Source organism: Cryobacterium sp. CAN_C2, assembly GCF_015751745.1.
Taxonomy (GTDB): Bacteria; Actinomycetota; Actinomycetes; order Actinomycetales; family Microbacteriaceae; genus Cryobacterium.
The window spans coordinates 1-56,492 of the sequence record NZ_JADOUX010000015.1 but is presented as its reverse complement, the minus strand read 5'-3'; the positions used below and the strand labels follow the sequence as shown (position 1 = coordinate 56,492).

Annotated in this window: 54 protein-coding genes and 2 tRNA genes (1 of these 56 running past the window's edge); 35 read left to right on the top strand and 21 right to left on the bottom strand. The window is 65.4% G+C overall.

Translation table 11 applies throughout. From position 1 onward, the window contains the following. The 7 genes from IWX77_RS12405 to IWX77_RS12375 all read left to right on the top strand — a co-directional run. Positions 1–990, top strand: the 3' portion of a protein-coding gene (locus tag IWX77_RS12405; RefSeq protein ID WP_327012186.1) for an asparaginase. It extends 48 nt beyond the left edge of the window; 990 of the gene's 1,038 nt are visible here — the last part of the coding sequence; its start codon lies beyond the left edge, outside the window; the stop codon is at positions 988–990. 19 nt (positions 991–1,009) lie between these two features. After that, positions 1,010–1,900: a polysaccharide deacetylase family protein gene (locus IWX77_RS12400; RefSeq protein WP_196844821.1), complete on the top strand. Its 891-nt coding sequence runs from the start codon at positions 1,010–1,012 to the stop codon at positions 1,898–1,900. Next, complete coding sequence (locus IWX77_RS12395; protein ID WP_196844820.1) at positions 1,897–3,303, top strand: MFS transporter; 1,407 nt, start codon at positions 1,897–1,899, stop codon at positions 3,301–3,303. The genes IWX77_RS12400 and IWX77_RS12395 overlap by 4 nt, the downstream gene beginning before the upstream one ends. Further along, on the top strand, positions 3,296–4,060 hold the full coding sequence (locus IWX77_RS12390) for an SDR family NAD(P)-dependent oxidoreductase (protein ID WP_196844819.1): 765 nt from the start codon (positions 3,296–3,298) through the stop codon (positions 4,058–4,060). Before IWX77_RS12395 ends, IWX77_RS12390 begins: the two co-directional genes overlap by 8 nt. Before the next feature lie 13 nt (positions 4,061–4,073). Then, the gene (locus IWX77_RS12385) at positions 4,074–4,793 is read left to right on the top strand and encodes an SDR family NAD(P)-dependent oxidoreductase (protein ID WP_196844818.1); all 720 of its coding nucleotides are present in this window, start codon (positions 4,074–4,076) and stop codon (positions 4,791–4,793) included. Positions 4,794–4,863: 70 nt separating this feature from the next. Continuing rightward, positions 4,864–5,184 (top strand): hypothetical protein, encoded by a 321-nt coding sequence (locus tag IWX77_RS12380; RefSeq protein WP_196844817.1) that lies wholly within the window; start codon positions 4,864–4,866, stop codon positions 5,182–5,184. A 461-nt stretch (positions 5,185–5,645) separates the two neighbouring features. Continuing rightward, positions 5,646–7,115 (top strand): amidohydrolase, encoded by a 1,470-nt coding sequence (locus tag IWX77_RS12375; RefSeq protein ID WP_196844816.1) that lies wholly within the window; start codon positions 5,646–5,648, stop codon positions 7,113–7,115. A gap of 44 nt (positions 7,116–7,159) precedes the next feature. Here IWX77_RS12375 and pstB read toward each other — a convergent pair whose 3' ends face one another. From pstB to IWX77_RS12335, 8 genes are all read right to left on the bottom strand, one after another. Beyond that, positions 7,160–7,939, bottom strand: coding sequence for a phosphate ABC transporter ATP-binding protein PstB (pstB, locus tag IWX77_RS12370; RefSeq protein WP_196844815.1), 780 nt, complete (start codon positions 7,937–7,939; stop codon positions 7,160–7,162). Positions 7,940–7,975: 36 nt separating this feature from the next. Further along, positions 7,976–9,064, bottom strand: coding sequence for a phosphate ABC transporter permease PstA (pstA, locus tag IWX77_RS12365; RefSeq protein ID WP_196844814.1), 1,089 nt, complete (start codon positions 9,062–9,064; stop codon positions 7,976–7,978). After that, entirely contained in the window at positions 9,064–10,008 is a 945-nt protein-coding gene (gene pstC, locus IWX77_RS12360) for a phosphate ABC transporter permease subunit PstC (RefSeq protein ID WP_196844813.1), read from the bottom strand. The genes pstA and pstC overlap by 1 nt, the downstream gene beginning before the upstream one ends. Positions 10,009–10,157: 149 nt before the next feature. Further along, positions 10,158–11,255, bottom strand: a complete 1,098-nt coding sequence (gene pstS, locus IWX77_RS12355) for a phosphate ABC transporter substrate-binding protein PstS (protein WP_196844812.1) — start codon at positions 11,253–11,255, stop codon at positions 10,158–10,160. A 148-nt stretch (positions 11,256–11,403) separates the two neighbouring features. Beyond that, positions 11,404–12,351, bottom strand: a complete 948-nt coding sequence (locus IWX77_RS12350) for an NUDIX hydrolase (protein ID WP_196844811.1) — start codon at positions 12,349–12,351, stop codon at positions 11,404–11,406. Next, positions 12,351–14,525, bottom strand: coding sequence for an RNA degradosome polyphosphate kinase (locus IWX77_RS12345; protein WP_196844810.1), 2,175 nt, complete (start codon positions 14,523–14,525; stop codon positions 12,351–12,353). Before IWX77_RS12345 ends, IWX77_RS12350 begins: the two co-directional genes overlap by 1 nt. 153 nt (positions 14,526–14,678) lie before the next feature. After that, positions 14,679–15,830 carry a GNAT family N-acetyltransferase gene (locus IWX77_RS12340; protein WP_196844809.1) on the bottom strand — a complete coding sequence of 384 codons (1,152 nt, stop codon included), beginning with the start codon at positions 15,828–15,830 and terminating at the stop codon, positions 14,679–14,681. Then, positions 15,799–16,491, bottom strand: a complete 693-nt coding sequence (locus tag IWX77_RS12335) for a response regulator transcription factor (RefSeq protein WP_196844808.1) — start codon at positions 16,489–16,491, stop codon at positions 15,799–15,801. Before IWX77_RS12335 ends, IWX77_RS12340 begins: the two co-directional genes overlap by 32 nt. A 72-nt stretch (positions 16,492–16,563) precedes the next feature. On the opposite strand from IWX77_RS12335, the gene IWX77_RS12330 reads away from it, so the two are divergent. From IWX77_RS12330 to IWX77_RS12315, 4 genes are all read left to right on the top strand, one after another. Continuing rightward, the gene (locus IWX77_RS12330; protein WP_196844807.1) at positions 16,564–16,818 is read left to right on the top strand and encodes a hypothetical protein; all 255 of its coding nucleotides are present in this window, start codon (positions 16,564–16,566) and stop codon (positions 16,816–16,818) included. 142 nt (positions 16,819–16,960) lie between these two features. Further along, on the top strand, positions 16,961–17,677 hold the full coding sequence (locus IWX77_RS12325; protein ID WP_196844806.1) for an FABP family protein: 717 nt from the start codon (positions 16,961–16,963) through the stop codon (positions 17,675–17,677). A gap of 218 nt (positions 17,678–17,895) precedes the next feature. After that, the gene (gene ygfZ / locus IWX77_RS12320; RefSeq protein ID WP_196844805.1) at positions 17,896–19,146 is read left to right on the top strand and encodes a CAF17-like 4Fe-4S cluster assembly/insertion protein YgfZ; all 1,251 of its coding nucleotides are present in this window, start codon (positions 17,896–17,898) and stop codon (positions 19,144–19,146) included. Positions 19,147–19,277: 131 nt separating this feature from the next. Then, positions 19,278–20,030 (top strand): phosphoglyceromutase, encoded by a 753-nt coding sequence (locus tag IWX77_RS12315; RefSeq protein ID WP_196844804.1) that lies wholly within the window; start codon positions 19,278–19,280, stop codon positions 20,028–20,030. Positions 20,031–20,092: 62 nt separating this feature from the next. Here the strand turns inward: IWX77_RS12315 and phoU are convergent, their stop codons facing one another. Then, positions 20,093–20,749, bottom strand: coding sequence for a phosphate signaling complex protein PhoU (phoU, locus tag IWX77_RS12310; protein ID WP_196844803.1), 657 nt, complete (start codon positions 20,747–20,749; stop codon positions 20,093–20,095). Between the two features lie 181 nt (positions 20,750–20,930). Between phoU and IWX77_RS12305 the strand changes: the two genes are divergently transcribed. Both IWX77_RS12305 and IWX77_RS12300 read left to right on the top strand, forming a co-directional pair. Then, positions 20,931–22,121 (top strand): sensor histidine kinase, encoded by a 1,191-nt coding sequence (locus tag IWX77_RS12305; RefSeq protein WP_196844802.1) that lies wholly within the window; start codon positions 20,931–20,933, stop codon positions 22,119–22,121. Beyond that, on the top strand, positions 22,118–22,801 hold the full coding sequence (locus tag IWX77_RS12300) for a response regulator transcription factor (RefSeq protein WP_196844801.1): 684 nt from the start codon (positions 22,118–22,120) through the stop codon (positions 22,799–22,801). Before IWX77_RS12305 ends, IWX77_RS12300 begins: the two co-directional genes overlap by 4 nt. 64 nt (positions 22,802–22,865) lie before the next feature. Here the strand turns inward: IWX77_RS12300 and IWX77_RS12295 are convergent, their stop codons facing one another. Continuing rightward, a complete protein-coding gene (locus IWX77_RS12295) occupies positions 22,866–23,393 on the bottom strand; it encodes a hypothetical protein (RefSeq protein WP_196844800.1) in 528 nt (175 codons plus the stop codon). A 175-nt stretch (positions 23,394–23,568) separates the two neighbouring features. Between IWX77_RS12295 and IWX77_RS12290 the strand changes: the two genes are divergently transcribed. The 4 genes from IWX77_RS12290 to rlmB all read left to right on the top strand — a co-directional run bounded on the left by IWX77_RS12290 (position 23,569) and on the right by rlmB (position 28,170). Continuing rightward, positions 23,569–24,051: a CarD family transcriptional regulator gene (locus tag IWX77_RS12290; RefSeq protein ID WP_196844799.1), complete on the top strand. Its 483-nt coding sequence runs from the start codon at positions 23,569–23,571 to the stop codon at positions 24,049–24,051. 104 nt (positions 24,052–24,155) lie between these two features. After that, positions 24,156–25,613, top strand: coding sequence for a 2-C-methyl-D-erythritol 2,4-cyclodiphosphate synthase (gene ispF, locus IWX77_RS12285; protein ID WP_196844798.1), 1,458 nt, complete (start codon positions 24,156–24,158; stop codon positions 25,611–25,613). Then, the gene (gene cysS / locus IWX77_RS12280) at positions 25,610–27,025 is read left to right on the top strand and encodes a cysteine--tRNA ligase (RefSeq protein WP_196844797.1); all 1,416 of its coding nucleotides are present in this window, start codon (positions 25,610–25,612) and stop codon (positions 27,023–27,025) included. The genes ispF and cysS overlap by 4 nt, the downstream gene beginning before the upstream one ends. Further along, positions 27,025–28,170, top strand: coding sequence for a 23S rRNA (guanosine(2251)-2'-O)-methyltransferase RlmB (gene rlmB / locus IWX77_RS12275; protein ID WP_196844796.1), 1,146 nt, complete (start codon positions 27,025–27,027; stop codon positions 28,168–28,170). Before cysS ends, rlmB begins: the two co-directional genes overlap by 1 nt. An 81-nt stretch (positions 28,171–28,251) precedes the next feature. Here rlmB and IWX77_RS12270 read toward each other — a convergent pair whose 3' ends face one another. After that, positions 28,252–29,562 carry a DUF4032 domain-containing protein gene (locus IWX77_RS12270; protein ID WP_196844795.1) on the bottom strand — a complete coding sequence of 437 codons (1,311 nt, stop codon included), beginning with the start codon at positions 29,560–29,562 and terminating at the stop codon, positions 28,252–28,254. 67 nt (positions 29,563–29,629) lie between these two features. Then, positions 29,630–30,727 carry an ABC transporter ATP-binding protein gene (locus IWX77_RS12265; RefSeq protein WP_196844794.1) on the bottom strand — a complete coding sequence of 366 codons (1,098 nt, stop codon included), beginning with the start codon at positions 30,725–30,727 and terminating at the stop codon, positions 29,630–29,632. A 290-nt stretch (positions 30,728–31,017) separates the two neighbouring features. Between IWX77_RS12265 and IWX77_RS12260 the strand changes: the two genes are divergently transcribed. The 4 genes from IWX77_RS12260 to IWX77_RS12245 all read left to right on the top strand — a co-directional run bounded on the left by IWX77_RS12260 (position 31,018) and on the right by IWX77_RS12245 (position 34,906). Continuing rightward, complete coding sequence (locus tag IWX77_RS12260; protein WP_327012185.1) at positions 31,018–31,869, top strand: DsbA family protein; 852 nt, start codon at positions 31,018–31,020, stop codon at positions 31,867–31,869. Positions 31,870–31,987: 118 nt separating this feature from the next. Further along, a tRNA-Thr gene (locus tag IWX77_RS12255) sits at positions 31,988–32,060 on the top strand. Positions 32,061–32,139: 79 nt separating this feature from the next. Beyond that, positions 32,140–33,735, top strand: coding sequence for an ABC-F family ATP-binding cassette domain-containing protein (locus IWX77_RS12250; RefSeq protein ID WP_196844792.1), 1,596 nt, complete (start codon positions 32,140–32,142; stop codon positions 33,733–33,735). A 175-nt stretch (positions 33,736–33,910) separates the two neighbouring features. Beyond that, positions 33,911–34,906 carry a DMT family transporter gene (locus tag IWX77_RS12245; protein ID WP_297413126.1) on the top strand — a complete coding sequence of 332 codons (996 nt, stop codon included), beginning with the start codon at positions 33,911–33,913 and terminating at the stop codon, positions 34,904–34,906. A 111-nt stretch (positions 34,907–35,017) separates the two neighbouring features. On the opposite strand, the gene IWX77_RS12240 is transcribed toward IWX77_RS12245, so the two are convergent. Beyond that, positions 35,018–35,695: a nitroreductase family protein gene (locus tag IWX77_RS12240; RefSeq protein WP_327012184.1), complete on the bottom strand. Its 678-nt coding sequence runs from the start codon at positions 35,693–35,695 to the stop codon at positions 35,018–35,020. Beyond that, the gene (gene msrB, locus IWX77_RS12235) at positions 35,696–36,097 is read right to left on the bottom strand and encodes a peptide-methionine (R)-S-oxide reductase MsrB (RefSeq protein WP_196844791.1); all 402 of its coding nucleotides are present in this window, start codon (positions 36,095–36,097) and stop codon (positions 35,696–35,698) included. It lies immediately after the preceding gene. Between the two features lie 269 nt (positions 36,098–36,366). Here msrB and IWX77_RS12230 point away from each other — a divergent pair, with 269 nt between their 5' ends. The 5 genes from IWX77_RS12230 to groL all read left to right on the top strand — a co-directional run bounded on the left by IWX77_RS12230 (position 36,367) and on the right by groL (position 40,690). Continuing rightward, positions 36,367–36,687: a DUF3263 domain-containing protein gene (locus IWX77_RS12230; protein WP_196844790.1), complete on the top strand. Its 321-nt coding sequence runs from the start codon at positions 36,367–36,369 to the stop codon at positions 36,685–36,687. Positions 36,688–36,769: 82 nt separating this feature from the next. Then, positions 36,770–37,333 carry a LytR C-terminal domain-containing protein gene (locus IWX77_RS12225; RefSeq protein WP_196844789.1) on the top strand — a complete coding sequence of 188 codons (564 nt, stop codon included), beginning with the start codon at positions 36,770–36,772 and terminating at the stop codon, positions 37,331–37,333. Between the two features lie 265 nt (positions 37,334–37,598). Further along, positions 37,599–37,802 (top strand): cold-shock protein, encoded by a 204-nt coding sequence (locus IWX77_RS12220; protein WP_035834941.1) that lies wholly within the window; start codon positions 37,599–37,601, stop codon positions 37,800–37,802. A gap of 77 nt (positions 37,803–37,879) precedes the next feature. After that, the gene (locus IWX77_RS12215; RefSeq protein WP_297413156.1) at positions 37,880–38,929 is read left to right on the top strand and encodes a DUF3048 domain-containing protein; all 1,050 of its coding nucleotides are present in this window, start codon (positions 37,880–37,882) and stop codon (positions 38,927–38,929) included. A 141-nt stretch (positions 38,930–39,070) separates the two neighbouring features. Then, positions 39,071–40,690, top strand: coding sequence for a chaperonin GroEL (gene groL / locus IWX77_RS12210; RefSeq protein ID WP_196844787.1), 1,620 nt, complete (start codon positions 39,071–39,073; stop codon positions 40,688–40,690). Positions 40,691–40,880: 190 nt separating this feature from the next. Here groL and IWX77_RS12205 read toward each other — a convergent pair whose 3' ends face one another. The 3 genes from IWX77_RS12205 to IWX77_RS12195 all read right to left on the bottom strand — a co-directional run bounded on the left by IWX77_RS12205 (position 40,881) and on the right by IWX77_RS12195 (position 43,836). After that, positions 40,881–41,171 carry a WXG100 family type VII secretion target gene (locus IWX77_RS12205; RefSeq protein ID WP_196844786.1) on the bottom strand — a complete coding sequence of 97 codons (291 nt, stop codon included), beginning with the start codon at positions 41,169–41,171 and terminating at the stop codon, positions 40,881–40,883. 202 nt (positions 41,172–41,373) lie between these two features. Continuing rightward, positions 41,374–43,113: a sensor histidine kinase gene (locus IWX77_RS12200; protein WP_196844785.1), complete on the bottom strand. Its 1,740-nt coding sequence runs from the start codon at positions 43,111–43,113 to the stop codon at positions 41,374–41,376. A 30-nt stretch (positions 43,114–43,143) separates the two neighbouring features. Further along, positions 43,144–43,836, bottom strand: a complete 693-nt coding sequence (locus tag IWX77_RS12195; RefSeq protein ID WP_092112483.1) for a response regulator transcription factor — start codon at positions 43,834–43,836, stop codon at positions 43,144–43,146. Between the two features lie 153 nt (positions 43,837–43,989). On the opposite strand from IWX77_RS12195, the gene folP reads away from it, so the two are divergent. Both folP and IWX77_RS12185 read left to right on the top strand, forming a co-directional pair. Beyond that, positions 43,990–44,892, top strand: a complete 903-nt coding sequence (gene folP / locus IWX77_RS12190; RefSeq protein ID WP_196844853.1) for a dihydropteroate synthase — start codon at positions 43,990–43,992, stop codon at positions 44,890–44,892. Positions 44,893–44,940: 48 nt separating this feature from the next. Next, complete coding sequence (locus IWX77_RS12185; protein WP_196844784.1) at positions 44,941–45,645, top strand: pyrimidine reductase family protein; 705 nt, start codon at positions 44,941–44,943, stop codon at positions 45,643–45,645. Positions 45,646–45,691: 46 nt separating this feature from the next. Here the strand turns inward: IWX77_RS12185 and IWX77_RS12180 are convergent, their stop codons facing one another. The 3 genes from IWX77_RS12180 to IWX77_RS12170 form a co-directional block, all read right to left on the bottom strand. After that, entirely contained in the window at positions 45,692–47,335 is a 1,644-nt protein-coding gene (locus IWX77_RS12180; protein ID WP_196844783.1) for a DNA repair helicase XPB, read from the bottom strand. A gap of 63 nt (positions 47,336–47,398) precedes the next feature. Further along, entirely contained in the window at positions 47,399–49,294 is a 1,896-nt protein-coding gene (locus IWX77_RS12175) for a helicase-associated domain-containing protein (RefSeq protein ID WP_196844782.1), read from the bottom strand. Beyond that, positions 49,294–49,569, bottom strand: a complete 276-nt coding sequence (locus IWX77_RS12170) for a hypothetical protein (RefSeq protein ID WP_196844781.1) — start codon at positions 49,567–49,569, stop codon at positions 49,294–49,296. The genes IWX77_RS12175 and IWX77_RS12170 overlap by 1 nt, the downstream gene beginning before the upstream one ends. A 93-nt stretch (positions 49,570–49,662) precedes the next feature. Between IWX77_RS12170 and IWX77_RS12165 the strand changes: the two genes are divergently transcribed. Together IWX77_RS12165 and IWX77_RS12160 are read left to right on the top strand one after the other, a co-directional pair. Next, positions 49,663–50,043: a cold-shock protein gene (locus IWX77_RS12165; protein ID WP_196844780.1), complete on the top strand. Its 381-nt coding sequence runs from the start codon at positions 49,663–49,665 to the stop codon at positions 50,041–50,043. Next, positions 50,036–50,683 (top strand): DUF3027 domain-containing protein, encoded by a 648-nt coding sequence (locus tag IWX77_RS12160; protein WP_196844779.1) that lies wholly within the window; start codon positions 50,036–50,038, stop codon positions 50,681–50,683. The genes IWX77_RS12165 and IWX77_RS12160 overlap by 8 nt, the downstream gene beginning before the upstream one ends. A gap of 170 nt (positions 50,684–50,853) precedes the next feature. On the opposite strand, the gene serC is transcribed toward IWX77_RS12160, so the two are convergent. Beyond that, on the bottom strand, positions 50,854–51,972 hold the full coding sequence (serC, locus tag IWX77_RS12155) for a phosphoserine transaminase (RefSeq protein WP_196844778.1): 1,119 nt from the start codon (positions 51,970–51,972) through the stop codon (positions 50,854–50,856). 133 nt (positions 51,973–52,105) lie between these two features. Here serC and IWX77_RS12150 point away from each other — a divergent pair, with 133 nt between their 5' ends. The 5 genes from IWX77_RS12150 (at position 52,106) to IWX77_RS12130 (ending at position 55,991) form a co-directional block, all read left to right on the top strand. Further along, the gene (locus IWX77_RS12150; protein ID WP_196844777.1) at positions 52,106–52,825 is read left to right on the top strand and encodes a metal-dependent transcriptional regulator; all 720 of its coding nucleotides are present in this window, start codon (positions 52,106–52,108) and stop codon (positions 52,823–52,825) included. A gap of 333 nt (positions 52,826–53,158) precedes the next feature. Next, positions 53,159–53,923, top strand: a complete 765-nt coding sequence (locus tag IWX77_RS12145; RefSeq protein ID WP_196844776.1) for a C40 family peptidase — start codon at positions 53,159–53,161, stop codon at positions 53,921–53,923. Positions 53,924–54,265: 342 nt separating this feature from the next. After that, positions 54,266–54,763: an HNH endonuclease gene (locus tag IWX77_RS12140; RefSeq protein ID WP_196844775.1), complete on the top strand. Its 498-nt coding sequence runs from the start codon at positions 54,266–54,268 to the stop codon at positions 54,761–54,763. 109 nt (positions 54,764–54,872) lie between these two features. Beyond that, a tRNA-Arg gene (locus IWX77_RS12135) sits at positions 54,873–54,947 on the top strand. A 309-nt stretch (positions 54,948–55,256) separates the two neighbouring features. Continuing rightward, entirely contained in the window at positions 55,257–55,991 is a 735-nt protein-coding gene (locus IWX77_RS12130; RefSeq protein WP_196844774.1) for a hypothetical protein, read from the top strand. Positions 55,992–56,492: the final 501 nt, after the last annotated feature.

Genomic DNA, 56,492 nt, shown 5'->3' with positions numbered 1-56,492 from the left:
ACTATCTCGTCGCGAGCCCGCTCAGCTGAAGACGGTGCCGCGGTCGCCGCCGACGGAGGGGCGCAAGTTCTCCGTGGTTTGGCCGCAGCTCCGGCCTACCCCGTGCGGGTCGTTGACGTCGTCTGCGAGGGGTCATACCTGCTCACGCTCGTCGACATGATCGCGATCTGCGCGCAGATCAAGATCGCCCTCTCCGATCCATCGGTGCGAGGGGTGGTCGTCACTCACGGCACTGACACGATGGAAGAGACCGCCTACCTGGCCGATCTCACCCACGACGACGTGAGCCCGGTGGTCTTCACCGGGGCGCAGAAATCCGCCGACGCCGCTGAACCCGACGGTCCCGGCAACCTCGCCGATGCAATCGCGGTCGCGGGATCACCCGCGGCAGCGGGCTTGGGAGCGCTGATCGTTTTCGCCGGCGAGATATTTCCCGCACGCGGTGTGCGTAAGGCACAGACCTTCGCGCTGGATGCTTTCACCAACCCAGACTTTGGTGTGGTCGGTTTTTTGACCGCGACCGGTGATGTCGTTATCACCCGCCATGAACAGCGGATGCCCCCGCTTCCCCTTCCTCTCCGCCCTCTCCGCGAGGCCAAGCGCGTCGACGTGGTGTCTGCCTACCCGGGGGCTGACGGAATCTTGCTGCGGGCATCCGTTTCTGCCGGGGCCAGCGGAATCGTGTTGCAAGCGACGGGCAGCGGCAACGCCAACCCCGCCCTGTGCTCCGCCGTCGCCGCGGCCACTGCGCGCGGCACCGTCGTTGTGACGAGCACTCGGGTGAGTGCCGGCCCGGTCATCCCGGTTTACGGCGCCGGCGGAGGACGAGACCTCGTCGCGGCCGGCGCGATCCCCGCTGGCTTCCTGCGGCCCTCGCAATCGATGATTCTGCTCAGCCTGCTGTTGCACCTCGACCACGACCATGACGAGATCGCCCACGCCTTTGCCCTGTATGGGGCAGCAAACACCAAGTCCGCACAAATTTGCTAGTTCAACGAAAGGCACGGTCATGAAAAAAGATATCCAGGTCGCATTTGGAGTGGACGTCGACGCCGTCGCCGGCATGCTCGGCTCCTACGGCGGCGAAGACTCCCCGTGCGACATCTCCCGCGGCATGTTCAGCGGCGAGGTCGGTGGTCCTCGTCTCATCCGCCTGTTCGACAAGTACGACTTGCCCGCCACGTGGTTCGTTCCGGGTCACTCCATCGAGACTTTTCCCGAGCTCACCCGCATGATCGTTGCGGCAGGCCACGAGATCGGCGTGCACGGCTACTCCCATGAGAACCCGATCGCGATGACCCGCGAACAGGAGACCACAATCCTTGACCGATCCATCGAACTGATCGAAAACGTCTCGGGACGCCGCCCCACGGGGTATGTCGCCCCGTGGTGGGAGTTCTCGTCGGTGACGAACGAAATTTTGCTCGAACGCGGCATCAAGTACGACCACTCGCTCATGCACAAGGACTTCGAGCCGTACTACGTGCGCGTCGGTGACAGCTGGAAAAAGATCGACTACGCCCAGAACGCCCAGACCTGGATGGAGCCGCTCGTGCGCGGCACCCCGACCGACCTCGTGGAGATTCCCGCCAACTGGTACCTCGATGACCTGCCACCCATGATGTTCATCAAGGCCGCCCCGAACTCGCACGGTTTCGTGAATCCTCGCGACATCGAGCAAATGTGGAAAGACCAGTTTGACTGGGTCTACCGCGAAATGGATCAGGCCGTCTTCACGATGACGATCCACCCCGACGTCTCCGGACGCCCGCAGGTGCTCCTCATGCTTGAGCGCCTCATCGAGCATTTCAACTCCTATGCAGGAGTCAGCTGGAACACCTTCGACCAGATTGCAGATTCGTTTCTCGCCCGCTCCCCCCGAAAGGTCACCTCCGCATGAAACTGAAATCCCCCACCCTCGATCTCACGGCGCCGACCGTCAACGAGAAACGTCGTTTTCCCTCGTTCACCGTCAAGCAGACCCGCACCGCCACGATTCTTGCGCTCCTGGCCTGGACCGTTGCCGTCTTTGACTACGGCTTGTTCGGCACGCTCCTACCTGCCATGCAGGAATCCTTCGGCTGGACCGCGCCGGAAGCCTACGCGATCAATACCTGGATCGCAGTCGGAACCGCGATCGTCTGCTTTGGCGTCGGCCCGGTCATCGACCGCCTCGGGCGACGCAAGGGCATGATGGTCACCGTCGGTGGCACGGCAATCGTTTCCGGTCTCACGGCAATCATCCCCACTGGGATGGCTTTCCTGAGCAGTGGGTTGCTCGTGATCGTGCGATCCTTTGGGGGTCTGGGTTTCTCCGAACAGGCCGTCAACGCGACCTACATGAACGAGGTGTACCAGGTCACGGAAGACGAGAAGAAGCGCAAGCGCCCGGGCTTCAGCTACTCCTTTATTCAGGGCGGCTGGCCATTGGGCTTCCTGCTCGCGAGTGCGCTTGCCTTGGCTTTTCTCCCGACCTTCGGCTGGCGTGCCCTGTATCTGATGGCCACCATCCCCGCAGCACTCATTGTGTGGGCCATCGCACGCAAGCTCAAGGAAACTCCCCAGTTCGAACTCCACAGTGAACTCACCCGACTCGACAAGGCCGGGCGCACCGAAGAAGCCCACCTGCTCGCCGGGTCGTACGGCGTCGAGCACTCGTCGACCGCACCGCTCAAGCTCATCTGGGGGCCGAAGCTGCGCCGCAACACGATCGTGTTCTCGCTCGCTTGGATCTTCAACTTCATGGGCATCATGATCTTCAGCATTTTGGGAAGCTCCGTACTCAAGAATGCCAAGGGTGTGGAACTCTCCGATGCCTTCTGGATGCTCATTATCATCAACGCTCTCGCCTACTTCGGCTACGTGTTTCACGGGTGGCTCGGTGACAAGATCGGTCGTAAGCGCACCATCATCAGCGGTTGGATCCTCGCATCGGTCGCCTTCACCATTATGTTGAGTCCCCTCGCCGACAGCCCCGTGACCATCGTCGCGAGCTTTGGTGCTGGTCTCTTCTTCCTGGTGGGCCCGTACGCGGCTATCCAGTACTTCATGGCCGAGTGCTACCCGGTGAGCTGTCGCGCCACCGGCACGGCGTTCATCGGCGCGATGAGCCAGCCCGGAATCGTTGTCGGCGGCGCGCTATTTACCGCCGTCGCCGCCGGATCCAACACGGGAACCGCCGCGCTCTGGGTCGGCGCCCTCGGCACCCTTATTTCAGGTGTGCTGATGTTCGCCGCCAAGCCCATGGCAGAAGCTCCCCTTGCTATCCAGCCGGAAACCGAGCTGAAAGCCCAGCATGCTTGAGCCTCGCGTCGCCATAATCACCGGAGCCGCTAGCGGCATCGGCCGGGCTCTCGCCGTGCACTACGCCGGGGCGGGAGTGCGCAGTATCGTCGGCACTTTTCCGGGCGACCCACACGACCCGCAAGAAACACTGCGGCTGGTGCACGCCGTCGGTGGCCAAGCCGTCGTGCACGAGGTTGACGTGCGAAGCACGGCATCCGTCGACGCTTTCGCCCAACGAGCGGTCGACGAGTACGGGCGCCTTGACTACGCCGTCGCCAATGCGGGGATCCTGCGTAATTCATCGCTCGCCGAGATGACGGATACCCGTTGGACCGACATGCTCGATGTCGACCTCACCGGTGTGCTGCGCACACTGCGCGCCGGAGCCGTACGTATGACTGAGGGTGGTGCCATGGTGGCGGTCTCCTCGATCGCCGGCGCGGTATACGGGTGGGAGGGTCACGCCCACTACGCGGCGGCGAAAGCCGGTGTGCTCGGTCTGATTCGCAGTGTGGCTGTTGAACTCGGGCCACGGGGCATCCGCGCCAATGCGGTGATTCCCGGACTCATCGAAACCCCTCAGTCACTCGACCCGGTGAATTCACTTGGACCTGACGGCCTCGCCCGGGCCGGCAATGACATTCCCTGGGGTCGCGTGGGTACACCGGCCGAAGTGGCCAGCGTCATCGCGTTCCTCACCTCCTCGCAGGCCGGTTACGTCACCGGGCAATCCCTCATCGTTGACGGCGGACTCACCGTGAAGATGCGAGCGTAGGACGGGAACAGAAATGATCGAGCAACATCGCGCGGCGACCGGCCGCGGAGTCGTCGTTACCGGCGGCAGTAGTGGAATCGGACGGGCGATCGCCGAAACGTTTGTCGCTAACGGCGACCGCGTGGTGGTACTCGATCGCGCGGGCACCGGCATAGACGCGATCAGCGTCGACGTGTCGCAGGAAGACAGCGTGCGCGCGGCCTTCGGAACTGCTCGCCAACGGCTCGGCACCATTGACATTCTGGTGAACAGTGCGGGGCTGCTCACCGAGTCACGGCTGCAGGACATGACGCTCGCGATGTGGAACGAGACCTTGTCGGTCGACCTCACCGGGGTGTTCCTGTGCTGCCGGGAGGTGGTGGGGGAGATGCGCCAACAGAAATGGGGCCGCATCATCAATATCGCCTCCCAGCTCGCCATCAAGGGTGGCACCGGACTGAGCCACTATTCAGCGGCCAAGGCCGGGATCGTGGCCTTGACGAAATCGCTGGCGCTTGAAGTTGCCAGCGACAACGTGCTCGTCAACAGCATCGCTCCCGGCCCGATAGAGACCCCGCTCGTGCAGGGCATCTCCGAAGAATGGAAGATCGCCAAGCGGGCTGAACTGCCGCTCGGACGATTCGGCAGTGCAGCGGAAGTTGCCCCCACAGCGCTACTGCTCGCGAGCGAGCCGGGAGGAAACCTGTATGTGGGGCAGACCCTCGGGCCGAACTCCGGCGACGTGATGCAGTAACTCGGACCATCAGTCAGGTAGGAACCAGAAAATGTGCGGAGCGTGCGGTACGACGGTTTACCCCGACCCGGTGATGGGCAACGAGAACACCCTCAGAAATCGAATTCTGGTGGCGCAGACGATGACCGCCGTGTGTGCGGGCCTTCCCGGCGCACGCCACATTGCGGCGCTCGCCGCGGGATGGTCGGTGACCAGTGCCACGGGCTCGATCTCGCTGTGTTATACGGTGGCCGATATCTGGATCGCCCTTTTCGACCGCAGGGGGGCAGTGCTTCAGCAGGCGCTCAAGGTACGGGCGCTGGCTGAGGAGCCCGGCGGCCTTGCGGCGCGCGTTGTCACCCTCGGGCTGCACCTGGCACGGCAGCCTTTGGTCGCTGGCCCGTCCCGCTGATCGGGCGTACCTCTAGCCCGAGCAACGCGTCATCTGCATTTTCATCGTCGTACGGCCCGCCACCAGCGTGCAGGCCGAGCGCACGGTGGCCGCCCTCCGCCGGGTCAGCACGACCGTGTCCGGGCGCGTCAGGCAAACCTTTCTCACGTGCCACGCGCCGTCCGGCGCGCAGCGCAATCGATTCTTCAACCAGCCGCTGGTGGGTGGCGACCTGCTCACGGCGCACCGGCCGGGCCCGTCTGGTGGCTGGTTATCGCTCGCGGCACTCGTTCTGACACGTGCGCGCTTTTCGAAGGAGTGCCGTGAGCGAATCGAACACCTGTGGGCCGTGCCCAATCCGTCCGTTCAGCTCGCCGAACCCGCCAGCGAGCAATGCTGGCCGACGGGCCGACGACTCCACGCGGTTGTAGGGTTGCTGGGGCGGCGGCTACTCGTGCCGGCCCTCGATCGAAAGACGTACCATGCCCGATCTCGTTCTGTGTTCTGTCACGCAGCCCGGCGACACCACCGTCTCCGACGTGCAGATCACCGACGGCGTCATCACGCAGATCGCACCCGCCGGCCGGGTACCAACGGATGCCCCCCACGTCGACCTCGACGGCCGCACCCTCATCCCCGGGCTCTGGGACGAACACGTGCACGCCACCCAGTGGGCGCTCGCCGGCGGCCGATTCGACCTCTCCGTGGCCGCATCGGCGCGCGAGGCGCTCGAACTCGTGCGCGCGCAGATCACAGCAGCCGCAGGAACGAGCCCGCTGATCGGAGTCAGATTTCGCGATGCGATCTGGGCCGACGCGCCAAGCCTACGCGATCTCGATGAGGTGACGCAGGGGCATCCGACCGCCCTGATCAGTCACGACCTGCACTGTGTCTGGCTCAACAGCGCGGCCGCCTGGCGCTTCGGTGTGCCGGTCGATTCGACCGGCCTGCTGCGCGAGCAAGCCGCCTTCGCCCTGACAATCGCGCTCGGCCAGCTACCGGACACCACGGTCGACGCGCTGGCCGCCTCTGCCGGAACGCGGGCAGCCGCCCGCGGCGTCGTCGGCGTCGTCGACTTCGAAATGACCTGGAACCGCGACGTCTGGCAGCGCCGCATCACCGACGGTTTCGACGCCCTACGAATCGACGCCGGCATCTACCTCGCCGATCTCGACCGGGCCCGTGCTGAGCGAATGCGCACGGGCGACCGCATCCGAGGCACCCGCGGCCTGCTCACGGTCGGGCCGCTCAAGCTGCTCATCGACGGTTCACTGAACACCCGCACGGCATTCTGCGTCGAGGAATACCCGGTCGGCGGGCACGGCGTACTCACCGTGAGTGAAGACGAGCTGGCCGAGATTCTCCTCGCCGCCAAAGAATCCGGGCTGTTGCCGGCGGTGCACGCCATCGGCGATGCGGCCAACACGGTCGCGCTCAACGCCTTCGATCGCGCGCAGGTCACCGGCCGCATCGAACACGCCCAGTTTCTGCAGACCGAGGACTTCGCCCGCTTCGCCCGCCTCGGCGTCACCGCGAGCGTGCAGCCGGAGCATGCGCTCGACGACCGGGACGCGGTGGAACTGATGTGGGCCGCCGGCGCCGACCGCGTCTTCGCGCTGCGCTCGTTGCTCGACGCCGGCGCCACCCTCGCGTTCGGATCCGACGCCCCCGTCGCGCCACTCGACCCCTGGACGGCCATGTCCGCCGCGTCGTCTCGGGCCCGCAGTGACGGCCGCGAACCCTGGCGCCCCGACCAGGTCATCACCCGTGGCCAGGCACTCGCCGCCTCAGCCCGCGGACGCATCCGGTTGCGCGTCGGCGACGTGGCCGACCTCGCCGTGCTCGACGGCGACCCGCTCACAGTCTCCGACGCCACCTTCGAACGGATGCCCGTGGCAGCGACGCTCCTGGCCGGTCGCGTCACGCACGGCGACGCACTCTTGGCGCACTGAGCCGCCTGCGCCCAAGAACGGCGCGCCCAAGCGTGCCGGAACCGCTACCCGAAACGCCCGGACACGTAGTCTTCGGTCGCCTGCACGCTCGGGTTCGAGAACATCGTCGTCGTGTCGTCATACTCGATGAGCCTGCCCGGCTTGCCGGTGCCCGCAATGTTGAAGAACGCGGTGCGGTCCGACACGCGCGAGGCCTGTTGCATGTTGTGCGTCACGATCACGATCGTGTAGTCGCTCTTCATCTCATCAATGAGGTCCTCAATGGCCAGTGTCGAGATCGGGTCGAGCGCCGAACACGGCTCGTCCATCAGAATCACGTCGGGCTCGACCGCAATGGCGCGGGCAATGCAGAGTCGCTGCTGCTGCCCGCCCGAGAGGCCCGAGCCGGGGCGCGCGAGGCGATCCTTGACCTCGTTCCACAGGTTGGCGCCGCGGAGGGCCTTTTCGGTGAGGTCGTCGGCATCCGTTTTCGATATGCGTCGGTTGTTGAGCTTCACGCCGGCCAGTACGTTGTCCTGGATCGACATGGTCGGAAACGGGTTGGGGCGCTGAAACACCATGCCGACCTGACGGCGCACGAGCACCGGGTCCACACCGGGACCGTACAGGTTGTTGCCGTCGATGAGCACTTCACCCTCGACGCGGGCACCGGGAATGACCTCGTGCATACGGTTGAGCGTACGAATGAACGTGGACTTGCCGCAGCCACTCGGCCCGATCAGTGCCGTCACCGAGCGGGGCTCGATGACGAGGTTGACACCCTCGACGGCCAGAAAGTTGCTGTAGTACACGTTGAGGTCGGCAACTTCGATGCGCTTGGACATGAGTCCCTTTCTAAAATTGTGAAGCTGAAGTGAAGGCTAGCGGCCGAACTTGGGCGAGAACAGGTGGGCGATGAGGCGGGCGATGCCGTTGAGCAGCATCACGATCAGCACCAGGGTGAGGGCTGCCGCCCAGGCCCGATCGATGTACGCCTGCGAATCGGCGCCTTGGTTGGCGTACTGCGTGTACACAAAAACCGGCAGGGTCATGATCCGATCGTTGAACATGTCATAGTTCATGCTCGCCGTGAATCCGGCGATGATCAGCAACGGAGCCGTCTCGCCGATCACGCGGGCGATTGACAGCATGATTCCGGTGACGATGCCGGCGACAGATGTGGGCAGCACAACCTTAAGAATGGTCAACCACTTCGGTACCCCGAGGGCGAAGGCTGCTTCGCGCAGCTCGTTCGGCACGAGCTTGAGCATCTCTTCGCTCGACCGAACCACCACCGGAATCATGAGCACAGACAGCGCGATCGACCCGCCGAATCCAAAGCGGATGCCAGGGTCGTCAAAGAGCAGGGAGAACAGGGCGAACGCGAACAATCCGGCGACGATCGAGGGAACGCCGGTCATGACGTCGACAAAGAACGTGATCGAGCGGGCGAGCCGGCCCCGGCCGTATTCGACGAGGTAGATGGCCGTGAGCAGGCCGATCGGCACCGAGATGAGCGTGGCCACGCCGGTGACCAGGAGCGTGCCCATGACCGCGTGCAGGACACCGCCACCGGCGCCGACCACGTTGCGCTGGGACTCGGTGAAGAACGTCGGCGTGAGGAACGCGGGAAGCCCGTTGACCGCGGTCGTGTAGATGATCGAAACGAGCGGTAGCAGGGCGATGACGAATGCGGCGGTGACGAGCGCCGTCATCAACCGGTCCATCGCCTTTCGCGAGCCTTCGACCTGGCGGGAGAGCACGTAGATGGTCACGCAGTACAGCACGGTGCCGAGCACGACCGTGCCCACAATGTTGAAGCCGTCGACCGCTCCCGACAGAAAAAGCATGGTGAAGAAGGCGGCCGACACCGCCCAGCCCGCCAGCAGAACCCAGAGCGGGGAGCGTCGGGGCAGCTTGCCCGCGGTCAAAGAGTTGGTGAGCGGCGTGGCTGCGGGAACGAATTCCATCAGTTTGCTCCCGAGAATGCCTTGCGGCTATTGATGATGACCCGCGCGATCATGTTGACGATGAGTGTCACGACGAAGAGCACGAGGCCGGTGGCGAGCAGAATGTTGACACCGATGCCGCTTGACTCTGGAAAGTTCAGCGCGATGTTGGCGGCGATGGTGTTCGAGTTCTGTGAGGTCAGCACCGCAAAGACCACCTCGGGGCTGGGTGAGAGCACCATGGCCACAGCCATGGTCTCGCCCAGGGCACGGCCGAGGCCGAGCATCGAAGCCGAGATGATTCCGGGCAGGCCAAAGGGTAGTACCGCGAGTTTGATCATCTCCCAGCGTGTCGCGCCCAGGGCGAGTGCTGCCTCCTGGTGCAGCAGTGGTGCCTGAAGAAAGATTTCGCGGCAGATGGCCGTGATGATGGGCAGAATCATCACGGCAAGCACGATCGCGACGGTGAGGGTGGTACGGCCGGTGCCCGAAACGGGGCCGGCGAACAGCGGAAACCAGCCGAACCAGTCGACGATGTTGGTGTAGAACGGCTGCACGAGGGGAGCCAGTACGCCGATGCCCCAGAGACCGAACACGACCGATGGAACGGCGGCCAGCAGGTCGATGAGGTAGCCAAGGCCCTGGGCGAGCTTGCGGGGCGCGAAGTGCGAGATGAACAGGGCAATGCCAATGGCGACCGGCACAGCCATGATCAAGGCCAGAATGGCTGACCAGATTGTGCCGAACACGAACGGTGTCACGTAGGACCAGAAGTTGGTCACGTCCCCCGTGAATGCATTGGCGGGGGCGAAGAACGCTGGAACACTCTCAGCGAACAAAAAGATGGCCACTGCGGCCAGCACCGCAAGGATGAGGCTGCCGGCGACGAGTGTCGACGTCGAGAAGATTCGATCGCCCGGTCGCTGCCTGGCCTTAATGGGCCGGGGGGCCATTGAAGTCGACATGCCGGGCGTCTCCCTGGGTAGTGATCTGGAACATCTGCGATGTCAAACGATGAAAATCGGCGCTGGGCAAAAACGGTGCCCAACACCAGTCTGCCCGACCCGGCACCCGCATGAGTGCGGATGCCGGATCGGGCGACAGGGTGGAGTTGTTATTTGACGGTCGCGAGCACGCTCGCAACGTTGGCTTCAAGCTCGCTCGACAGCGGTGCAACACCGGCGGCTTTTTCGGCCACGGTCTGGCCTGCGGCGCTTGCGATGTACTCGATGTACGCCTTGACGAGTTTGCCCTGGGCGGCATCGGCGTACTCGTTGCAGACGATCGCGTAGCTCACCAGCACCAGCGGGTATTCCTCCGGGTTGGTGGTCGTACGGTTCAGGTCGAGCGCGAGGTCGTCGACAGCCCGGTCGGCGACCAGGGGTGAACCGGCAACAACTGCTGCAGCGGCCTCAGAGGTGTACGCGACGAATTTTTCGCCGACCTTGAGCTTGGCGGTACCGAGCTCGCCGGCCTGCGAAGCGTCGGCGTAACCGATGGTACCCACACCGTTGGTAACAGCGTCAACGACACCGGACGTGCCCTTTGCGCCCTCGATCTCCGTGAACGGGAAGGTGTCAGAAGCTTCGTTGGTCCACACATCGGGCGCGGTCTTGCCGAGGTAGTCGGTGAAGTTCTTGGTGGTTCCCGAGTCGTCTGAGCGGCGCACGGCGGTGATGGGGGTGGACGGCAGGCTTGCATCCGGGTTCAGTGCAACGAGTGCTGCGTCATCCCAGCTGGTGATGGTGCCGTTGAAGATCTTCGCGAGGGTGTTGGAGTCGACGTTGAGATCGGTGACGCCCTCAACGTTGAAGATGACCGCGATCGGCGAGATGTAGACCGGAAGGTCAACCGCTTTGGTGTCGGGTGCACACGCGGCAAAGGTGCCCGCGAGCTCTTCGGTGCTCATGTAGGAGTCGCTACCAGCGAACGAAACGCCGCCAGCGAAGAAGGCCTTGCGGCCGGCGCCCGAGCCATCGGGTGCGTAGTTGACGGTGACGTCGGGGTTGGCGGTCTGGAATCCAGCGGCCCAGGCCTCCTGCGCGGCGGCCATGGAGGACGCACCGGAACCGTTGAGGGTGCCGGTGAGCGTGCTGGCTGATGCATCGTTGCCGGTGTTGGCGACACCACCTTCGTTTGCTGCACAGGACGAGAGTGCGAGGCCTGCTGCAATGGCGATGACCGCAGGGCGGCCGAAACGCTTGAAGTTCACGTGATTCCCTTTCGAGGGTTTGACAAGACTTTGATTGCGGGTGCCGGGCCGGTGCTGGCCCAGAAAGAGGTTAAACAAGTCAAGTAACCGTCGACCGACCTCCGGGTAAACGGAAGGTAAACGTGGGATAACGGCCGCGTCGCGATCCTCAGGCCGTCGCGGGGTACGTCTCTATCGCGAGGATACCCGCGGCCGGGTTCTCCGCCGATAGGTGCACGATCGAGAACCCGCCGGTGTCCAAATCCGCGGCGTCAAAGAGTGCCGACGACGTCTGCGTGCCGGTAGCCAGTGCGATCTCGCGCAAAATCTCCGGCAACACCGGCCCGTGGCTGCACAGAACGGCCGTCTTGCGGGCGCGCACTCGCTTGCCGACGACGGTGCGAACATCCGCTTCGCCGCTCTCGAGAGCGTCTTGGCTGATCAGATCGGTCTGTTTGATCGTGATGCCGGTGGCGGCAGCCAGCGGAGCCACCGTCGTGACACACCGCGTCGCCGTGCTCGAGATGATGCGCAGCGGCCGCCAGGCGGTGACCGTGTCGACCAGGCCCGCCGCCTGCATCACCCCGCGGGCGGTCAGCGGGCGACGTGCGTCGGGCCCGGCGCCGGTGCGCGACACCGCCTTGCCGTGCCGCAGCGCGATGACGGCGAACGTGCGGGTCACACCGGCATCGACAAGGTCCGAGAACGTTTCGAGAACGATCACGTCGGCCGGGTAGCTCAGGTAGGTGCGGGCCTTCTTGATGGTGACCCATTCGATCGCGGCGACCTCGCCGTTCGGCACGAAGGTCGAGCGTGCAATGGCGTCGGGGGTGATCTCGGCGGCCCAAAAGTGCACGATCTTGGTGCGACCATCCGGCATGTCATAGTGCGAGATGCCGAGTGGAACCCCGAGTGCCACGGCCAGGCCGGTCTCTTCCTCGACCTCGCGCACCGCCGTGCGGGGCAGGGACTCGCCCGGATCCACCTTGCCCTTGGGAATGGTCACGTCGCCGTGCACCGTGCGGTGAATGAGCAGCACGTGCATGCGGCCCTCGATCAGGCGCCAGCAGACTGCTCCGGCGGCGTAGACAGCGGGGTCGACAACCTTGATCGCCATCAGCGACGCCCGTCCGGCCGCTTGCGCTGGCTGATCTGCTGCATCAACCGGTTCTGCATGTCGTCAAGGTGAGTGCCGTTCTCGTCCACGTCGTGGCGGGTCCAGTGGCCGGTTTCATCGAGCCACCAGCTGGAGGTGCGCGGATCCATCGCCCGTTCGAACAACGCCTCGATCTCGACCAGGTGTTCCGGGTCGATCAGACGCACGAGCGCTTCGACCCGGCGGTCGAGGTTGCGGTGCATCATGTCGGCGCTGCCGATGTATGCCTGCGTTTCGCCCAGGTTGTGAAAGGAGAAGATACGCGAGTGCTCGAGGTACCGGCCGAGAATCGACCGCACCCGAATGTTCTCGCTCATGCCGTCGACGCCCGGCTTGAGGCTGCAGATGCCCCGCACCCAGACGTCGACCAGCACGCCGGCCTGGCTGGCCCGGTACAGCGCGTCGATGATGTCCTCGTCGACCATCGAATTGACCTTAATCCGGATGCCGCTGGTCTTGCCCTCGAGGGCGTTCTCGGTTTCCGCCTGAATCTGCTTGAGCAGGGCCCTGCGCAGGTGCAGCGGAGCCACGAGCAGACGCTTGAACTTCTTCTCAATGGCGTAACCCGACAACTCGTTGAACAGTCGGGTGAGGTCCTTGCCGACCTGCGCATCCGCCGTCAGCAAGCCGAGGTCTTCGTAAATACGGCTGGTCTTCGGATTATAGTTTCCGGTGCCGATGTGGCTGTAGTGCCGCAGCACGCCCTTCTCGTAGCGCACCACGAGGGCGAGCTTGCAGTGGGTTTTCAGCCCGACAAGGCCGTACACCACGTGCACACCGGCCTTTTCGAGCTTGCGCGCCCAGGTGATGTTCGCCTGTTCGTCGAAGCGGGCCTTGATCTCGACCAGGGCGAGCACCTGCTTGCCGCTGTCGGCGGCGGCGATGAGCGCCTCGACGATGGGGCTGTCACCGGAGGTGCGGTAAAGCGTCTGCTTGATGGCGAGCACGTTCGGGTCGGCTGCGGCCTGCTCCAGAAACGCCTGTACGCTCGTCGCGAATGACTCATACGGGTGGTGCAGCAGCACGTCGTGGTGCGCGACCGCCGCAAAAATATCCTGATCGGCGTTCGGCTCGCTCGGCAGCAGCTGGGCTGCCGTTGTCGGCACATGCTTGGAGAAGTGCAGGTCGGGGCGGTCGATGCGGAGGTCGAACAGCCCGCCGAGGTCGAGCGGTGCGGGCAGGTGGTAGACCTCCTGCTCGGTCACGTCGAGTTCGCGCACGAGCAGGCCGAGGGTGACCTCGTCCATGTCCTCGGTGATCTCCAGGCGAATGGGCGGACCGAACCGGCGCCGCAGCAGCTCCTTCTCGAGCGCCTTGATCAGGTTTTCGGTCTCGTCTTCGTCAATCTCGACGTCTTCGTTGCGGGTGACCCGAAACACGTGGTGTTCCAGAATCTCCATGCCCGGAAAGAGATCGCCGAGCTGGTTGGCGATGAGATCTTCAAGCGCGATATAGCGGATGCGATCGACCGACTCGGTGCGATCCACCCGCACAAACCGCGGCAGCATCGGCGGAACCTTGAGCCGGGCGAACTCCTGTTTGCCCGTCTTGGTGTTGCGCACCCGCACGGCGAGGTTGAGCGACAGGCCCGAAATATAGGGAAATGGATGCGCAGGGTCGACCGCGAGGGGCATCAACACCGGAAAGATCTGGTTCGAGAAATACGTGCGCAGCGAACGACGGTCGGCGTTATCGAGGCTCTGCCAGCCGACGACGTCGACGCCGGCTTCGGCGAGGGCGGGACGCACGAGATTTTGAAAGGCGAGCGCGTGGCGGTTCTGTAGGGCATGTGCGGCCGCCGAGATGTCGCTGAGCACGTCCTGCGGGGCACGGCCGACGTTGGTCGGCACGGCCAGCCCGGTGAGAATGCGGCGTTTCAGGCCGGCGACGCGCACCATGAAGAACTCGTCGAGGTTGCTCGCGAAAATTGCGAGAAAGTTGGTGCGCTCAAGCACCGGCAGGGTTTCATCTTCGGCCAGTTCGAGCACGCGCTGGTTGAAGGCGAGCCAGCTCAGCTCACGGTCCAGGTAGCGGTCGTCGGGCAGCGCCGGATCGAGCTTTCCGAAAAGTGGGTCAAAGTCGTCATCAAAGTCTGTGCCCAGACCCGAGTCCGCTTGAGTGATTTCGCCGTCCATCTGACCATCCTGACACCCTTGGTCACGCCACCGCGACGAACGGAGTGAACGTCAGGCGAAATTATCTTGCAGGCCTTGCTTTTTCGGTGCGTCGGGTACGCGGAGTGGGTAGTGTCACGTTCCGCGTAGCCGCGCCGATGCTGTGGTGCGGCCTCAGTCGGCCAGCCGGCGGTACTGCACATCGACGGTGTGGTCGACGAAACCGAGTGCCCGATACAGGTGTACGGCGCCGACACTGTCGGCCTCCACGTAGAGCGCGGCGGTGGCGCAGCCGGCATCGACGAGGCGCTGCAGGCCGGCCTGCATGAGCACGCGCCCGAGGCCGCGCCCAGCGGCATCCGGATGCACCCCGATCACATAAATCTCGCCGATCACCCCGTCAACCTTGAGCCAGTTGTAGCCGATCATGCGGTCTTCGGCGTCGCGAAGAATCAGAAAGTCGTCGGCGTTGAACCACAATTCGGCCTGCCGGGCCGCGAGGTCGGCCTCGGTGATCGCGCCCTGTTCCGGGTGCGTCGCAAACACGAGCGCGTTGAGCGCCACCCAGTCGGCGTCGTCAACCCCCGGCCGAAAAGCCGAAACACTCCCGCCCCAAAGCGCGGCGGATGCTCCCGCCTCCGTTTCGCGGGCCGCCGCGGCTCGGAAGGCCCCCGCCCCGGATTCGGCCGCGGGTTCCGCCCCGGATTCCAGCGCGGTTCCCGGTGCCGTCGCAGCCTCGGCTGCAATTGCTTCCGGCCCAGACGTGGCCTCGGCGGCTATGAGCTGCTTGCGCAATTCCAACAACGTGCGGGCGGCGACGAACCGAAGTTCGCTCGCGAGGGCCCGCGCGGCCGGATGATCGCCGTGTGCCCAGGCGGTCAGCCCGTTCGGCTCGTTGGCGACGAGTTCGCGAGCCGCCGCGCGCCCGTATCCGCGCCGCCGATACTCCGGGATGATGACGAGGTCAATTTCCCCGCGCCCGCCGAGCGCCGCCCCCACAACAATCGTGGCGTCCGCGCCGCCGTCCGTGCCGCCATCCACGCCGCCACTTCCGGCCTCGGAACCGCGCCCCGCGCCATCATCCGCAGAACTGCCCCCGGCCTGTGAAACGTCAGCATCTTCGGTGGTCGAGCGTGCCGAGACCGCCATTCCGGGAACGAGCACCACATAAGCCGTCCGAAGGCCGCTCTGCAGGTCAAACAGCGCCTGCTCGTTGAAGGGCGCGTACCCGTCAAAGCCGAGCGCGACCGAGGCGACCCGGTGAAAGTCGGCCAGCTTCGCAGCATCCGCTGTGCTAAGCGCGAATAGAATTCGGCACCCGCTCATCGTTCTCGTCGTGCACATTGAAGCGATAGCCGACGTTGCGCACCGTGCCGATGAGGGACTCCTGGTCGCCGAGCTTCGCTCGCAGGCGCCGCACGTGCACGTCGACCGTGCGGGTGCCGCCAAAATAGTCGTAGCCCCAGACCTCGCTCAGCAGCTGTTCGCGAGTGAAAACCCGAGACGGATGCGCGGCCAAAAACCGCAGCAGCTCGAACTCCTTGTAGGTGAGGTCGAGCGGTTTGCCGTGCACCTTCGCTGAATAGCTCGCCTCGTCGATGACGACCCCGGCCGCGCGAATCGTGTTCGACGGCTCGGTGCGGGCCAGCCGACCCGCGGTCAGGCGGATGCGGGCATCCACTTCGGCCGGACCGGCCGTGTCGAGAATGACGTCGTCGATACCCCAATCGGGGCTGACGGCGGCCAGGCCACCCTCGGTGATCACGAGCAGCAGGGGAGTGGAGTTGCCCATGGTGCGTAAAATCTGGCAGAGCGACTTGGCAGCGGCAAGGTTGCTGCGGGCATCGACCAGAATGAGGTCCGAATCCGGCGCGTTGATGAGCTGGTCCGCGTGGGCGGGAATCAGCCTCGCGCTGTGTGACAGCAATGCCAGGGCGGGGAGCACGTCATTGTTGGCCGCCGAGGTCAGGATCAACAACTGCGCCACTCGCGCCCTCCAAGAATCTCGAATTTCATACTAGCGTGCCATGGAACACGGGCCGTCAGGCACAATAGAGACGTGAACTGGCACTGGAAAACGATCGCTACCGTGTGGGTACTGGCGATTGTGGGCGCGATCCTCACCGGATTTTTCGCCACCGAGGCCTCCGCGATCAGCTGGATCGGCCTCACCCTGGCCGGTTGCACGCTCGTCACGCTGGGCCTGCAGATCGCCACCGGCACCAAAGAGGGTTATGTCAAACGGGTCACCCTCAGTGTCGTCGGAGCCCTCGTTATTCTCGTGGTGGCGACCATCGTCGTCGTCCTGTCCTGACCACTCCCGCTAGACTCGAAGCATGGAACTGTTAGCGCTAGAACTTTTCTTTCTGGGCCTGCTCGGGCTGGCCAGCTTGTCGATCGCCTGGGTTTCCGGCATGGTCGTGTACAAGCTGTTCCGGGGGCAGCGGTAAGTACGCGTGTTTGACCTCCCGGTCGGCTTGCCGTCCGAACTTGTTCCACTTTCCTGGCTGATCGGAGTCTGGGAGGGCTCCGGTGTGCTCGAATACAAAATCGGCGAGGAGTCGGTCAGCCGCACCTTTGGCCACCGCATCAGCTTCAGCCACGACGGCCTCCCGCACCTGAACTACAGCTCCTACACCTGGCTCGAGCCCGAAACGCCCGTTTCTGCTGCTCCCGCCGACACGGATCCTGCCGTTCCTTCCAGCGAGACGGATGCCGCCGCCCCAACCGCCGCGCTGCCCGCGCTGACCCTGCCCCCCGAGATGATGTCCGACGAGAAAACCCCGTTGGTCACCGAAAGCGGATACTGGCGGCTCAGTCGCCACCAGGGCGACGGCGACCCGGGCCCCGGCATGCTGCCCGGCACCGGCCAGCGCCCATTCACCTCGGCCGCGGCCGTGGAAACCCTGCGCAACCGCGATGGCGGCTTCGACATTGAGGTCACCCTCGTGCACCCCGGCGGCGTGGCCGAGCTCTACCTCGGCCAAGTCAAGGGCCCGCGCATCGACCTCGTCACGGATGCCGTGCTGCGCACCGCCGGTGCCAAACCCTACGCGGCCGCCACCCGTCTCTATGGACTCGTCGACAACCACCTGCTCTGGGCCTGGGACATCGCCGCCCTCGGCCAGGATCTGCGCACCCACGCCTCCGGCCGCCTCGCCCGCGTCGAGTAGGCCCCCGCTCGCCTCGCCCTCTGAACCCGGCCCGGGCCCGGAAAGCGGGCCCGGGTTAGATCAGGGGCCCGCGTTCATAAGGCGGGCCGGCCGGGCACCGCGCCCCCGAATAAATTGTGTGGCCGTAGTGTTGATCTCGATGAGTAGTGCGCCAAGCACGCCCACGATCTTTCTGCACGATCGCCGACCCTCAACCCGGGTCGGCAGAATTGAGCGACATGACTGACCAGGTAGCCACCATCCAGACCTCCGCACCGTCGGCCCCCGCCTCACCGTTGCTGGGCCTGCCCGGCGCGGTTCAGGCCGAAGGAATCGACGCCGGCGTCGCCGCCCACTACGGCAACCCCATGATCGAGCAGCGTTCGCTCGCCGCCGGCCGAGCCATCGTCGACCTCTCGCACCGCGGCGTACTCGGGGTCTCCGGACCCGACCGGCTCACCTGGCTCAACTCGATCGCCAGCCAGGAACTGCGCTCGCTCGCCGCCGGTGAATCCACCGAGATGCTGCTGCTCGACCCCACCGGGCGCCTCGAATACGCCATCCGCGTGCTCGACGACGGCGTCGAAACCTGGCTCCTCGTCGAGGCCGCCGAGCTGCCCGGGCTACAGAAGTTCCTCGACCGCATGAAGTTCACGCTGCGCGTGCAGGTCGTCGACCACACGCTCGCCTACGCCACGATCGGCGCCATGACGGATTCCCCCGCCTCCGTTGGACTGAGCGCCAACGGCATCGCCGCCGCCGCCCCGAACGATGTGCCGCTGACCTGGCGCGACCCGTGGGCTGCGGTGGCCCGCGGCGGGTACCAGTACGCGGAAACGCCCGAGCACCCCGGAACCCGATGGACCTATAGCGAGACCCTCGTGCCCCGGGCGAGCCTTCCCGCCCTGCGCGATGCCCTCGCCGCCGGAGCTCTCGCCGCCGGAGCCGCAGCATCCGCTTCACCGGTCATCATCACCCCCGCCGGCCTGCTCGCGCTCGAGGCGCTGCGCATCGCCGCGTGGCGGCCACGCCGGGCCCGCGAGGTCGATGAGAAGAGCCTCCCGCACGAGCTGGACTGGCTGCGCACCGCCGTGCACCTGAACAAGGGCTGTTATCGCGGCCAGGAAACCGTGGCCAAGGTGCACAACCTTGGCCACCCGCCGCGCCGCCTGGTCATGCTGCACCTCGACGGGTCGGAGGGTGTGCTGCCCGCCCCGGGCGATTCGGTGCAGGCCGACCGCGTCCGGCCGGAAGGCGAAGCCGAACGCGTCAGAGTCGGCGCCATCACCTCAAGCGGCATCCACTTCGAGCTCGGGCCGATCGCGCTCGCCGTGATCAAGCGCACCATTCCGGCGACGTCGACGCTCTACGTCGAGTCCGAGGAAATCTTCATCTCGGCCGGCCAGGAGATCATTGTGCCGCAGTCGGCCGGATCCGTCGCCGATATCCCCCGCCTACCCCGCCTCGGAATCCGCACCCCCGGTCACTAGCCCCACCGTCGTTGGTCGAAATCTCGACACGCTCGACCAAGGCCCGTTGGTCGAGTGTGTCGAGATCACAACCTCAGAGTGGCCTCGACGGGCTCGACCAACGCACTGTCTACGGTCGATAGAGTGGGCACATGTCTGCCCCCTACACACTCGTCCTTCTCCGCCACGGCCAAAGCACGTGGAACCAGCAGAATCTGTTCACCGGCTGGGTGGACGTTCGTCTGAGCGACCAGGGCACCACCGAAGCCGCGCGCGCCGGCGTGCTGCTCAAGGACGCCGGCCTGCTGCCCGACGTGCTGCACACCAGCCTGCTCTCCCGCGCCATCCAGACCGCGAACCTCGCGCTCGAAGAAGCCGACCGCCTGTGGATCCCGGTGAAGCGCTCCTGGCGCCTCAACGAACGCCACTATGGCGGGTTGCAAGGCCTCGACAAGGCCGCCACCCAAGCCAAGTTCGGCCAGGAACAGTTCATGCTGTGGCGCCGTTCCTACGACACCCCGCCGCCCGTTCTCGCCGACGATTCCGAGTTCTCGCAGGCGCACGACCCGCGCTACGCCGACCTCGGCCCGGACCTGCCCCGCACCGAATGCCTCAAAGACGTTGTTGAGCGGATGCTGCCCTACTGGCAGTCCGACATCGCGCCGGACCTGCGGGAGAACAAGACCGTTCTGGTCACGGCGCACGGCAACTCCCTGCGTGCACTGGTCAAGCACCTCGACGGCATCAGCAACGCCGATATCGCCGGGCTGAACATTCCCACCGGAATCCCGCTCGTCTACCAGCTCGGCGAGGACCTCATGCCGCTCGGCCCCGGCCAGTACCTTGATCCGGAGGCCGCCGCGGCCGGCGCGGCCGCCGTAGCCGCCCAGGGCAACAAGAGGTAGCCGGCCCAGTCACGAAACGGGCCCCGCGAGCGGATGCTCCGGGGCCTTTTTCGTACCCGAGATCAGATGTGGTCGTCCTGGTGCCAGGCGCCGGTGGCGAGGTACTGCACCTTCTTCGCGATCGAGACCGCGTGGTCGGCGAAACGTTCGTGGTACCGGCTGGCCAGGGTTGCGTCAACGGTGTCGGCCGCGAGACCCTTCCAGGTTTCGCCGAGAACGGCCTCGAACACGCTCAGGTGCAGGGCGTCGACCTTGTCGTCTTCGTTGCGGATCGTATCGGCGAGCTGCAGGTCCTGGTGGGTGAGCAGTTCGGTGAGCATGTTCGCGATGACCACGTCGAGCGCGCCCATTTCGGCGAACGTGCCGCGCAGCCCCTTGGGAATGACCTTGTCGGGAAAGCGGTAACGGGCCAGCTGCGCGATGTGTGTGGCAAGGTCGCCCATCCGCTCGAGGGAGGCGCTGATGCGCAGTGCGCTGACCACGATGCGCAGGTCACGGGCCACCGGCTGCTGGCGCGCGAGAATGGTGATGGCCAGTTCGTCGAGCTCGACCGAGAGTTCGTCGATCTTCTCGTCTTCGGTGATGGCCTCTTCGGCGAGGCTCACGTCACTCTTGTTGAAGGCGCGGGTGGCCTTGTCCATCGAGATCGCGACGAGGCGCGAAATGTCGACGAGTCGCTGTTGAACTTCGGCGAGTTCTTGTTGGAATACATCGCGCATGGGGTGATCCTTCCTTGCCGCGCGAACACGCACGATCGGTGTGGCCAGCCTTGGGCACCGGTTTATGATGCCGAATTCAGGTTAACGGCAGGTGCCGCCCACTTGAACACTTTCTAAAGTACAGGGCGCGGGCGGGGTCCGCTGCGAACGACGGTCAAAGACTGTCAGTAATCTGTAGGTTATGGAATCGACGTGGCTGGTGTTGCTGTCGCTGGCACTCGGACTCGGTGTCGGTGCCGGGTTCGTGTCGTTGCTGCACCTCGCCGAACGACACGGGCGGCGCGCCTCCGAGGTGGTTAACCCGGCCGTTCCCGACGGTATCGACCAGGTGCTCGACGCCCTCGAGACCGCCGGGGTTGTGCTCGACCCGTCGAACAATGTCATCAAAACCAGCCCCGGTGCCCTGACCCTCGGCCTGGTCTGGAATCAGCAGCTCGTGCACCCGGAACTGCTCGAACTCGCCCGGCGGGTGCGCCTGACCGGCGAGCCGATCTCCGAAGACCTCGTGCTCTCCCGCGGTCCGTTCGGCGACGCGAGCATGCGCTTTCGGGTGCGCCTGGCCCGGCTCGGCACCCGCTACGTGCTCCTGCTGGCCGAAGACCGCACCGAAGCGTTTCGCCTCGACGAGGTGCGCCGTGACTTCGTGGCCAACATCAGCCACGAACTCAAGACTCCCATCGCCTCCGTCGGCCTGCTCGCCGAAGCGCTCGACAAGGCGGCGGATGAGCCGGAGCAGGTTCGCCGCTTCGCCAACCGGTTAACGACGGAGTCGGCCCGACTCGGCCGCCTCACCCAGGAGATCATCGAACTGTCCCGGCTGCAGGCGCAGGACGCGCTCGCGGAACCGGAGAATCTCAGTGTTGACGACATCGTCGCCGCCGCCGTCGACCAAAGCAGGGTCGTCGCCGAAGCCGAAAGCATCACCATCGTCATCGGCAAGAAGTCCGGCGCCCAGGTCTATGGCGACGAAGCCCTGCTCACCGTCGCCGTGCACAACCTCGTCGCGAACGCGGTGAATTACTCCGCCGAGGGGTCGCGGGTCGGCGTTGGTGTGCGCCTGCAGAAGGGCATCGTCGAGATCACCGTGACAGACCAGGGGGTCGGCATTGCCGACACCGACCTGAACCGGGTGTTTGAACGGTTCTTTCGCGTTGACCAGGCCCGGTCCCGTCACACCGGCGGTACCGGCCTCGGCCTGTCCATCGTCAAACACGTCGTGCAGAACCACGGCGGCGACATTCGCGTCTGGTCGCAGCCCGGCAGCGGATCCACCTTCACCATCCGCCTACCCGAGGCGGCTGGCCCCATGATCGAACCACGCCCGACCAAACCGCGACCGGTCGCCCGTGCGGCCGCAGGAGACACACAATGACACGCATTCTCTTGGTTGAAGACGAGAGCGCCCTGAGCGAACCGTTGAGCTTCCTGCTCGAACGTGAAGGCTACGAGGTCGTCGTCGCCGAAGACGGACCGAGCGCGATCAGCAAATTCGACCAGAACGGCACCGACCTCATTCTGCTCGACCTCATGCTGCCCGGTATTCCCGGCACCGAGGTGTGCCGGGAGATTCGCACCCGCTCGACGGTGCCGATTATCATGCTCACCGCCAAGGATTCCGAGATCGACATCGTGGTCGGGCTCGAGCTCGGCGCCGACGACTACGTTACCAAGCCGTATTCCACCCGTGAACTGGTCGCCCGCATTCGCGCGGTGCTTCGTCGGCACGAAGATCAGAGCGCGACCGACATGGACACCATGCTCACGGCCGGCACGGTGCGCATGGACGTGGAACGACACGTGGTGACGGTCTCCGGCGAGATCGTGAACATGCCGTTGAAAGAGTTCGAACTGCTCGAGTTTCTGCTGCGCAACGCCGGACGGGTGCTCACCCGCGGCCAGCTCATCGACCGGGTCTGGGGCACCGACTACTTCGGCGACACGAAAACCCTCGACGTGCACATCAAACGCATCCGCTCACGCATCGAGGCGGCACCGTCCGAGCCGGTGATGCTCGTGACCGTGCGCGGCCTCGGCTACCGCTTCGAAGCCTGAACCCAGACACACATCAGGCCGCCGTCCCCGAGAGGATGGCGGCCTGAGCTGTACGCGGCGCGGGTTACGCCGAGGGCGTGGCTGTCGGGGTCGGTGTTTCTGATGGCGCCTCGGTCGGTGCGGGCGTCGGCATCAGGGTCGAATACTCGCCCTGGATACCCGAGAGAACCGGCAGCAGCAGCTCGACGCCGGTCTCTTCGCCGTACTGGAAGAACACCGGGAACAGCGAACCGGGCTGGCTGTCCATGTTCTCCAAAACCACCGAGGGGGCGCCGTCGGTGCCGAATGTCACGGTCGTGTTGCCGTCGACGGGAACTTCCCGCGACACCTTTCCGGTACTGGACTCATACTGCACGAGCAGGCTCTGCTGGGTGTCCGTCGGGTTCACGACGGAGACGACCAGGTTGGCCCGTTCGCCGTCGGTTGACAGCAGCAGGGCATTGCGAATGTGCATCTTTCCGACATCCCCGCTCACACCGTCACTCGCGTTGTACTGAATCATGGTGGCCTGCGGTGCAAAAAACCCGCACGCGCTCGTGCCCAACAGAATGCCAGCAGCCAATACAACGGATGCAGCGATGCGCGCTCTCACAAGACCTCCACTACTGAAGCAGCGTTCGACGGTGGGCCGGCGCTGCAGAATTCTCTGTGTTACTAGCTTAGCGGCGTGTGTGGGCAGGGGTTTATCGTCGGCACCCCTCGCGGGCGCGCGTACTGTAGCACCTTGCGCCTGTGGTAAGCTTTGCGCTGCTGAAGGGATCACATCCATGCTGTTTGAGGTTGGTGAAACCGTCGTATATCCCCATCACGGCGCTGCGATGATCACCGAATTGAAAACCCGCATTATCAAGGGCGAAGAGAAGCTGTACCTCAAGCTGAATGTCACCCAGGGAGATCTCACCATTGAGGTTCCTGCCGAGAACGTCGACCTCGTCGGCGTGCGCGATGTGATCGGCAAGGAAGGCCTCGAGAAGGTCTTCGAGGTGTTGCGTGCACCGTTCACCGAAGAGCCCACGAACTGGTCTCGCCGGTACAAGGCCAATCTTGAAAAACTGGCGAGCGGCGATGTCCTCAAGGTGTCCGAGGTCGTGCGCGACCTGTGGCGTCGTGACCAGGACCGTGGCTTGTCCGCCGGTGAAAAGCGCATGTTGGCCAAGGCTCGCCAGATTCTCATCAGCGAGCTGGCCCTGGCCGAAAAAACCGACGAAGAGAAGGCCTCCACCGTTCTCGACGAGGTCCTCGCTTCCTGAATTCTTCATTTGCTTCGTGGGAGGCGGCGCCGACAGGTGCCGCCTTTTGCGTGTTCGTCCCCAGCGTGCTGTTCAGCCCGAACCCAGATAGATACCCTCCAGATATGACTGTTCCCCTCGCGCTGCCGGCCGCGCACCTCCCGGGCGCCCGTGCCGAACCCGTTTCCGGTACCGCCGCCGCTGCGGCCACGGTCGCCGTCATCGTTGTCGCCGCCGGCAGCGGAACCCGCCTTGGCCACGCCGAACCCAAAGCATTCGTTCTGCTTGATATGCGCTCCCTGCTCGACCACGCCCTGGATTCCATTTTCGGCATGACTGAACCGGTGCAGACCATCGTGGTCGCCCCTAGCGATCGGGTAGCGGATGCCCGCGCCATCGCCGAACAGGCCGCCAACCGCCACGGAGCGCTCGCCTCCTCCAACTCGGTCGGGCCGGGCCCTACGGCGACACACCCCCCAGCGACCGACACTGCGTCGACCAGCACCGCCGCGGGCCTTGTCCGCACGGTCACGATCGTCGCCGGCGGACGCACCCGCCAGGACTCGGTCGACCGGGGCATGAGCGCCCTGCTGCCGAGCGTCGACATCGTGCTCGTGCACGACGCCGCCCGCGCGCTGACGCCCGCCGCCCTCTGTGACGACGTCGTCGCCGCGGTGCGCGCCACCGGCTACGGCATCATTCCGGGCCTGCCCGTGGTCGACACCATCAAGCGCGTCGCTGGCTCCGGCGCCATCCTCGGCACCGTCGACCGCTCCGAGCTCTCCGCGGTGCAGACCCCGCAGGGTTTTCCCCGAGCCATGCTCGAGGCCGCCCGCGCCTGGGCCGTGCAGAACGGACGGTTCGAGGCGCTCACCGACGATGCCGCCCTCGTCGCCGACGCCGGGCACCCGGTACGCGTCATTCCCGGCGACCCGCTCGCCTTCAAGATCACAACCCCCGAAGACCTCGAACGCGCCGACCTCATCCTGCATGCCGCCGCCGCAGCGTCGCAGCCCCCGCTCCTTCCACGCATCGGCACCGGCCTCGATGTGCACGCCTTCGCCACCGAGGACGACAAGACCGACACGTCCGAGCTCTGGCTGGCCGGCCTGTACTGGCCGGGGGAGCGCGGCCTCAGCGGACACAGCGACGGTGATGTCGCCGCGCACGCCATCTGTGACGCCCTGCTCGGCGCCGCCGGCCTCGGCGACATCGGCAGCGTCTTCGGTACGGCCGACCCGCGGTTCAGCGGCGCGCACGGCGACGTCTTTCTCACCGAAACCGTGCGTCTGGTCTACGCCGCCGGTTACCTCGTCGGCAACGTCTCGGTGCAAATCATCGGCAACCGCCCCCGGTTCACGCCGCGTCGGGCCGAAGCCGAAAGGCTACTCGCCGGCATCCTCTCGGCACCGGTCAATATTGCCGCGACCACGACCGACGCGCTCGGCTTCACCGGCCGCGGCGAGGGCGTGGCGGCGACGGCGACCGCGCTGGTCTACCCCGCCCCGCGCCCCGGGCAGCCGACCGCGCCCAGCCGCACGCCCGAGCCGGGCATGACCCCTGACCTAAACTGGGAGGTGTGACCATGCAACTGTACGACTCGAAGGCTCGGGCCTTACGTGACTTTGTCCCCCTCGTAGCGGGCCAGGTCTCGATGTACGTGTGTGGACCCACCGTGCAGTCCAGCCCGCACATCGGCCATCTGCGCAGCGCCTTGGTCTACGACCAGCTGCGCCGTTGGCTCAGCTACCGCGGCCTCAACGTCACCTTCGTGCGCAACGTCACCGACATCGATGACAAGATTCTGATCAACGCACAGGGCTCGAACGAGCAGTGGTGGGCCCTCGCCTACCGGTACGAGCTCGAGTTCACCGTCGGCTACCAGCGGCTGGGCATTCTCGCCCCCACCTACGAACCGCGCGCGACCGCGAGCATCACCGAGATGCAGGCCATGATCGCGACCCTGATCGAACGGGGCCACGCCTACACCGCCCCCGACAAGTCCGGCGACGTCTACTTCGACAGCGCGAGCTGGCCCGCCTACGGCGCCCTCACCCACCAGTCGCCCGGCAACATGGAAGCGGCGACGGATGTCTCCCCCCGCGCCAAACGCGACGTGCGCGACTTCGCCCTGTGGAAGGGGCACAAGGCGGGCGAACCCACCTCGGCCGCCTGGCCCTCGCCGTGGGGCCAAGGCCGTCCCGGCTGGCACATCGAGTGCTCGGCCATGGCCGCCCGCTACCTCGGCGACCACTTCGACATTCACGGCGGCGGCCTCGACCTGCGGTTTCCGCACCACGAGAACGAGCTCGCCCAGTCGAACGCGGCCGGCAGCGACTTCGCCAACTACTGGGTGCACAACGGCCTGGTCAACGTCAACGGGCAGAAGATGTCGAAGTCGCTTGGTAACTCGGTGTTTGCGGTCGAACTGCTCGACCAGGCCCGGGCCATCGTCGTGCGCTATTTTCTCGGAGCCGCCCACTACCGCTCGACCATCGATTACAACGATGGTTCACTGGCCGAGGCCGAAGCGGCCCTGGAACGGGTCGAAAGTTTTCTCGACCGTGCCGACCGCCGGCTTGCCGGCACCCGTTTCGCCGGGAGCGGCGTCGAGGTCGTGCCCGATGATTTCGCCGCGGCGATGGACGATGACCTCGCCGTTCCGCAGGCGCTCGGCGTGCTCCACGACACCGTCCGTGCCGGCAACGCCGCGCTGGATGCCGAAGACCTTCACGCTGCAGCATCCGCTCGCAGTGAAGTACTCGCGATGAGCGAAGTGCTGGGAATCAACCCTTTGTCGCCCGGCTGGGCCGTGGCGACGGACGAACCGGCCATGGTGGCCCTGAGTGCGTTGGTCGAGCGACTGCTCGGCGACCGCAACATCGCCAGGGAAAACCGCGACTATGCGGCCGCAGACCGAATCCGGGACGAACTCGTCGCCGCCGGAATCACCATCGAAGACACCCCGTCGGGTGCCCATTGGAGCTTTGACTGATGAAGAACTTAGACCGCAAATCGCGCACCGGAGCGGTGCGCAAGGGCAGCCGCGGAGCCCAGGTCGGCTCCGGCGGCCAGGGCCGGCAGGCGCTTGAGGGCAAAAAGCCCACCCCGAAGGCCGAAGACCGTCCGTACCACCCCGCCGGCAAGCGCAAGGCGGCCGCCGAGCGCTTCACCGCGGCCGGCGGCTTCAACTCGCGCCCCGCAGCGGATGCGACGAGCAACCGTGGCGGCGCGCGCGGCGGCCCCGCCGGAGCAGCCCGTGGCGGAACCCCGCGTGGTGGCGTCCGTGGCGCCTCCCAGGGTGCCCCCCAGCGCGGCACCGGCAACACCGGCGGCGGCGGATCCTCGACGCGCCGGGCCAAGCAGATCGACGAGCACGAGATTGTCACCGGGCGCAACTCGGTGCTCGAGGCGCTGCGCGCGAAGATTCCCGCGCTGACCCTCTACATTGCCGCGCGCATCGAAATGGATGAGCGGGTCAAGGAGGTGCTGTTGATGGCGACGAGCCGCAACATCCCCATTCTCGAGGTCATGCGCCCCGAGCTGGACCGTCTCGCCGGTCGCGACGCCGTGCACCAGGGTCTCGCGCTCAAGGTTCCCGCCTACGAGTATGCGCACCCGATGGAGCTGCTCGAACTCACCATCAGCCGCGGCCACAAGCCGCTGTTCGTGGCTCTCGATGGCATCACCGACCCGCGCAACCTGGGTGCGATCATCCGCTCGACCGCTGCGTTCGGTGGCCACGGAATCATCGTGCCGCAGCGTCGTTCGGTCGGCGTGACCGCCTCCGCCTGGAAGACCAGCGCCGGCGCCGCGGCACGCACACCCGTCGCCATGGCGAGCAACCTCACCCAGACGCTGAAGGCGCTCAAGGCGCAGGGGGTGTTTGTGCTCGGTCTCGACGGCGGCGGCGATATCTTTCTGCCCGACCTCGGCATCGGCTTCGCCGAGCGTCCGATCGTGATCGTCGTCGGCAGCGAGGGCAAGGGCCTGTCCCGCCTCGTCACCGAGACCTGCGACGCGATCGTCTCGATTCCGATCAGCGCCGCGACCGAGTCGCTCAATGCCGGAATCGCCGTCGGCGTCACCCTCTACGAGGTGGCTCGTCTCCGTGCCCAAATCAAGAAAGCCAAGCACTAGCCCCTCCCCTCTCTGTGCACCGGGCCCGGGCCCGGACAACACGAGAGGCCCGGGCCCGGACAACACGAGAGGAGGGGAGCGCTAGACCTTCTGCATCCAGTCGTCGGCGTCGCCGGGTTCAGTGGACGCGTCGTCGCCGAGCTGCGTGCGAATGGGCAGCGTGATGGTGCCGGTGAGCGGGTCGATCACGGTCGCCTCGTCGCGGCGGTACCGCAGCACATCCTGCACGTACGACGTCACCGCCTCGGCCAACGGAATATCCCGCGACTGGTTCTGCGCCATGAACCAGCGGTGATCGAGCAGCTGGTGAAACACCTGAGCCCGCTCGAGCTTGCCCCGCAGCTCCTCGGGAATCGCCCGCACCACCGGCTCGAACACCCGAACGAGCCACTCGTGCGCGACCATCTCCTCGTCGGCACCGGGGTCGCCGTAGGCGGCCCGGTAGGAGTCGAGGTCGTTCAACAGGCGCCGGGCCTGATTCTCTTCGGCGTCGAGCCCGGTCAGACGCAGCAGTCGACGCTGATGGTGCCCGGCGTCAACGACTTTCGGCTGAATCCGAACGCTCGAACCGGCGCTGTCGGTCTTGATGGCGAGTTCCTCGATGTCGAAACCGAGGTCGTTCAGGCGTTGCACGCGCTGCGTGATGCGCCAGCGCTCGGAGTTGGAGAACGATTCCGAGCCGGTGAGCTCCGTCCAGAGCAGTCGGTATGCGGCGACGATCCCGTTGCTGACCCGGATCGGGTCGAGCTCGTCGGCCACGCGGCCGCCGGCCTCCAAATCCATGAGCTCGCCAGCGATATTCACCCGGGCAATCTCGAGATCATTCTCACGTTGACCATTCGAGAGTCCGCCCGAGTACAACTGCCCCGTTTCGGCATCGACGAGATAGGCGGCGAACGCGCCGGCGTCGCGCCGAAACAGGGTATTCGAGAGCGAAACATCGCCCCAGAAGAACCCGATCATGTGCACGCGCACGAGGAGTACGGCGAGGGCATCGACCAGCCGGGTGGCGGTATCCGGTCGAAGGGCGTGCGAATACAGGGCACGGTAGGGGAGTGAGAACTTGAGGTGACGCGTGACCAGAACCGAATTGAGCGGCTCGAGGTCGGCATCCGTTCTGTTGGTGATGACGGCGACCGGCTCGACGCAGGGGATCTCGAGGTTGGCGAGTGTGCGCAGCATGTCATACTCGCGCTTGGCCATTTCGCTCGTGGTCTCCTTGATGGCGACCACCCGCCCGCTCAGGTGGGCGAACCGCACGAGGTGCCGCGAGATGCCCTTGGGCAGCGAGGCGATGTTCTCATTCGGCCAGGCGTCGAGGGGCAGCTGCCACGGCAGGTCGAGCAGGGCAGGGTCGGCCGTGGCCGAGATGATATTGAGGGAACCGCTCATTATTTGACCCTAACTTACGAAAAAACGGCTGGAAGGAGCGAACTCCCTCCAGCCGTTCCAGAACCGATCAGTCGGTGACGGCGCCGCCGAGGCGGAGGCCGCTTTCGGCGTCGAACACGTGCAGGTGGTTCGGTGTGGCCGTGAGGTACACCGTCTCGCCAGCGTTCGGGTGCGAGCGGCCATCGACGCGAGCGACGATGTCGGTGCGCTTGCCCTCGATCGTGGAGTGACCGTAGAGGTAGCCGTCGGCGCCGAGTTCTTCGACGAGGTCGACCTCAATCTGCAGGCCCTCGCCGGCTGTGGACGACATTTGGATGTCCTCCGGGCGAATACCCACGGTGACCTTCTTGCCGGTCGAGCTGGCGAGCGTCTCGCGCTGCACCGGAACGATCGCGGTGCCGAACTTAATGCCGCCGTCGACGGTGTCCGCGAGGAACAGGTTCATCGCGGGGCTGCCGATGAAGCCGGCCACGAACACGTTCTGCGGCTTCGCGTACAGGTCGCGCGGCGAACCGACCTGCTGCAGGATGCCGTCCTTCAGCACCGCAATCCGGTCACCCATGGTGAGCGCCTCGGTCTGGTCGTGGGTGACATAGACGGTCGTGACGCCGAGACGACGCTGCAAGCTGGCGATCTGCGTACGCGTCTGCACGCGCAGCTTGGCGTCGAGGTTGGAGAGCGGCTCGTCCATCAGGAACACCTGCGGCTGGCGCACGATCGCGCGGCCCATGGCGACGCGCTGCCGCTGGCCACCGGAGAGCGCCTTCGGCTTGCGGCTGAGGTACGGCTCCAGGTCGAGCAGCTTGGCGGCTTCGAGCACGCGGACGGCGCGCTCATCCTTGTTGATACCGGCGATTTTAAGCGCGAAGCCCATGTTCTCGGCGACGGTCATGTGCGGGTACAGCGCGTAGTTCTGAAAGACCATCGCGATGTCGCGGTCTTTGGGCGGAACATCGGTCACATTGCGCTCACCGATGAGAATGTCGCCATCGTTGACTTCTTCGAGGCCGGCGAGCATACGCAACGAGGTGGACTTGCCGCAGCCGGACGGGCCGACCAGAACCAGGAATTCGCCATCGGCGACCTGCAGGTCGAGCTGGTCAACAGCCGGTCGGGTGGAACCCGGGTAGAGCCGGGTTGCTTTGTCAAAGGTCACGGAAGCCATGATTATTACTCCTTCACCGGCAGGAACGTGCCGGACGATCCGTTGTGAATAGTATTTGTTCGCCGCGTGTCGACCGAAGTCAGCACGCATACATCTCATTATTACACGACGGATGCCGCGGCTCAGATTTTCGAGGTCGGCTCCCCGTTTGGTCGTTTCCCAGTCAGGGCATCTACTATTCGACAGGTGCGTCCAAGCGCGCCCCTACTTCTCGAAAGCGATCCTCTATGACTATTGGCGGACCAAGCGACAGCAGTCCCTCAAAGAACCGCCGGCGTGACGCCGCCCGGGTGAAGGCGAAACAGCTTCGGGTCAGTCAGAAGAAGAAGGACCGCCGCAACAGGGTCTTTCTGCAGGGCGGCATCGGCATCGCCGCAATCGCCATCGTCGTGCTGGTCGCCGTCATCATCGTGAATTCGATCAAACCGGCCGGTCCCGGCCCCAAAAACATGGCCAGTGACGGTGCGCTGATCGGCGAGGGCATGGTCACGGCCCTGACTCCCGCGTTGGATCCCGATGCCAAGCCCCGGCCGTCCAAACCGGATCCCACCGGCGCCGTCGCGAACATTCGCATCTACGTCGACTATCTGTGCCCGCTCTGCGGCGACTTCGAAGGCGCCAATACCGAGCAGATCGCCCAGTGGGTCGACTCCGGCGCGGCGACCGTCGAAATTCACCCGGTGGCGATTCTCACGAGCAAATCCGCTGGCACCAGGTACTCCCTGCGGGCGGCGAACGCGGCAGCCTGCGTCGCCAACTACTCGCCCGACGATTTCTTCGCCTTCAGCTCCGCGCTGTTCGTCGACCAGCCGAAAGAAACCTCGCCCGGCCGCAGCAACGCGGAGCTCAAGGCCGTCGCCAAGGGTTCGGGCGTGAGCACGGCGGTGTCCAGCATCAATTCCTGCATCGACGACGGCACCTACGAGTCGTGGGTCAAGTCGGCGACCGATCGCTCGCTCGACGGCCCCATCCCCAACTCCTCGATGAAGTCCATCATCGGAACCCCCACCATCCTGGTCAATGGCAAGCCGTACACCGGCTCACTCAAGGACCCGAAGGAATTCGCGTCCTTCGTGCAGCAGGCCCTTGGCGAGACCTACTCCACCTCGACGCCGACGCCCACCCCGACGCCGGGCGGGTAGCTTTAGCCGTTCGTTCCGTCAAGCGGATGCGCCGGCGCGCGCCGCGCGCATCCGCTTCGGCGGTGCCCGTGGCGGCGCTGAAATCATTTAGGATGGTTCCTTGAGGCCCATGCCTCATGCCGGCCTGGCGCAATTGGTAGCGCACCACTCTTGTAAAGTGGGGGTTACGGGTTCAAGTCCCGTGGCCGGCCCTGTGACCCCCTGCTCCCGACTGGGATGCCGGGGTCTTCTAGCGCAGCTCGGCGCCGGCACCTCCGAGAGGAAACACGCATGAGCCTGATCCGGCTGAACGACGTCAGCATTCGCTTTGAGAACACGCAGATTCTGCGCGAAGCGTTCTTTCGCCTCGAACCCGGTGACCGGGTCGGCCTGATCGGCAAGAACGGCTCCGGCAAGTCCACCATTCTCAAGCTGATCCTCGACCAGGTCTCGCCCGACACCGGCGAGGTCACCCTCGAGGAGGGCGTCACCGTGGGCTATTTCTCCCAGTTCTCCGAGCTCAATGGCGAGCAGACCATCACCGAGGTGCTCGACGAACTGTTCGTGGCCGTGAAAGCGGCCGAGGCCGAACTCGCCGGGATCGACGCGGCGATCGCCCTCGATTCCTCGGCCAGCGCCGAACTCGACCGGCTGATCACCCGCCAGGGCGAGCTGTTCGAGGAGATGGACCGCCTGGACGGCTGGGACTACAAGCGCCACATCGACACCGCGCTGACCACCCTCGGGTTCAACGAGGCGCACCGCGTCTGCGCCATCGACGAGCTTTCCGGCGGCTGGCGCAACCGTGCCGCCCTGGCCAAGATCGTGCTCGAAGCCCCCGACGTGCTGCTGCTCGACGAGCCCACGAACTACCTCGACGTGGCCGGTGTTGAGTGGCTCGAAGCCTGGTTCAAGAGCTTCAAGGGTGCCGCCATCGTTGTCTCGCACGACCGCAAATTTCTCGACGCCGTCGTCACCCGCATCATCGAGGTCGAGAACTTTCACCTGCACGAATACCCCGGCAACTTCGGCGAGTACATCGTGCAGAAGCAGTTTCGACTCAAAACCCTCGAGGCCCAGTTCGTCCACGAATCCGAGCTGCTCGCCTTTGAGGCCGAGGGCATCTCCGACCGCCGCGAAGCCGCCAAAGCGAAGAGCCGCCAGCTCGACAACCAGCTCGCGCACATCAAGAAGTCGCGCACGCCGCGCCCGGTCGACCAGATCATCACCGAGATCTACGGCAATCTGCACGTCAAAGACGTACTCTGCCGGGTGGACGGCCTCGCCAAGAGCTACGGCAACAAGCTGTTGTTCGAGAACCTCAGCTTTGAGGTGCACCGTGGCAACCGCATCGTCGTGCTCGGCAGTAACGGCAGCGGCAAAACCACCCTGCTGCGCGTACTCACCGGCGAGGAAACGGCCGACCACGGCGACGTCGCCTGGGCCAGCGGCGCCGGCGTCGTCTCGTACAACCAGATTCTCGCCGAACTCGACGAGAGCGATACGGTCAGTCATGCCGTCAACGCCATGCCCGGCAGCCTGGCCCTCACCGCGACGAAGAAGTCGGTCAACCGCTTTCTGACCATGTTCCAGTTCAGCGAGGCCGACCTCAAGCAGAAGATCGGCACCCTCTCGGGCGGGCAGCGCGCCCGCGTCGCCATGGCCCAGTGCCTGCTCTCCGGTGCCTCGGTGCTGCTGCTCGACGAACCGACCAACCACCTCGACATGTCGAGCACCCAGGTGATGGAACGCGCCCTCGTGCACTTTCCCGGCGCCGTCGTGGTCGTCAGCCACGACCGGTTCTTCACCGACAAGATCGCCAATCGCCACCTCGTCTTCGGCAGTGACGGCGCCGCTCCCGGCGAGATCGAGGTGCGCGCAGCCTAGCCCGCCCGCTGCGCCGGCCTCCGTTTCACGTTCCGGGCCCGGGCCCGGAACGTGGGCCCGGATTAGATCATGGGGCCATCATGGAACCAGTGCCCGGAGGTGGGCCCGCGGCGAGATCGGCCCTGTGTGGCCGCCCTCGTCTCGCCCTCCGGCCTCCGTCTCGTAGTATTGCCACGTGACCCAGACGCGCGCACAAACCCGAATGGATGCCTCGGCCGCGCCCGCAGCATCCGCTGTGCCGGTCTGGCTTGCACTCGTCTTCTCGGTGCTGATCGGTGCGCTGTACGCCGTGCAATCCCGGGTGAACGGCGAACTCGGGCATCAAATCGGCAACGGATTCACCGCCGCCGTCATCTCCTTCGGTACCGGCCTGGTCATTCTCAGCCTCGGCCTCATCGTGTTCCGCCGCGGACGCCGCGGCCTACAACTCGTCGCGCGCGCGGTCTCGGCGAAAAGCCTGTCGTGGTGGCACCTGTTCGGTGGCCTGGCCGGTGCCCTCTTCGTGCTGTCGCAGGGCCTCGTCGCCGCGCCGCTGGGCATTGCCCTGTTCACCGTCGCCGTCGTGGCCGGCCAGACCGTGAGCGGCGTGCTCATGGACCGCTTCGGCATCGGCCCGGGTGGTCGGCGTCCGCTGCACGCGTCCAAGATCGTCGGCGCCCTGCTCGCCCTGGTCGCCGTCGGGTTCACGGTGAGCGGCGAATTGCACGGCAGCGGTGCGCTCTGGTTGCTCGCGCTACCGCTGATCGCCGGCATCGGCCAGGGCTGGCAGCAGGCCGTCAACGGTCAGGTGCGGGTCACCGCGCAGAGCGCCCTCACGGCGACCTTTCTGAACTTTCTCCCCGGCACCATCGCCCTCGTGCTCGCCGCGGTCGTGAACGGCCTGGTGGTCGGATTTGCGCTCGATTTGCCGGCCAACCCGTGGCTCTACACCGGCGGACTGATCGGCTGCATCTTCATCGCCGGGGCCGCTCTCGTCGTGCGCACCACCGGGGTGCTCATGCTCGGCCTGTGCATCGTGGCTGGCCAGCTGGTCTGCGCCCTCGCGCTGGATCTGCTCGCACCGTCGGCCGGGCATCCGCTCGGCGTGACGACGATTGCCGGCACCGCGCTCGCCCTCGTGGCCGTGGTCATCGCCGCCGTGCGGTGGCGTCGCCCCGGCCACGTCGGCTAACCGTCGAGATACGCTGGTCGTTGTTCGTTGGTCGAGCTTGTCGAGACCATAATCCGTGCACGATATGGTCTCGACAAGCTCGACCAACGGGTTTTGCCTCGACCAACGGGGCTAAAGCACGGTGAGAAACTCCTCGGGGTTGATCGACATCCGCACGCCCGGCTTCGATCCCGCCGGAACACCACCGACATAGAGCCAGCCGAGCAGCTCTTCGTTGGCCTCAAGGCAATGCAGCGCCCGCACCGGAGCGGTGCGCACAAACGGTCCGGTGCGCCACATCGCGCCCCAGCCGGAGTCATTGAGCAGCAGCGTGAGCAGGTGCGCAACACCCGCCGCCGCAGCATCCTGCTCCCAGCCGGCCACTTTGTCGCTCACGCGCCGCGCCGCGACGACCGCAATCAGCAGCGGAGCTCGCAGCGGCTTGCCCGCCAGCTTGATCGCGTCGCTACCTTCACACGTGGATGCCGCCACAAACGCCTCTCCCAGCCGCTCGCGGGCCTCGCCGCGCAACTCGAGCAGCCGCCACGGCCGCAACGCGCCGTGATCGGGCACCCGCGCCGCCGCCACCACGAGAGGCAGTAGCTCCGCCCGGGTGGGCGCGAGCGCCGTCACCTTGGAGTGCGAGCGCCGCCGCTGCACCGCGGCCAGGACGGGTCTGAGCACGGTGGTCGAGCTGGTCGAGCTGGTCGAGACCATGTCGTTGACGGCGTTTGTGGTCTCGACAAGCTCGACCAATGGGTTCGGCTCGACCAGCGGATAAGACTCGACGAGCGGGTCTGGCTCGACCATCTACTCGGCGGGCGTGAAGTTGAGCGAGATCGAGTTCATGCAGTAGCGATCGCCGGTCGGGGTGCCAAATCCGTCGGGAAAAACGTGCCCCAGGTGCGAGCCGCAGTTCGCGCAGCGCACCTCGGTGCGCACGCTGCCGAGCGAGCGGTCTTCGAGCAGTTCGACTGCTTCGGGCCGCACCGATTCGTAGAAGCTTGGCCAGCCGCAACCGGAATCAAACTTGGTGCCACTCTTGAACAGTTCGGCGTTGCAGGCACCGCAGGTATAAATGCCGGCCCGACCCTCGTCGAGCAGTTCGCCGGTTCCGGGGCGTTCGGTGCCAGCCTCGCGCAGCACCGCGAACTTCTCCGGGCCCAGTTCGGAGCGCCACTCGCTGTTTGACTTCTTGATTGCGTAGTCCATGGTGGATATCCCTTCGTTCCGGCTGGCCGTAGAGGCCGGACAGCGTCTACCCAGCCTAAACTCGTGCGGCCACACGCGCATTCCGGGCGCGGCCGTTTTGCAGCGTTTGCACGGCACCCCATCGGTTGCCCATCGACGACGAGACGGCCGCCACACGCTCGCTCGACTGCGCCGTTCCGGGCGTGCCGGAGGCAACATCCAGCCGCCCACAAATAGGATGAGCCCGGCGGACGAACCGTCGAAACTGTCCTGGGGGAGAGATGCAAGCAATGAGTGAGAGAACACCGACCCCAGAACCACCCACCTCTGCGCTGCCCTCCGCCAGCACCCCGGTTCCGAGGCAGCTGAGCGAGCGTGACGAAGCCGTGCTCGCGTTTGAACGGCAATGGTGGAGGCACGTGGGCGCCAAAGAAGAGGCCATCCGCGCCACCTTCGGCCTGTCGGCCGCCCGGTACTATCAAGTATTGGGGGCACTGGTTGATTCACCGCTGGCGCTGGCCTTTGACCCGATGCTCGTGAAACGACTGCAGCGGATGCGTTCCGTGCGATCCGAGGCACGCGCCAGTCGTTCGCTGCCCACGCACGACTAGCACCCACCCGCTTTCCGCCAGCACACCGGCCGCGGCTTCCGCTCGATTCCAGCCCGGCCGGCCAACCTAGGATCCAACCACTATGGCGCGAGAATTTGAGAAAGACCGTTTCGACACCCACACGCACGCCCTCGACCGGGTGGGCGCCCACCGCGCCCCGGGCCGGAAGGGCCGCGGCTGGATCGGATTCTGGTGGGCGCTCGGCGCCACCGTGCTTTTGATCGTCGTGGGCGTCGTGGGCATCTTTGCAATCAACAATCGCCTCGACTTCTCCAACATTCCCGGGCTACCCTCCGCCAGCGCGGCCCCGACCCCCACCGAGACCGTTATCCCCAGCGCCGAAGCGACCGTGGACCCGGCGCTGACCGTGAACGTGCTGAACGGATCCGCGAATGGCGGTGTCGCAGCATCCGTCAGTGACACGCTCACCGCTGCCGGCTGGGTGGTCAGCGCCGTGGGCAACGCGAGCGCCGACACCGAACCGACCACCGTGATCTACTACGTCGATGCGAGCCAGGAAGGTGCCGCCCAAGGTATCGCCGCATCGCTGCCGGGCTCGAAGATTGTGCTCTCCACCAGCTTCGTCGATTCAGGCGCAGCCCTGACTGTCGTCGTTGGCAACGATTACGTTATTCCGGCCGGCTGATCCGAAGCCAACACTAATAATTAGTGGGCACGCTCTGATTCGTCAAGCCCCTTTTCTTCCGCTGTGACTCCAGTATTATCTGGTCTTGGTCACACATTTTGTTCGGGCAATACCCGCCCGGATCAAGAACGCTCGCCCAAGGTAACTTGCAACAGAAGACTTGCTCTCGGGGATTTGCTGCTCGCACACAATGAACGCAGTCTCTGCGGCAGGGCCCGGAACAGCCAATGGGCCGTTGCCGTCGAAATTGAGCAAGGAGTACCACATGGCGAACGGAACCGTTAAATGGTTTAACGCTGAAAAGGGTTTTGGCTTCATCACTGTCGACGGGGGAGGCCAGGACGTCTTCGTCCACTACTCCGCCATTGACATGAGCGGTTACAAGGTTCTCGAAGAAGGCCAGCAGGTCGTTTTCGAGGTCGGTGCCGGAGCGAAGGGCCCGCAGGCTGAATCGGTTCGACCGGCCTGACCCAGACCGCCAACGGGGTCTGTCCCCCACCTAACGCCGCCCGCTGCAACGGGCGGCGTTAGTGTTTACCGGTGACCATGAAAAAGACAGCCCGCACCGCTAAACCGATGCAGACCGCGCGTCTGCTCGCCCTCCTCGTGCCGGCACTGTTGCTGAGCGGATGCACCGGCAGCACTCCGGCGCCTTCCGCCACGCCGGGCGACCCCGCCTGGACCTCGACGTACGTCGCCCCCGCCGCCACGGAGATCGCACCGCTGACCGGGATTACCGTCGCAGCCGAGTCGTCGGTTCACCCGTCACTCGCGGCCAAGGTCGACAACCATGTTGCGGCCCGTCCGCAGGTCGCGATCGATCGCACCGACCTTGTGTTCGAAGAACTGGTCGAGGGCGGCATCACCCGTTACGTCGCGGTGTGGCAGTCCAGCATCCCCGACCAGGTCGGCCCGGTGCGATCGATTCGCCCGATGGACCCCGACATCATCGCTCCCTTCGGCGGCCTCGTGGCTTTTTCGGGCGGGCAGCAACGTTTCGTCGACGCGATGAACGCGACCGGCCAGATCAGTGCCATCTTCGACTACGACAGGACCGGCCTGTTCTCCCGCTCGAAAGCCACTGCGGCCCCGCACAATGTCATCCTCGCCGCCGCGGAATTCGTCAACCGCAACGCGGCCGTCGCCCCGCCCGTGCAGCAGTACGCCTATGCGCCCGCGCCCGCCGGGGCATCCGCTTTCGTGGACGGCACCCCGATTTCAGTGATCAACACCCGATTCTCGACCTCGAGTGCCCGCAGCTGGACCTGGAACGCCGAAGCCGTCGCCTACCTGCGTGCCCAGGACGGCGCACCCGACCTCAGTGCCGACGGCGCCCAGCTGAGAGCCACCAACGTCGTCGTGCTGCGAGTGAACGTCACCGTCGACCAGAGCATCCCCAAGACCGAGCTCATCGCCTCGGGCGAAGCGTCGATCTCGACCGGTGGAAAGACCCTCGCGGCCACCTGGAGCAAAGACTCCCAGACCGCACCGATCCGCCTCGTCGATGCCAACGGAGTGACAATTCGGCTGGCACCGGGCAATACCTGGTTTCAGCTCGTGCCCAACGGAACCGGCTCGGCTGACCTCGTTCCCTGACCGTCGGCCACGAGCCGCACGCCAGCCCCGTTGCTCGCTTGCACTCTCGACCCCAGAGTGCCAGAATCGTCTTAGCACTCTCGTCATCTGAGTGCTAACCCCATCATCGTTTGGAACGTCCGGGAGGGACGAGTTACACATATGGCAAAAATCATTGCATTCAATGAAGAGGCCCGTCGTGGGCTTGAGCGCGGCCTGAACATTCTCGCCGACACCGTCAAGGTCACCCTCGGCCCGCGCGGCCGCAACGTCGTTCTGGAGAAGAAGTGGGGCGCCCCCACGATCACCAACGACGGTGTGTCCATCGCCAAGGAGATCGAGCTCGACGACCCGTACGAGAAGATCGGTGCGGAACTCGTCAAAGAGGTCGCCAAGAAGACGGATGACGTTGCCGGCGACGGTACGACCACCGCAACCGTCCTCGCCCAGGCGCTGGTTCGCGAAGGCCTGCGTAACGTCGCAGCCGGCGCCGACCCGATCAGCCTGAAGCGCGGCATCGAGAAGGCCACGGCTGCTGTTATCGCCGAGCTCATCGCGAACGCCAAAGAGGTTGAGACCAAGGAAGAGATCGCGGCCACCGCGTCCATCTCCGCCGGCGACACCGAAATCGGCGCGATCATCGCCGAGGCCATCGACAAGGTCGGCAAGGAAGGTGTCGTCACCGTTGAGGAGTCGAACACCTTCGGCACCGAGCTTGAGCTCACCGAGGGCATGCGCTTCGACAAGGGCTTCCTGTCGGCGTACTTCGTCACCGACCCCGACCGTCAGGAAGCGGTCTTCGAAGACCCCTACATCCTGATCGTCAACTCCAAGGTCTCCAACATCAAGGACCTGCTCCCCATCGTGGACAAGGTCATCCAGACCGGCAAGCAGCTCCTCATCATCGCGGAAGACGTCGACGGCGAGGCCCTGGCCACGCTCGTTGTGAACAAGATCCGTGGCATCTTCAAGTCCGTCGCCGTCAAGGCTCCGGGCTTCGGCGACCGTCGCAAGGCTCAGCTGCAGGACATCGCCATCCTCACCGGTGGACAGGTCATCTCGGAAGAGGTCGGCCTCAAGCTCGAGAACGTGACCCTCGACCTGCTTGGTAACGCCCGCAAGGTCGTCATCACCAAGGACGAGACCACGATCGTTGAGGGTGCCGGCGACGTCGAAGCCATCGCCGGTCGGGTCTCGCAGATCCGTGCCGAGATCGAGAACACCGACAGCGACTACGACCGCGAGAAGCTCCAGGAGCGCCTCGCCAAGCTTGCTGGCGGCGTTGCTGTCATCAAGGCCGGAGCCGCTACGGAGGTTGAGCTCAAGGAGCGCAAGCACCGCATCGAAGACGCCGTGCGTAACGCCAAGGCTGCCGTCGAAGAGGGCATCGTCGCCGGTGGTGGCGTTGCACTCATCCAGGCTGGCAAGACCGCGTTCGAGAAGCTCGAACTGGTCGGCGACGAGGCAACGGGCGCGAACATCGTGCGCGTCGCCATCGACGCTCCGCTCAAGCAGATCGCGCTCAACGCGGGCCTCGAGCCCGGCGTTGTCGCCGACAAGGTGCGCAACCTGCCCGTCGGATGGGGCCTCAACGCCGCCACCGGCGAGTACGTTGACATGCTCGCTGCCGGCATCAATGACCCGGTGAAGGTCACCCGCTCCGCGCTGCTCAACGCCGCGTCGATTGCCGGACTGTTCCTCACCACCGAGGCCGTCGTTGCTGACAAGCCCGAGAAGAACTCGGCTCCGGCCGGCGACCCCTCGGGTGGCATGGACTTCTAAGTCCCCGCCAGATACCATCTGCACCACAGAAGTGGGCGTCTCCCCCGGGGGGCGCCCACTTTTTTGCGTCCCCGCAGCCGACCTGTGAGCGTGACGGCATGTTTTGCGAAGAACGGTCGATACGCACGGGTCGGCGCCTGATCTGGTGCCCGCCGTCAAAACGGATGCCCCGTGCGCGACTGGGCCCGCCCTACCGCGCGAACAGACGCGTGTTGGCTTGCTCAGTCTCGGCGTACTGCTGCCCAGCCATGCTCAACGCCTGGTTGAGCAGGGTCAGACTCTCCTCCAGCTGCTGGTGCATGGTGCGCCATTCGGCGAATGTCCCTTGAAAAGCGGCGGAGGCCTGGCCGGTCCAGAAGCCTTCGAGGCTCGTGAGCTGGGCGTTGAGATCGCCGACATCTGCCTGCACCCGCGCGATGGTGCCGCGGGCGACGCTCGCGGTGTTCTGCACCGCATCGCTATCGACCTGGAAGCTCGTCATAGTGTGCCCTTCTCCTGCATAACAGTGTGGTTGGTGACTGTGAGCGTAGAAGATGGGCGGTCGGCATCCGCTCGACGGGCGCGCATCTGTGAGCGGATGCTGTCAACCACGGCCTGTGCAGGACCCGCCGCTGCCCGGTGCGGCGGTGGCGGTCGCCGGAGAACGGCCGCGAGGTTCGGCTGCGGGAGCGACGGGCGTGGGTCTAGGGAATGACGGGCTGGGCGTGCTGCGGCGCGCTCGGCGTGCCGGCAAGGGGGAGGGAGACTCGGAAGGTTGCGCCGCCGCCCGGGGTGTCGACGACATCGACGGAGCCGTTGTGGCTCGCGATGATTGCGGCGACGATGGCGAGTCCGAGGCCGCTGCCACCGGTTTCGCGGGCACGGGACGAGTCGGCTCGCCAGAAGCGCTGAAAAATCTTCTCCCGAATCTGCGGCGCGATGCCCTCGCCGTGGTCGATCACGGCGATCGATGCCCGCTGGGTACGTGGGTCGACCATGATTTCGAGTTCGATCGGGCTGTCCGAGGCGGTGAAGCGCATGGCATTGCCCATCAGGTTGGTGATGACCTGGCGAATCTTGTTCTCCTCGGCCATGACGATCGGCGGCAGTTGCGGCTCGATCGGTAGCACGGTGACCTCGGCGTCGGGCAGCACGGCGGCTCCCCGGCGGGGCTTGCGGGTGCGCAGCCGGGCCAGGGTGGCGCCCGCGAAGGCGATGGCCCCGGTCGGTGTGCCGGTTCCCGACGGCCGGGTGATCGCGCCCGTGGTCATGCTCTCCGACGCGTCGTTCTCGTGCGGCAGAATTTCACCGGAGTCGTCGTCAAGATGCAGGTCGCGGTCCAGACCTGCATCGAGCGGCCCGATAACCGGCGGGGGAGTGAGCACGGTGACCTGGCGGCCCGGGGAACTCGCCATGGCGTCGAGGGCGGCGTCGCGAGCGAGCGGAACGAGGTCGACCGGGGTCAGGGCCAGTGGCTTGGTCTCGTCGAGACGGGCCAGTTCGAGCAGGTCTTCGACCAGCCCGCCCATGCGAATGGCCTCTTTTTCGATGCGTTCCATGGCCTGCGCGACATCGTCGGGGGTCTGCAGCGCGCCCATGCGGTAGAGCTCGGCGTAGCCGCGCACCGAGACGAGGGGCGTGCGCAATTCGTGGCTCGCATCGCCGACGAAACGGCGCATCTGGTCGATGGTGCGGGCGCGGTCTTTGAAGGCTCGGTCGATGCGGCTGAGCATGATGTTGAGCGAACGGTTGAGGCGACCGACCTCGGTGTTGGGGGTGGCACCACCGAGGCGTTGGCTGAAGTCCCCGTCGGCGATGGCGGCGGCGGTCTGTTCCGCCTCGCGCAGCGGTACGAACGTTGTCGTGACGAGTACCCGGGTGAGCATGGCCCCGATCAAGACGACCCCGGCGCCGAAGCCCAGAAAGATCGTGAGATAGGTGGCCATGGTGTTCTCGGTCGGCCGTAATGACACGGCCATCACGAGGGTGCCGTAGGTGCCGGTCGGGCTGATCACCACGGGAACCATGATCGCGTGAAACTCGGTGTCGTGGGCAGCATCCCACAGCGTCTGGATCTGCCCGTCGAGCTGCGACACCCGCTTCAGGTCGAGCGGCATGCCCACGACCGGCAGTTCGGAGTGGTCGCGTTCCTGCCAGGTGCGCGTGATCAGGTCGCCGTCCTGGTCGTACAAGGCTACGAAGTAGTCCGAGGCGACTCCCTCGGTGTCACCCTGCGAGAACACGCTCGACGAATAGCCGCTGAGCGCGGTCTGCGTGTCGACCTGGAGCCGCGTGTCGACCTGGGTCACCACGTACTGCTTGAGCATGGCCATGGTGCCGATACCCGAAACGAGCAGGCCGAGCGTGAGCATCAGCACCGTGACACCGGTGATCTTGGAACGGAGGGAGATGCTGCTCCACCGCCTGGACAGGGTTTCGTGCATGGGGCTTTAGTCTACGAAAGCTCTCTGTGACTAAGCCTTGGCAGCCTTGAGCATGTAGCCGAAGCCACGCTTGGTCTGAATGAGCGGTTCGCTCGAGTGCACGTCAACCTTGCGGCGTAGGTAGGAGATGTAGCTCTCGACGATGCCGGCGTCACCGTTGAAGTCGTACTCCCAGACGTGGTCGAGAATCTGCGCCTTCGACAGGACTCGGTTGGGGTTCAGCATGAGGTAGCGCAGTAGCTTGAACTCGGTGGGGCTCAGCTCGATGGCCTCGGTACCCACGAGAACCTCGTGGGTGTCCTGGTCCATGGTGAGTTCGCCGGCGCGGATCACGGCATCTTCGTCGGCGTGCATGGTCCGGCGCAGGATGGCCTTGATGCGGGCGACGATCTCGTCGAGGCTGAACGGCTTGGTCACGTAGTCATCGCCACCGACGGTGAGGCCGGTGATCTTGTCTTCGGTGTCGTCCTTGGCCGTGAGGAACAGAATCGGGGCCGTGTAGCCCGCGGAGCGCAGGCGCTTGGTGACCCCGAAACCGTTCATGTCGGGCAGCATGACATCAAGAATGATGAGGTCGGGTTCCTCTTCAAGCACTGCAGAAATTGCCTGGGCGCCGTTGCCGACGGCACGCACAGCAAATCCGGCAAAGCGGAGGCTGGTGGTCAGAAGATCGCGGATGTTCGGTTCGTCGTCGACGATAAGGATGCGGGGGCCGTCAGTCATGACCCTAGTATCTGCGCGTTAGCTGGGGCTTTGCTGAGAGTGAACGGTGTGTGGTGGGATAGGTGGCCGATGATCCCATGGGCGGGGCGAATTACCGACATGATGGAAGGCAGTGATCGACTTGTTCCAAGGGTGAGGACCGCTATGACCAGCATGAGAACCACCGTCGCTTCGGGAATCGTGTTGCCACAACTCGATGCCCCGCGCCGCCTGATCGGCGGCCGCATTTTCGACTTCGATCGCGAGGTCGCCGTGATGGCCATCATTAACCGTACTCCCGACTCGTTCTACGACCGGGGCGCAACGTTCGCGCTCGACGCATCCGTTGGAGCGGCCCATCAGGCCATTGCCGACGGGGCCGACTGGATCGACATTGGTGGTGCCAAGTTCGCGCCGGGACCGGCTGTGCCGATCGATGAGGAGATTGACCGGGTGGTGCCGGTGGTCGAGGCGCTGCGTGAATCGGGCGTCGTCATCTCGGTCGACACCTTTCACCCCGCCGTGGCGGCCGCGAGCATCGCCGCCGGGGCTCACGTGATCAACGACACGACCGGCGTGCACGACCCGGCGATGGCCGACGTCGTCGCTGACAGCGACGCCACCCTCGTGATCACCCACAGCCTGGCCGCGCCACGGATGCCGTATCCCTCACCCCGCTACGACGATGTCGTCGCCGAGGTCCGCGGCTTTCTGCTGGCCCGGGTCGACCGTGCCATCGGGCGTGGGGTGCCGCGGGAGCGGATCATCATTGACCCGGGCCACGACCTGAACAAGAACACCCGGCACTCGCTTGAAATCACGCGCAGGCTTGGCGAGATCACCGGGCTCGGCCTGCCGACGCTGGTCGCCGTCTCCAACAAGGACTTCGTGGGGGAGAGCCTTGACCGGCCACGCGGCGAACGCGTCGAGGGCTCGCTCGCGGCCGCGGTCGTCTGCATTCTGCAGGGTGCCCGCATCGTGCGCATGCACAACGTGCGCGCCGCCGTCGATGCCGTGCGCATGACCGAGGCCGTACTCGGGTTTCGTGAGCCTGCCTACGAGCGTCACAACCTGTAACCCGCCACAACCCTTGACCGCGCCACAACCTATGACGGAGGCTGACCCGTGTTGAATCGTGAAGAGCTCATTGCCAAGTATTGGATCGGTAACCGCACCGAGCCGCGGGTGCGAATGAATTTTGTGTCGAGCCTCGACGGCGCGGGCACCCACGACGGCCGCAGCGGCGCCCTCGGCAATGCGGACGACAAGTTCGTTTTCGATACGCTGCGGCTGCTCACTGACGTGATTCTGGTCGGGGCCGGCACGGTGCGCGCGGAGGGGTATGGCGGCATCCACGCAAGTGCAGCGGATGCGTCGTGGCGCAACCTGCAGGGCTGGCCGCCTCAGCCACGGGTTGCGATCGTTTCGTCGCGGCTCGACCTCGACCCGGCGCACGGGGTGTTTACCGATTCCCCGCTGCGACCGCTGGTTCTGACGCACGCGGCCGCGCCGGCCGAGCGGCTGGCGGCCCTTTCCGAGGTGGCCGACGTGTTGATCTGCGGCGAGACCGAGATCGATCCGGTCGCGATGGTGCTCGCGCTCGCCGTGCGCGGAATGCCGCAGATTCTCTGCGAGGGTGGCCCGCACCTCTTCGGCGCCCTGATCGAGGCGGACTGCGTTGACGAGCTGTGTCTGAGCCTGAGCCCGGTGCTCGAGGGCGGCCCGGCCAGCCGCATCGCGAGCGGCGGGGCGCAGATCAGTCGCCCGATGACACTGCTACACGCTCTGCCCGCCGGCGACATGCTCTTTCTGCGCTACGAACGGGCGTGACCTGCGCTCGTTGGTCGAGCCCGTCGAGCCCGTCTGTGACCAACGGCTACGCGGCCTCGAGGCTCTGCGCGTCGAGAATCGTGTAGCTGTAGCCCTGCTCGGCGAGAAAACGCTGGCGGTTCTGCGCGAAGTCCTGGTCCACGGTATCGCGGGCGACGAGGGTGTAGAAGTTCGCCGACAGTCCCGACTCTTTGGGGCGCAGCAGCCGCCCGAGGCGCTGGGCCTCCTCCTGGCGGGAGCCGAACGCCCCAGACACCTGGATGGCCACCGTAGCCTCGGGGAGGTCGACCGAGAAATTCGCGACCTTCGACACGACGAGCACCTTCACCTCGCCCACCCGAAACGCCTGGTACAGCCGTTCGCGTTCATCGATCGGGGTGGCGCCGGTGAGCTGCGGAGCGTTCAAGACCGCGGCGAGTTCGTCGATCTGGTCAAGGTACTGGCCGATCACGAGGATGCGCTCGCCCTCGTGCTTCGCAATCAGAGCCTGCACCACGCCGAGCTTGGCCGGTGCGGTCGCGGCCAAGCGGTAGCGGTCGTCGTCTGCCGCAGCGGCGTAGCTGAGCCGCTCCGACTGCGGCAGGTCGATGCGCACCTCGTAGCAGTTGGCCGGGGAGATGAAGCCCTGGGCTTCGATCTCCTTCCACGGGGCGTCGAACCGCTTCGGGCCGATCAGGCTGAATACGTCGCCCTCGCGGCCGTCCTCGCGCACGAGCGTGGCGGTGAGGCCGAGACGGCGGCGGGCCTGCAGCTCAGCGGTGAGCTTGAACACGGGCGCGGGCAGCAGGTGCACCTCGTCGTAGATCACCAGGCCCCAGTCCATGGCGTCGAGCAGTTCGAGGTGGGCGTACTCGCCCTTGCGCTTCGCGGTGAGAATTTGGTACGTCGCGATGGTGACCGGCTTGACCTCTTTCACCTGGCCGGAGTACTCGCCGATCTCCTCCGGCGTCAGCGTGGTGCGCTTGAGCAGCTCGTCACGCCACTGGCGGGCCGAGACGGTGTTGGTCACCAGAATGAGCGTGTTGGTCTTCGCGGTGGCCATCGCGCCGGCTCCGACGAGGGTCTTGCCGGCGCCGCAGGGCAGCACGACCACGCCGCTGCCGCCATCGAAGAAGCTCGCGACGGCCTTGTTCTGATAGTCGCGCAGCGCCCAGCCGTCCTCCTTCAGGGCGATGTCGTGCGGGGTGCCCGGCGTGTACCCGGCGAGGTCTTCGGCCGGCCAGCCGAGCTTCACGAGCTCCTGCTTGAGCTGGCCACGCGCCCACGGCTCGACCAGGTATGACTCCGGCGACGGATGCCCGATCAACAGTGGTGCGATGCGCTTCGCGCCGGCAATCTCGGTGAGCACGGCCTGGTCACTGCTGTGCAGCACGAGAGCGCCCTCGGAGTCGCGTTCGATGACGAGTCGGCCGTAACGGCCGACCGTCTCGGTGATGTCCACGCGGACCGTCTGCGGTATGGCGAACTTGGAATACTTCTCGAGCGTGGCGAGCATGTCCGACGCGTCGTGCCCGGCCGCACGGGCATTCCACAGGCCGAGCCGCGTGATGCGGTAGGTGTGGATGTGCTCGGGGGCTCGTTCCAGCTCGGCAAACACGGCGAGGTCGTGACGAGCATCCTCGGCAAGAGGGTGGGCGACTTCGAGCAACACCGTGCGGTCACTTTGGACAATCAGGGGGCCATCAGACATAGCCCCCAATTCTACGCCCGTCTGGAGTCGGTCCCGGCACGCGGCCGGTATCCACGCAGCGGGTCAGGGGGCCGGGGTGATACTGCGGATGCTCCGGAGCGGCAGGGTGCGCTCAATGTCGGCGCGCCGGTCGCGGGCCCGAAAACGTCCGTTGCTGACGCTGGCCGGTTCGAGCAGGTAGTCCACCACCGCGCCGCCGGGCATCGCAATGCTGACCAGGATGGTCTGCTTGGCCTTGATGGCGGTGTCCAGTTGGCGGGCGAGCCAGGCATCCGCTACCGACACCGTGCTGTCGGCGCCGACCCGCAGCTTCTCGACCAGGCTCAGGGCGGCGTCGACCGTCGGAACGAGAGTGATGACCCGGGCGATCTGGTGTCGGCGCAGGTGCACGATCTCGCCGAGGTTGTTTTCGGCGGCAACCGGATAGCGCGCGTCGCTGAGTGCCCAGAACACGGCGTCGCCGGCGAAGCGGCTGAGCAGGTGCGCGCCGTCCCCGGCGCGCACGAACCCGAGCGGGGCCAGGGTCTGGTCGACGGCCAGGGTGCCGAGCAGCGCGGCATCCGTTGAGGAGACGTAGCTCAGAAAGACGGTGTTGTCGCCGACCGGGGCGACCGGCGCGGTCGCGGCTCCAGCGAAATTGCCGACCCGCACCCGGCCGTACCGGGACGCCGATTCGTTGATGAGGTAATCAACCGGCTGCGGAATTCCGGTGAGCGAGATCGACGCGAGAAAAGCGAGCAGCGACGCGGCGTTCTCACCCGCGGCCAGGGCGCGATTAACGGATGCCGCGGTGATGCGATAACTCGACGCCAGCTCTCGGCTTTCCACGTCGGCCAGGCCGCGCAGGCGGGCGTCGATCGAGGGAGCGAGCGGACCGGGCGCGACGATCGAGAGGTCGTGCTGCAGATACACGGCGCCGACTTCGGCCGGCAGCGCGGTCGCCATGGTGGCGACAGCCGCCTCCGGGTCGCTGCGCAGCACACTGGCGCCGGCCGTGCTGGTGGTGTCGTGGGCGGTGATACCGAGCAATTCGGCGTCGCGGGCGAACTGGGTCAGCTGGGACAGCATCCACTCGCCGCCGGCCGGGTAGAGCCAGGCGATGAACGCGGTGAGGCCGTCGCCCCAGAGCAGACCGGCCTGCCGCGGCAGAATGTCGGCCACGATCGACGGGAGCGCCGCCCGCCAGGCCGCGGCGAGGGCGGCCCAGCGAGCGGTCGTGCGCTCAAGCAGCCAGGCTTCGCCGGCCTCGGTTTCCATCCAGTAGCCGTCGGAGCGGGCGAGCAGGTCGGCCCGTGAGGCCAGGGCCAGAATCGGGGCAACCAGGTCGACGTCGACCGTCATGACGGCGGCCAGCCGCTTGGTGTCGGGCAGGCCGAGACCGCCCCGGCTGAGTTCTCGGGCGGGCTCGCGGCTCAGATCGTTGACCAGCTCGGCGATCGACGACACGACCGCGAAGGCGCGTTCGGTGGCCAGCTGGTCGATAAAGACAATCTCGGTGTCGGCAACGGCAGCCAGGACGGCCGGGGGGAGGGTGGTGGCCAGGTCGGCCACCCCCGGAAGGCCCTGTGCCGGCCACGTTGCCAGGTGGGCTGAGACGGCGTCGTAGGGGATGCAGCGTCCGTCGTTGTGGTCGGCGAGAAGGAGGGTGTGCAGGGTGTCGACCCGGCGGGCCACATCGGTGAGCGCGACCTCAGCCGAACCCAACGCGCACAGCCGACTGGTCACAGCGTTTAGGGAGGGCACGGAACCACTACTCGTCAGTTGCCCCGCCACGGCCAGAACGGCGAGCGTCGAGCGGTCCAGGTGGCTGAGGGCCAGCTGGATACTTCTGGAATCGAGCAAGGCCTCCGCGAGATCGAAGAAGTCGTGGATGCCGCTGGTAGAAACGTCCCGCACCCCGATAACGCGCCGCAGCTCGGCATCGGGCAGAGCACGAAGTCTCGATGCGAGCCCGAGCATTACTCGCGGTCTCGTCGAGCTTCGCGACTGCGACGAACTCCCACGGAGACCATGAGAGAGATGATGAGCACGAACCCGGCGGGCAGGCCGTAGAGGGGCAGAATGAAGATCGGCGGCCAGATGCCACGGCTGAATCCGTCATTCTGGCCGACGCCCATCGCCGTCGCGATGATGACCGCGAGAAAGGCGAGAATCGACAACCCGACCACGCTCGCCACCATGTAAGCGAGAACACGTTCAAGCCGGCTGACGGGTTGGGGAGTTTGATTGATCACAGGCTAAGGATACGGGCACGTCGGTGCCGCAACCGAATATGCTGGTAGCACACCCCGCGCACTTCTGTGCGCCTAAAACTCAGTGAGGTTCAGATGCCCACCGGCAAGGTCAAGTTTTACGACGAGGAGAAAGGCTTTGGCTTCATCACATCCGATGACGGCCACGAGGTCTTCCTCCACGCTTCCGCCCTGCCCTCCGGCGTAACCGTCAAGGCCGGCGTGAAGCTCGAATTCGGTATCGCCGACGGCAAACGCGGCGCCCAGGCACTCTCGGTACGCGTGATCGAAGCACCGCCGAGCCTGAGCAAGTTCAACCGCAAGCCGGCCGATGATATGGCCATCATCGTGGAAGATCTGGTGAAGCTGCTCGACGGTATCGGCACCAATCTCAAGCGCGGACGCTACCCCGAGAGCAGCCACAGCAAGAAGATCGCTGCGATGCTGCGCAAGGTTGCCGAGGAACTGGATGCCTGAGACGACCCCGCAATCCACTCTGCAATCCACCGACGCCACCCTGCTCGCGGCCGTTGGTTTGGCGCGCACGGCTTTGCTGGAGATCACGACCGACGACACCATCGGCGAGGTCATCGGACACATCGACGAGGGCGACCTCGTGGTGTCGCTGTTGTTCGACTGCCTGATGACCGGTTACCCGGGGTGGCGTTGGACGGTCAGCCTCGCACGGGTCGACCAGAACTCCGAGCCGAAGGTTCTCGAAACCGAGCTCACGCCCGGCGACGATTCCCTGATCGCACCCGAGTGGGTGCCGTGGTCGGATCGTCTCGTCGACGACGATATCGCAGCGGATGCCGACGATGATGACTCGGACGACGATGACTCGGACGACGATGACTCGGACGACGATGACGACGAGTCAGATGATGGTTCTGACGACGACGAGTCAGACGATGATGACGACGACGACTCCGATGACGACGCAGAGTCGGTGGAGGACGATGCGGAGGACTCACTCGACGCCCTCGACGGCATCGACTTCGATGAGGCGTTAGCGGCGGCGGAGCTGAACCCAGACGAGACCGCCGAGGCCGAGGCCAAGGCCGATCACAGTGCACCACAGCCACCAACCCGTTCCCGCCGCGCTCGCCGCCCCTAGCTCCAAAGTTTGCGGCGCCGCCCACGGGGCGATGAGCGCGGCGCCGAGAGCAACCAGCCAGAGCAGGGTGCCGGCGAACAGTGCCTTGCGGGCATCCGTTCTCGCGGGCAGCGGATCGGGCCGACGTTCGCTGTCTTTCAACCAGAGACGCATGACCCGACCTTTGCTTTTTAGTTGCCGCGGTGTGCGACGACATGCTCGATCGACGCCACGAGCCTCTTGACGTCTTCGGGGTCGATCGCGGTGAAGGTTCCGATGCGCAGCTGGTTGCGGCCGAGCTTGCGGTAGGGCTCGGTATCGACGATGCCGTTGGCGCGCAGCGTCTTGCTGATCGCGGAGGCGTCGATGGCGTCATCGAAGTCGATCGTGACGACGACCTGCGAACGGTGCGTCGGGTCGGCCACGAACGGGGTCGCGTAGTCGACACCCGACGCCCAGTCATAGAGAACGGATGACGACGCCTGCGTGCGCGCAGACGCCCACGCCAGCCCGCCGCTCTGGTTGATCCAGTCGATCTGGTTCTCCATCAACAACAGCGTGCTGATGGCCGGCGTGTTCAGCGTCTGGTTCAGGCGCGAGTTGTCGACGGCGTTCTTGAGGCTGAGGAACTCCGGAATGTACCGGCCGCTCGCGGCGATGCGTTCAACGCGCTCGATGGCCGCCGGGGAGAACAGCGCGATCCACAGTCCGCCATCGGAGGCGAGGTTTTTCTGCGGGGCGAAGTAGTAGACATCCGCTTGGCTGGCATCGAAGTCGATGCCAGCGGCCGCGCTCGTCGCATCGATGACGGTGAGGGCGCCGGCATCGCCGGCGACGCGAGTGACCGGGGCCATGACGCCGGTCGAGGTCTCGTTCTGGGGCCAGGCGTAAACGTCGATGCCGCCCGTCACGACGAAATCGCTGCGTGAGCCGGTGTCGGCCTTGATCACGTCGGGAGCCTCGAGCCACGGGGCAGCGGCCGCCTTGGCGAATTTGCCACCGAACTCGCCGAAGACCAGGTTCTGTGCGCGATTTTCGATGAGGGAGAAGGCGGCGGCGTCCCAGAACGCGGTCGAGCCGCCGTTGCCGAGCACAACTTCGTAGCCGTCGGGAATGCGAAACAGCTCGCCCAGGCCGGCGCGCACGCGACCGACGAGGTCTTTCACGGGTGCTTGGCGGTGCGAAGTGCCGAGCACGCCGGTGCCGAATCCGAGCAGGTGGTCGAGCTGTTCACGCCGGATTTTCGATGGGCCGCAGCCGAATCGTCCATCGAGGGGGAGCAGATCGGTGGGTATCAATAGGTCGGCCATACGGCGATTCTAGTTGCCCCGCCACGGGCAGGTAGGCTGGTGACGCTGTGCGGGCCATTGCCGAGGCCGCCAACGAAGCACCTTTCAGCCACTCGATGAACGGTGCGCGCACGAGCCGAATGAAGGGCTGCGGATGAGCGATCTGATCGACACCACCGAAATGTATCTCCGCACGATCCTCGACCTGGAGGAGGAGCAGATCGTGCCCCTGCGGGCCCGTATCTCCGAACGGCTCGGTCATTCCGGCCCGACGGTCTCGCAGACCGTCGCCCGCATGGAACGAGACGGCCTCGTCGTCGTGTCCGGCGACCGGCACCTGGAACTCACCCCGGCCGGCCGCAGCAAGGCCGTGCACGTGATGCGCAAGCATCGCCTGGCCGAGCGGCTGCTGAGCGACGTGATCGGGCTCGAGTGGGAGTTCGTTCACGACGAAGCGTGCCGCTGGGAGCATGTGATGAGCGAGCAGGTCGAACGCAAGATTTTGGAGATGCTCGGCCACCCGACCGAATCGCCCTACGGCAACCCGATCCCCGGCCTGGATGAACTCGGTGATTCCCCGGCGGTCGCGTTCATGGCCGGCGTGACCAACGTGCTGTCGGTGGTCGCGAATTCGACCGTGCCGGTGACGGCGGTCATCCGTCGTCTCGGTGAACCGGTGCAGTTCGACCCCGAGCTGCTGCTGCAGCTCAAGCAGAGTGGCCTGATGCCGGGCGCAACCGGGGTGTTTTCGGCCGCCGGATCGTACGTTCTAGTTCAGGTCGAGGGTTTCGGTGCCGGTCTGGAACTGCCGCACGAGGTCGCCAGCCATATTTTTGTCACCACTCCAACCGGCTTTGTGCCGGTCGCTCACTGACATCAAGCCGATTCGCTGCTCGGTGAATCGAGCCAGTTGTCTCGACCTTTCGGCTGGCCCGTTACCAATCCGTTAGAAAAGTACCGCTTCAGGGTGACAAATGGGCCTCGTTCTTGTAGCCTCGGGGATGTCCCACAGACCAGAAACGCTCGAAGGACTCCAGTCAAGACGCCTGCTTGCCCCGTCTCTTGATCTAAGAACACACCCGCGATCAGCGAAGTGACGGGACAACAACCTAGTGTTGTCGAGGCGCCGGAGGTTAAAACTTTGGCTGCATCAGGAACGAGAAGGTCCCGGCGCGGGCTGAGTCGAACATCCGATTCACTGGAAACAGTGGAATCGTCGGCACACAGCCAACGAGTCCTGCCGCGCGTGGCCGCGAAGAAGCGCCGTGGCGGCATCGCCAATATCGTCGTCATGACCCTCGCTACCGGCCTGGTCGCCACAATGGCCCTCCCCGCCTATGCATTCGCTCCCGGTTCCAAGGACGCGTCCTTCAGGGCCAGCGAGTCCACGGAGATGTCCAAGGCACAGGCGCAGGCCGTTGAGGTTGATGCGCAGTCCGCAACCGTGAGTGTCGCTCGCGAAGGATTCACCGCTACCACCCCCGAAGAACTGGCCGCTGCTGCCGCCGCTGCCGCCGCCGCAGCCGCAGCGGAAACCCGCCGCGTTGAAGTTGCCGCGCAGATGACCTCCTACGCCGCGAGCTACTCCGGCCCGAGCGCTGCCGACTACCTGTCGAAGCCGGCCTACCCGAATGTCGATCTCGCATCCGTTTTCAATGTGGCCTCGCAGTATCAGGGCGTGCCGTACGTCTTTGGCGGAGCCACCCCGGCCGGTTTCGACTGCTCCGGCTTCATCATGTATGTGTACGCGCAGTTCGGCATCAGCCTGCCGCACTCCTCGGTGGGTCAGGGCGCAGCCGGCACCCGCATTGCCATCGAGGATGCCGTGCCCGGCGACCTCGTGATCATGGACGGCCACGACGGCTTCTACGCGGGCAACGGAAACATTCTGCACGCCCCGTACACCGGCCAGTCCGTGCGGATTCAGCCCATCTGGACCAGCGACTACTACATCGTGCGGATCGGCATCTAGGGTGCCCGTGGGGTGAACTCTCGGTAAAAGCTCACACAAACGGCGCACACAGGTTCACCTGTTGCGCCATTTGTGGGTTAACCTAGTGCCCTGATGTAATTGTAGGTATAAGGAGAGCCCATGCATGAGCGACGCACTATCCACACCATGGATGTGCGCGGTCGCGAGTGCTTTCGGCATAGTTGTCAGAGCGAAAAGAGCTGCGTGAGCGGCCCGAAGGCGTTGTCATTGTGACGACGCCTTTTTTTGTACACATTTTCGCTCCGTCATGCTTTTGTTCTTTACGCATCGGATGTAGTTCGAATGGCTGGAAGCCGTCCAGCCTCCTTCGAAAGGGAGCGCATGCGCACACTGGTACTCAATGCGGGCTACGAGCCCCTCGCCGTCGTCTCGTTCAAGCGAGCGCTCATTCTGGTGATGAACCAGAAGGCGACAATCGTGCAGTCCGATCAGAATCACCCCGTTTTCGCGGCCTCCGGCTCGTGGGATCGCCCGAGCGTCATACTGCTCACGCGGTACGTGCGCATCCCGATGTCGCGCCTCGTGCCGGTGAGTCGCCGCGGGGTGTTGCGCCGCGACGACCACCGTTGCTGTTACTGCGGCAAGTCAGCGGCCACCATCGACCACGTGCTGCCGCGCTCGCGCGGTGGCCGCGACACCTGGGACAACCTCGCCGCCTGCTGCCTGCGCTGTAACAACCTCAAAAGCGACCACACCCCGGCCGAGATGGGGTGGAAACTGCGCTTCACGCCCCGCATGCCGCAGGGAACAACCTGGATCGTGCGCGGCGTTGAGCGACCCGAACAGGAATGGCACGCCTACCTGGCCCCGGCCGCCTGAGTGCCCCCGTTGGTCGAGCCCAGCACGCCCCGTCGTCGAGACCCCCCGTCGACTCCGCCGAGCCTGTGCAGCGCAGCCGCGACCGGTTGCGGCTAAACTTTGTAAGTCAGCCTCTGTAGCTCAACGGAAGAGCAGTTCCGTCCTAAGGAAACGGTTGGGGGTTCGAATCCCTCCAGGGGCACCACACTTTACGGCCCTGCATCCCTTGTAAACACTGGGCTGTAGGGTTTTCGTAATTCTCAGGAATGGCCGTTTGCCCACATAAAAGACGCGAGGCAACGATCGATGTAGAGCAAAACCATGAGCGAGAGCGAGCCAAGAATGTATCGAGCTGGGCGTGGTCAATCGAGATGGTCAGTGCTCACAGAATGCCCGTGTTCCGAGTACGCGGTAACCAGTTGAGCGCTGCACCGTGACGCCGGCCCCAAGTGAATGTCGGTGGTCAACTGCAGAATCATTTCCATAAGGCTGCGTCAAAGCGAAAGGCAGAATTGTGGTGCAGATCACCGAGCGTGACGAGGCGATGGTGCAATGGCTCGACGTTGTCCGGTTGGCCGACGTGGAGGCGGTGCGCGGGGCTCTCGGCGCGTTCGCGGGAGCCGGCCAGCCGCTGAGCTTGCGGCGGGCACAAATGTGGGTGGCGCGCATGACGGCCATCGGCTGGCTGGATCGGTCCCGGCCGACCTATCGGGACGGATCAATCGTGTGGGCCACCCGCTTGGCGATCGGCAAGCCGCCGCCGAGCTTGTTTCGGCAGACCACCCGACACGAGGTCGCCGTCGCGCCGGTGTCGGCACGATACTTGGCGCAGGGCTTCACGTGGCGGCGGGATCGCCAACCGGCGGGACACCGTGAGCATCAAGCCGATGGCGTCGCCAGTCGGGACGGCATCGTCGAGCTCGTCGAGGTGGAGCTGACGCCCGAGACGTGGCAGCGTTACCAGAAGATCGTGACCAACCACGCCTACCGCCTCGTGCACGAGGACGTCGACCGGGTCGCGTACTTCTGCACGGCCGACGCCCATCGCGCCATCACCCGCGAGGCCGACAAACGGCTCGTGCGCACCGAACGCCCACGGCTGGTCTCCTACCCCTGCTTCGACGCGCGAGGCATCTGGATCGGCCCCAACCTCGACGCCGGCGACCACGCCGTTCAACTCGAGGCAGCAGCACAACTGGACGACGGCGGAGCCTGGGACAGTTCTGCTCGTGCTCGTGCCCGCGCCTGAGTACCACGCGTAAGAACAGCAGCCCTCGGCGCGCCGGTCGGAGTGCCGCGAGCTGAGTGTGGTGGCTGCTGATGGCCGTCATTCCAGCGGCGCGGATCGAAGTCCTGGGTAACGAATTGCAGGGATTATTTTCTGCCCCGGTTAGCCCCCCTTCACCGGGCATTTTCTCGGACGGGTCTTACGGGACTGTGGTCTTCAGGCGCCGTGCGGAAACCGCAAAACTGCCCACACCTTCAACGGTAATCCGTTGGGCGTCCGTCTTACGGGCAGCGGATGAGCCCACGCGCGACGGCAGGATGTCTTCAGCAGCGTTGGAGCCGTTGGCACTTGGGAGACGCAAAGATGATCTTGTACTCGTGTCCATTGGACACAGGGTGGTCACACTCGTAGAGTGACAAATGCGCGCCGTGAAGTAGCTGCGCGATCGTGCAGGCTCTCGACGCCGAGACGCACACGACTTGGAGATTGGGGCACCGCATGACTCAGTCACGTGGCCATGCC

Excerpts from the sequence above, each read along its gene's own strand:
- IWX77_RS12375 (WP_196844816.1), top strand. The coding sequence starts at position 5,646 with ATGCCCGATCTCGTTCTGTGTTCTGTCACGCAGCCCGGCGACACCACC.
- IWX77_RS12205 (WP_196844786.1), bottom strand. The coding sequence starts at position 41,171 with ATGACGAGCTTCCAGGTCGATAGCGATGCGGTGCAGAACACCGCGAGC.
- IWX77_RS12220 (WP_035834941.1), top strand. The coding sequence starts at position 37,599 with ATGGCGAACGGAACCGTTAAATGGTTTAACGCTGAAAAGGGTTTTGGC.
- IWX77_RS12270 (WP_196844795.1), bottom strand. The coding sequence starts at position 29,562 with ATGAGCGGTTCCCTCAATATCATCTCGGCCACGGCCGACCCTGCCCTG.
- IWX77_RS12195 (WP_092112483.1), bottom strand. The coding sequence starts at position 43,836 with ATGACTGACGGCCCCCGCATCCTTATCGTCGACGACGAACCGAACATC.
- IWX77_RS12230 (WP_196844790.1), top strand. The coding sequence starts at position 36,367 with ATGAGTGAGAGAACACCGACCCCAGAACCACCCACCTCTGCGCTGCCC.
- IWX77_RS12180 (WP_196844783.1), bottom strand. The coding sequence starts at position 47,335 with ATGTCTGATGGCCCCCTGATTGTCCAAAGTGACCGCACGGTGTTGCTC.
- IWX77_RS12215 (WP_297413156.1), top strand. The coding sequence starts at position 37,880 with ATGAAAAAGACAGCCCGCACCGCTAAACCGATGCAGACCGCGCGTCTG.
- IWX77_RS12140 (WP_196844775.1), top strand. The coding sequence starts at position 54,266 with ATGCGCACACTGGTACTCAATGCGGGCTACGAGCCCCTCGCCGTCGTC.
- IWX77_RS12345 (WP_196844810.1), bottom strand. The coding sequence starts at position 14,525 with ATGGACGGCGAAATCACTCAAGCGGACTCGGGTCTGGGCACAGACTTT.
- IWX77_RS12315 (WP_196844804.1), top strand. The coding sequence starts at position 19,278 with ATGTCTGCCCCCTACACACTCGTCCTTCTCCGCCACGGCCAAAGCACG.
- folP (WP_196844853.1), top strand. The coding sequence starts at position 43,990 with ATGAGAACCACCGTCGCTTCGGGAATCGTGTTGCCACAACTCGATGCC.
- rlmB (WP_196844796.1), top strand. The coding sequence starts at position 27,025 with ATGAAGAACTTAGACCGCAAATCGCGCACCGGAGCGGTGCGCAAGGGC.
- IWX77_RS12340 (WP_196844809.1), bottom strand. The coding sequence starts at position 15,830 with ATGAGCGGGTGCCGAATTCTATTCGCGCTTAGCACAGCGGATGCTGCG.
- IWX77_RS12350 (WP_196844811.1), bottom strand. The coding sequence starts at position 12,351 with ATGGCGATCAAGGTTGTCGACCCCGCTGTCTACGCCGCCGGAGCAGTC.
- IWX77_RS12305 (WP_196844802.1), top strand. The coding sequence starts at position 20,931 with ATGGAATCGACGTGGCTGGTGTTGCTGTCGCTGGCACTCGGACTCGGT.
- IWX77_RS12395 (WP_196844820.1), top strand. The coding sequence starts at position 1,897 with ATGAAACTGAAATCCCCCACCCTCGATCTCACGGCGCCGACCGTCAAC.
- IWX77_RS12225 (WP_196844789.1), top strand. The coding sequence starts at position 36,770 with ATGGCGCGAGAATTTGAGAAAGACCGTTTCGACACCCACACGCACGCC.
- IWX77_RS12265 (WP_196844794.1), bottom strand. The coding sequence starts at position 30,727 with ATGGCTTCCGTGACCTTTGACAAAGCAACCCGGCTCTACCCGGGTTCC.
- IWX77_RS12300 (WP_196844801.1), top strand. The coding sequence starts at position 22,118 with ATGACACGCATTCTCTTGGTTGAAGACGAGAGCGCCCTGAGCGAACCG.
- IWX77_RS12385 (WP_196844818.1), top strand. The coding sequence starts at position 4,074 with ATGATCGAGCAACATCGCGCGGCGACCGGCCGCGGAGTCGTCGTTACC.
- phoU (WP_196844803.1), bottom strand. The coding sequence starts at position 20,749 with ATGCGCGATGTATTCCAACAAGAACTCGCCGAAGTTCAACAGCGACTC.
- pstA (WP_196844814.1), bottom strand. The coding sequence starts at position 9,064 with ATGGAATTCGTTCCCGCAGCCACGCCGCTCACCAACTCTTTGACCGCG.
- IWX77_RS12200 (WP_196844785.1), bottom strand. The coding sequence starts at position 43,113 with ATGCACGAAACCCTGTCCAGGCGGTGGAGCAGCATCTCCCTCCGTTCC.
- IWX77_RS12175 (WP_196844782.1), bottom strand. The coding sequence starts at position 49,294 with ATGCTCGGGCTCGCATCGAGACTTCGTGCTCTGCCCGATGCCGAGCTG.
- IWX77_RS12150 (WP_196844777.1), top strand. The coding sequence starts at position 52,106 with ATGAGCGATCTGATCGACACCACCGAAATGTATCTCCGCACGATCCTC.
- ispF (WP_196844798.1), top strand. The coding sequence starts at position 24,156 with ATGACTGTTCCCCTCGCGCTGCCGGCCGCGCACCTCCCGGGCGCCCGT.
- serC (WP_196844778.1), bottom strand. The coding sequence starts at position 51,972 with ATGGCCGACCTATTGATACCCACCGATCTGCTCCCCCTCGATGGACGA.
- IWX77_RS12165 (WP_196844780.1), top strand. The coding sequence starts at position 49,663 with ATGCCCACCGGCAAGGTCAAGTTTTACGACGAGGAGAAAGGCTTTGGC.
- IWX77_RS12290 (WP_196844799.1), top strand. The coding sequence starts at position 23,569 with ATGCTGTTTGAGGTTGGTGAAACCGTCGTATATCCCCATCACGGCGCT.
- IWX77_RS12240 (WP_327012184.1), bottom strand. The coding sequence starts at position 35,695 with ATGGTCGAGCCAGACCCGCTCGTCGAGTCTTATCCGCTGGTCGAGCCG.
- msrB (WP_196844791.1), bottom strand. The coding sequence starts at position 36,097 with ATGGACTACGCAATCAAGAAGTCAAACAGCGAGTGGCGCTCCGAACTG.
- IWX77_RS12400 (WP_196844821.1), top strand. The coding sequence starts at position 1,010 with ATGAAAAAAGATATCCAGGTCGCATTTGGAGTGGACGTCGACGCCGTC.
- pstC (WP_196844813.1), bottom strand. The coding sequence starts at position 10,008 with ATGTCGACTTCAATGGCCCCCCGGCCCATTAAGGCCAGGCAGCGACCG.
- pstB (WP_196844815.1), bottom strand. The coding sequence starts at position 7,939 with ATGTCCAAGCGCATCGAAGTTGCCGACCTCAACGTGTACTACAGCAAC.
- groL (WP_196844787.1), top strand. The coding sequence starts at position 39,071 with ATGGCAAAAATCATTGCATTCAATGAAGAGGCCCGTCGTGGGCTTGAG.
- IWX77_RS12250 (WP_196844792.1), top strand. The coding sequence starts at position 32,140 with ATGAGCCTGATCCGGCTGAACGACGTCAGCATTCGCTTTGAGAACACG.
- ygfZ (WP_196844805.1), top strand. The coding sequence starts at position 17,896 with ATGACTGACCAGGTAGCCACCATCCAGACCTCCGCACCGTCGGCCCCC.
- IWX77_RS12390 (WP_196844819.1), top strand. The coding sequence starts at position 3,296 with ATGCTTGAGCCTCGCGTCGCCATAATCACCGGAGCCGCTAGCGGCATC.
- IWX77_RS12160 (WP_196844779.1), top strand. The coding sequence starts at position 50,036 with ATGCCTGAGACGACCCCGCAATCCACTCTGCAATCCACCGACGCCACC.